At 60.8% G+C, this 57,671-nt stretch carries 49 protein-coding genes and 2 pseudogenes (2 of these 51 cut by a window edge); 31 read left to right on the plus strand and 20 right to left on the minus strand.

From position 1 onward, the window contains the following. Nucleotides 1-200 carry the 5' end (the start) of a 2,3-bisphosphoglycerate-independent phosphoglycerate mutase gene (gene gpmI, locus KW841_RS10430; RefSeq protein WP_218475758.1) on the minus strand. It extends 1,330 nt beyond the left edge of the window, so 200 of the gene's 1,530 nt are visible here — the first part of the coding sequence; the start codon lies at nt 198-200; its stop codon lies beyond the left edge, outside the window. A 153-nt stretch (nt 201-353) separates the two neighbouring features. Here gpmI and KW841_RS10435 point away from each other — a divergent pair, with 153 nt between their 5' ends. Genes KW841_RS10435 through secB form a run of 3 tightly spaced genes read left to right on the plus strand, consistent with a single transcriptional unit; the run spans nt 354 to nt 1,565 of the window. Then, entirely contained in the window at nt 354-767 is a 414-nt protein-coding gene (locus tag KW841_RS10435) for a rhodanese-like domain-containing protein (protein ID WP_015093082.1), read from the plus strand. A gap of 1 nt (nt 768) precedes the next feature. Continuing rightward, nucleotides 769-1,023, plus strand: coding sequence for a glutaredoxin 3 (gene grxC, locus KW841_RS10440; RefSeq protein ID WP_007972741.1), 255 nt, complete (start codon nt 769-771; stop codon nt 1,021-1,023). A 56-nt stretch (nt 1,024-1,079) separates the two neighbouring features. Next, nucleotides 1,080-1,565: a protein-export chaperone SecB gene (gene secB / locus KW841_RS10445; RefSeq protein WP_104451152.1), complete on the plus strand. Its 486-nt coding sequence runs from the start codon at nt 1,080-1,082 to the stop codon at nt 1,563-1,565. Nucleotides 1,566-1,697: 132 nt separating this feature from the next. Here secB and KW841_RS10450 read toward each other — a convergent pair whose 3' ends face one another. Then, nucleotides 1,698-2,153, minus strand: a complete 456-nt coding sequence (locus KW841_RS10450) for a tRNA (cytidine(34)-2'-O)-methyltransferase (RefSeq protein ID WP_015093085.1) — start codon at nt 2,151-2,153, stop codon at nt 1,698-1,700. Between KW841_RS10450 and KW841_RS10455 the strand changes: the two genes are divergently transcribed. Then, nucleotides 2,152-2,592 (plus strand): hypothetical protein, encoded by a 441-nt coding sequence (locus KW841_RS10455; RefSeq protein ID WP_218475760.1) that lies wholly within the window; start codon nt 2,152-2,154, stop codon nt 2,590-2,592. The two genes, KW841_RS10450 and KW841_RS10455, sit on opposite strands and share 2 nt — an antisense overlap. A gap of 536 nt (nt 2,593-3,128) precedes the next feature. Here the strand turns inward: KW841_RS10455 and ntrC are convergent. From ntrC to glnA, 4 genes are all read right to left on the minus strand, one after another. Next, nucleotides 3,129-4,565 (minus strand): nitrogen regulation protein NR(I), encoded by a 1,437-nt coding sequence (gene ntrC, locus KW841_RS10460; protein ID WP_218475762.1) that lies wholly within the window; start codon nt 4,563-4,565, stop codon nt 3,129-3,131. Next, complete coding sequence (gene glnL, locus KW841_RS10465) at nt 4,562-5,647, minus strand: nitrogen regulation protein NR(II) (RefSeq protein ID WP_218475764.1); 1,086 nt, start codon at nt 5,645-5,647, stop codon at nt 4,562-4,564. Before glnL ends, ntrC begins: the two co-directional genes overlap by 4 nt. A gap of 307 nt (nt 5,648-5,954) precedes the next feature. Beyond that, nucleotides 5,955-6,470 (minus strand): DUF4124 domain-containing protein, encoded by a 516-nt coding sequence (locus tag KW841_RS10470; protein ID WP_218475766.1) that lies wholly within the window; start codon nt 6,468-6,470, stop codon nt 5,955-5,957. Nucleotides 6,471-6,767: 297 nt separating this feature from the next. Beyond that, nucleotides 6,768-8,174 carry a glutamate--ammonia ligase gene (glnA, locus tag KW841_RS10475; protein ID WP_007970634.1) on the minus strand — a complete coding sequence of 469 codons (1,407 nt, stop codon included), beginning with the start codon at nt 8,172-8,174 and terminating at the stop codon, nt 6,768-6,770. A 328-nt stretch (nt 8,175-8,502) separates the two neighbouring features. Between glnA and thiI the strand changes: the two genes are divergently transcribed. Continuing rightward, nucleotides 8,503-9,957 carry a tRNA uracil 4-sulfurtransferase ThiI gene (thiI, locus tag KW841_RS10480; RefSeq protein WP_218475768.1) on the plus strand — a complete coding sequence of 485 codons (1,455 nt, stop codon included), beginning with the start codon at nt 8,503-8,505 and terminating at the stop codon, nt 9,955-9,957. A 139-nt stretch (nt 9,958-10,096) separates the two neighbouring features. Continuing rightward, the gene (typA, locus tag KW841_RS10485) at nt 10,097-11,917 is read left to right on the plus strand and encodes a translational GTPase TypA (RefSeq protein ID WP_007970631.1); all 1,821 of its coding nucleotides are present in this window, start codon (nt 10,097-10,099) and stop codon (nt 11,915-11,917) included. Nucleotides 11,918-12,134: 217 nt separating this feature from the next. On the opposite strand, the gene KW841_RS10490 is transcribed toward typA, so the two are convergent. Then, nucleotides 12,135-12,572: a YkgJ family cysteine cluster protein gene (locus KW841_RS10490; RefSeq protein ID WP_007970630.1), complete on the minus strand. Its 438-nt coding sequence runs from the start codon at nt 12,570-12,572 to the stop codon at nt 12,135-12,137. A gap of 255 nt (nt 12,573-12,827) precedes the next feature. Here KW841_RS10490 and KW841_RS10495 point away from each other — a divergent pair, with 255 nt between their 5' ends. From KW841_RS10495 to KW841_RS10515, 5 genes are all read left to right on the plus strand, one after another. Continuing rightward, on the plus strand, nt 12,828-15,278 hold the full coding sequence (locus KW841_RS10495; RefSeq protein ID WP_218475770.1) for a glycogen/starch/alpha-glucan phosphorylase: 2,451 nt from the start codon (nt 12,828-12,830) through the stop codon (nt 15,276-15,278). Between the two features lie 156 nt (nt 15,279-15,434). Further along, entirely contained in the window at nt 15,435-18,638 is a 3,204-nt protein-coding gene (locus tag KW841_RS10500) for a DUF2339 domain-containing protein (protein WP_218475772.1), read from the plus strand. After that, nucleotides 18,635-20,008 (plus strand): DUF3999 domain-containing protein, encoded by a 1,374-nt coding sequence (locus KW841_RS10505; protein WP_218475774.1) that lies wholly within the window; start codon nt 18,635-18,637, stop codon nt 20,006-20,008. Before KW841_RS10500 ends, KW841_RS10505 begins: the two co-directional genes overlap by 4 nt. Nucleotides 20,009-20,283: 275 nt before the next feature. Further along, nucleotides 20,284-21,294, plus strand: coding sequence for a class 1 fructose-bisphosphatase (locus KW841_RS10510; protein ID WP_015093094.1), 1,011 nt, complete (start codon nt 20,284-20,286; stop codon nt 21,292-21,294). Between the two features lie 3 nt (nt 21,295-21,297). Further along, complete coding sequence (locus KW841_RS10515) at nt 21,298-21,900, plus strand: DUF924 family protein (protein WP_218475776.1); 603 nt, start codon at nt 21,298-21,300, stop codon at nt 21,898-21,900. Nucleotides 21,901-22,033: 133 nt separating this feature from the next. Here the strand turns inward: KW841_RS10515 and KW841_RS30025 are convergent, their stop codons facing one another. Both KW841_RS30025 and KW841_RS30030 read right to left on the minus strand, forming a co-directional pair. Further along, the gene (locus KW841_RS30025) at nt 22,034-22,798 is read right to left on the minus strand and encodes a methyl-accepting chemotaxis protein (RefSeq protein WP_371317842.1); all 765 of its coding nucleotides are present in this window, start codon (nt 22,796-22,798) and stop codon (nt 22,034-22,036) included. Nucleotides 22,799-22,891: 93 nt separating this feature from the next. After that, nucleotides 22,892-23,926 (minus strand): annotated as a pseudogene (locus KW841_RS30030) (cache domain-containing protein); the annotation flags it as partial. 284 nt (nt 23,927-24,210) lie between these two features. On the opposite strand from KW841_RS30030, the gene KW841_RS10525 reads away from it, so the two are divergent. Next, nucleotides 24,211-24,465 (plus strand): hypothetical protein, encoded by a 255-nt coding sequence (locus KW841_RS10525; RefSeq protein WP_007975531.1) that lies wholly within the window; start codon nt 24,211-24,213, stop codon nt 24,463-24,465. Between the two features lie 30 nt (nt 24,466-24,495). Then, nucleotides 24,496-25,065: a lipocalin family protein gene (locus KW841_RS10530; RefSeq protein WP_218475782.1), complete on the plus strand. Its 570-nt coding sequence runs from the start codon at nt 24,496-24,498 to the stop codon at nt 25,063-25,065. 122 nt (nt 25,066-25,187) lie between these two features. Here the strand turns inward: KW841_RS10530 and KW841_RS10535 are convergent, their stop codons facing one another. Further along, the gene (locus KW841_RS10535; RefSeq protein ID WP_218475784.1) at nt 25,188-26,552 is read right to left on the minus strand and encodes a formimidoylglutamate deiminase; all 1,365 of its coding nucleotides are present in this window, start codon (nt 26,550-26,552) and stop codon (nt 25,188-25,190) included. Nucleotides 26,553-26,698: 146 nt separating this feature from the next. Here KW841_RS10535 and hutC point away from each other — a divergent pair, with 146 nt between their 5' ends. Continuing rightward, nucleotides 26,699-27,409 carry a histidine utilization repressor gene (gene hutC, locus KW841_RS10540; RefSeq protein ID WP_162135916.1) on the plus strand — a complete coding sequence of 237 codons (711 nt, stop codon included), beginning with the start codon at nt 26,699-26,701 and terminating at the stop codon, nt 27,407-27,409. A gap of 10 nt (nt 27,410-27,419) precedes the next feature. Then, nucleotides 27,420-27,992 (plus strand): HutD family protein, encoded by a 573-nt coding sequence (locus KW841_RS10545; protein ID WP_218475786.1) that lies wholly within the window; start codon nt 27,420-27,422, stop codon nt 27,990-27,992. A 6-nt stretch (nt 27,993-27,998) separates the two neighbouring features. Here the strand turns inward: KW841_RS10545 and KW841_RS10550 are convergent, their stop codons facing one another. After that, nucleotides 27,999-29,636 (minus strand): methyl-accepting chemotaxis protein, encoded by a 1,638-nt coding sequence (locus KW841_RS10550; protein WP_218475788.1) that lies wholly within the window; start codon nt 29,634-29,636, stop codon nt 27,999-28,001. Between the two features lie 451 nt (nt 29,637-30,087). Between KW841_RS10550 and hutU the strand changes: the two genes are divergently transcribed. From hutU to mdoH, 16 genes are all read left to right on the plus strand, one after another. Then, a complete protein-coding gene (hutU, locus tag KW841_RS10555) occupies nt 30,088-31,755 on the plus strand; it encodes a urocanate hydratase (protein WP_218475790.1) in 1,668 nt (555 codons plus the stop codon). Between the two features lie 163 nt (nt 31,756-31,918). After that, nucleotides 31,919-33,388, plus strand: coding sequence for a cytosine permease (locus KW841_RS10560; protein ID WP_218475793.1), 1,470 nt, complete (start codon nt 31,919-31,921; stop codon nt 33,386-33,388). A 69-nt stretch (nt 33,389-33,457) separates the two neighbouring features. After that, nucleotides 33,458-34,426, plus strand: coding sequence for an ABC transporter substrate-binding protein (locus KW841_RS10565; RefSeq protein WP_218475796.1), 969 nt, complete (start codon nt 33,458-33,460; stop codon nt 34,424-34,426). 192 nt (nt 34,427-34,618) lie between these two features. Beyond that, on the plus strand, nt 34,619-35,470 hold the full coding sequence (locus tag KW841_RS10570) for a proline/glycine betaine ABC transporter permease (protein ID WP_103396924.1): 852 nt from the start codon (nt 34,619-34,621) through the stop codon (nt 35,468-35,470). After that, nucleotides 35,467-36,297 carry a glycine betaine/L-proline ABC transporter ATP-binding protein gene (locus KW841_RS10575; RefSeq protein WP_007975542.1) on the plus strand — a complete coding sequence of 277 codons (831 nt, stop codon included), beginning with the start codon at nt 35,467-35,469 and terminating at the stop codon, nt 36,295-36,297. Before KW841_RS10570 ends, KW841_RS10575 begins: the two co-directional genes overlap by 4 nt. A 152-nt stretch (nt 36,298-36,449) precedes the next feature. After that, complete coding sequence (hutH, locus tag KW841_RS10580; RefSeq protein ID WP_218475798.1) at nt 36,450-37,973, plus strand: histidine ammonia-lyase; 1,524 nt, start codon at nt 36,450-36,452, stop codon at nt 37,971-37,973. A 119-nt stretch (nt 37,974-38,092) separates the two neighbouring features. Beyond that, nucleotides 38,093-39,625, plus strand: coding sequence for a histidine ammonia-lyase (hutH, locus tag KW841_RS10585; protein ID WP_218475800.1), 1,533 nt, complete (start codon nt 38,093-38,095; stop codon nt 39,623-39,625). A gap of 109 nt (nt 39,626-39,734) precedes the next feature. Then, complete coding sequence (locus KW841_RS10590; protein WP_218475802.1) at nt 39,735-41,144, plus strand: amino acid permease; 1,410 nt, start codon at nt 39,735-39,737, stop codon at nt 41,142-41,144. Nucleotides 41,145-41,161: 17 nt separating this feature from the next. Then, nucleotides 41,162-42,367 (plus strand): imidazolonepropionase, encoded by a 1,206-nt coding sequence (gene hutI, locus KW841_RS10595; protein ID WP_218475804.1) that lies wholly within the window; start codon nt 41,162-41,164, stop codon nt 42,365-42,367. 10 nt (nt 42,368-42,377) lie between these two features. Further along, complete coding sequence (hutG, locus tag KW841_RS10600; RefSeq protein WP_218475807.1) at nt 42,378-43,181, plus strand: N-formylglutamate deformylase; 804 nt, start codon at nt 42,378-42,380, stop codon at nt 43,179-43,181. Nucleotides 43,182-43,446: 265 nt separating this feature from the next. Beyond that, nucleotides 43,447-44,409, plus strand: a complete 963-nt coding sequence (locus KW841_RS10605; protein WP_218475810.1) for a choline ABC transporter substrate-binding protein — start codon at nt 43,447-43,449, stop codon at nt 44,407-44,409. Between the two features lie 137 nt (nt 44,410-44,546). Further along, complete coding sequence (locus KW841_RS10610) at nt 44,547-45,452, plus strand: alpha/beta hydrolase (protein ID WP_218475813.1); 906 nt, start codon at nt 44,547-44,549, stop codon at nt 45,450-45,452. 104 nt (nt 45,453-45,556) lie between these two features. After that, a complete protein-coding gene (pip, locus tag KW841_RS10615; RefSeq protein ID WP_095964593.1) occupies nt 45,557-46,528 on the plus strand; it encodes a prolyl aminopeptidase in 972 nt (323 codons plus the stop codon). Further along, the gene (dtd, locus tag KW841_RS10620) at nt 46,525-46,962 is read left to right on the plus strand and encodes a D-aminoacyl-tRNA deacylase (RefSeq protein ID WP_015093112.1); all 438 of its coding nucleotides are present in this window, start codon (nt 46,525-46,527) and stop codon (nt 46,960-46,962) included. The genes pip and dtd overlap by 4 nt, the downstream gene beginning before the upstream one ends. A 321-nt stretch (nt 46,963-47,283) precedes the next feature. Beyond that, entirely contained in the window at nt 47,284-49,098 is a 1,815-nt protein-coding gene (locus tag KW841_RS10625) for a glucan biosynthesis protein G (protein WP_218475815.1), read from the plus strand. Further along, a complete protein-coding gene (gene mdoH, locus KW841_RS10630) occupies nt 49,091-51,661 on the plus strand; it encodes a glucans biosynthesis glucosyltransferase MdoH (RefSeq protein ID WP_033047965.1) in 2,571 nt (856 codons plus the stop codon). The genes KW841_RS10625 and mdoH overlap by 8 nt, the downstream gene beginning before the upstream one ends. Nucleotides 51,662-51,886: 225 nt before the next feature. On the opposite strand, the gene KW841_RS30035 is transcribed toward mdoH, so the two are convergent. The 9 genes and pseudogenes from KW841_RS30035 to ubiB form a co-directional block, all read right to left on the minus strand. Continuing rightward, nucleotides 51,887-52,759, minus strand: coding sequence for a methyl-accepting chemotaxis protein (locus KW841_RS30035; RefSeq protein ID WP_371319507.1), 873 nt, complete (start codon nt 52,757-52,759; stop codon nt 51,887-51,889). After that, nucleotides 52,742-53,803, minus strand: a pseudogene (locus KW841_RS30040) (methyl-accepting chemotaxis protein); the annotation flags it as partial. The gene KW841_RS30035 and the pseudogene KW841_RS30040, both read right to left, overlap by 18 nt. Nucleotides 53,804-54,040: 237 nt before the next feature. Further along, complete coding sequence (locus tag KW841_RS10640; protein ID WP_015093117.1) at nt 54,041-54,748, minus strand: 16S rRNA (uracil(1498)-N(3))-methyltransferase; 708 nt, start codon at nt 54,746-54,748, stop codon at nt 54,041-54,043. Continuing rightward, complete coding sequence (tatC, locus tag KW841_RS10645; protein ID WP_057712372.1) at nt 54,745-55,539, minus strand: twin-arginine translocase subunit TatC; 795 nt, start codon at nt 55,537-55,539, stop codon at nt 54,745-54,747. Before tatC ends, KW841_RS10640 begins: the two co-directional genes overlap by 4 nt. Next, nucleotides 55,536-55,976 carry a Sec-independent protein translocase protein TatB gene (tatB, locus tag KW841_RS10650; RefSeq protein ID WP_218475819.1) on the minus strand — a complete coding sequence of 147 codons (441 nt, stop codon included), beginning with the start codon at nt 55,974-55,976 and terminating at the stop codon, nt 55,536-55,538. The genes tatC and tatB overlap by 4 nt, the downstream gene beginning before the upstream one ends. A gap of 10 nt (nt 55,977-55,986) precedes the next feature. Next, nucleotides 55,987-56,259, minus strand: a complete 273-nt coding sequence (locus KW841_RS10655) for a twin-arginine translocase TatA/TatE family subunit (protein ID WP_102698555.1) — start codon at nt 56,257-56,259, stop codon at nt 55,987-55,989. 25 nt (nt 56,260-56,284) lie between these two features. Further along, a complete protein-coding gene (locus KW841_RS10660) occupies nt 56,285-56,617 on the minus strand; it encodes a phosphoribosyl-ATP diphosphatase (protein WP_090328169.1) in 333 nt (110 codons plus the stop codon). After that, complete coding sequence (gene hisI / locus KW841_RS10665; protein WP_007989281.1) at nt 56,610-57,011, minus strand: phosphoribosyl-AMP cyclohydrolase; 402 nt, start codon at nt 57,009-57,011, stop codon at nt 56,610-56,612. The genes KW841_RS10660 and hisI overlap by 8 nt, the downstream gene beginning before the upstream one ends. Before the next feature lie 81 nt (nt 57,012-57,092). Beyond that, on the minus strand, nt 57,093-57,671 hold the 3' portion of the coding sequence (ubiB, locus tag KW841_RS10670; protein ID WP_218475821.1) for a ubiquinone biosynthesis regulatory protein kinase UbiB. It continues 1,026 nt past the right edge of the window; 579 of the gene's 1,605 nt are visible here — the last part of the coding sequence; its start codon lies beyond the right edge, outside the window; it ends in the stop codon at nt 57,093-57,095.

A 57,671-nucleotide genomic window follows, 5' to 3' on the forward strand; every position in this document is an offset into this window, starting at 1 on the left:
CCGACTTCGGAGTTGCCCATCTGGCCATCCGGAAGACCGACGTCCATGCCGCTGCCCGAGATCAGGCCGTTCGGCACGGTGGCCCACAGGCGGTCCAGTACAGGCTTCTTCGCCGCGAAAATGGCGTTGGATTCGGGGCTGTCACTGTGACCGAAGCCGTCGAGAATCATCAGGACCAAAGGTTTAGGCGTGGTAGTCATGGAATCCACTCGTGGCTGAGATAAAAAGGAGCAATGGAAAAGGGAGTGGCAGTTTAAAGCGAAGTTCCGGCCGCGTCACCGCCGGACGGGGTTTGGCCCACCATAGTGGCTGTGTATACTGGCCGACATTTTAACGCCCTGGAACCTCCTTCGATGGTTGCTAACCTGATTCAATTTGCCACTAACCACTACATTCTCGTCGGTATCTTCGTCGTACTGCTGGCGTTGCTGATTGCCTATCAAATGCAGGGCGGCGGCCGTAGCCTGAGCACTGGCGAACTGACCGGCCTGGTCAACAAGGACGCCGGCGTGGTGATCGACATTCGTCCAACCAAGGATTTCGCCGCCGGTCACATTGTCGGTGCGCTGAACATTCCCCAGGACAAACTGATCGCCCGCGTTGGCGAGCTGGAAAAGCACAAGGCCAAGACCATCATCCTGGTCGATGCCATGGGCCAGACCGCCGGCACTCACGCCCGCGAATTGATGAAATCCGGCTTCACCGCCGCCAAGCTTTCCGGCGGTATCTCCAGCTGGAAAGCCGACAATCTGCCGCTGGTGAAGTGATATGAGCAACGTCGTCGTCTATTCCAGCGATTACTGCCCTTACTGCTCGCGAGCCAAGTACCTGCTCGAGAACAAAGGCGTGGCCTTCGAAGAGATCAAGGTCGATGGCAAGCCGCAGGTGCGCGCTGCGATGGCCCAGAAGGCCGGACGTACGTCCGTGCCGCAAATCTGGATCGGCAGCACCCACGTGGGCGGTTGTGATGATTTGTTCGCCCTGGAGCGTGCCGGCAAGCTCGACGCACTGCTCAGGGCCTGACGGCAATACCCCAAACAAGCAAACCTAAAAGAACCCTGGATCAAGAAGGATCTGCGATGACTGACCAACAGAACACTGCTGCGAACGAAGAAGAAACTGCACCGCAATTCTCCTTGCAGCGCATTTATGTGCGTGACCTGTCCTTCGAAGCTCCGAAAAGCCCGGCGATCTTCCGCCAGCAGTGGGAGCCGAGCGTCGCCCTGGATCTGAACACCCGTCAAAAGGTATTGGAGTCGGACTTCCACGAAGTCGTGCTGACCCTGTCGGTTACCGTGAAAAACGGTGACGAAGTGGCGTTCATCGCTGAAGTGCAGCAGGCCGGTATCTTCCTGATCAAGAACCTGGACGATGCTTCGATGAGCCATACCCTGGGTGCGTTCTGCCCGAACATCCTGTTCCCGTACGCTCGCGAAACCCTGGACAGCCTGGTGACCCGCGGTTCGTTCCCGGCACTGATGCTGGCTCCGGTGAACTTCGATGCACTGTATGCGCAAGAGCTGCAACGCATGCAGGCTGCCGGCGAGACGCCGACCGTTCAGTAAGCATTTCTGAGCGTCGAAGCAAGTCCAATGTGGGAGCGGGCTTGCTCGCGAAAGCGGTGTAACAGTCAACAACGATGTTGAACGTTATGGCCCCTTCGCGAGCAAGCCCGCTCCCACATTTGTTATGCGGTGTTATTTGAAGTCGTTCTGGCGCCAGGCTTCGTAAACCGCGACGGCCACGGTATTCGACAGGTTCAGGCTGCGGCAGCCCTCGCGCATCGGCAGGCGCAGGCGTTGCTCGGGGGGCAGGGCGTCCAGTACCTCGGCGGGCAAACCCCGGCTTTCCGGGCCGAACAGGAACGCATCGCCTGGGGCGAAGCTGGCATCGTGGAATGGCCGCGAGCCCTTGGTGGTGAAGGCGAACAGTCGTGGATGACCGAGGCTTTCCAGGCAGCTGGCGAGGTCCGCGTGACGTTGCAGGGTGGCATACTCGTGGTAGTCGAGGCCGGCGCGGCGCAGGCGCTTGTCATCCATCTCGAAGCCCAGCGGCTCGATCAAATGCAGGTGGCAGCCACTGTTGGCGCACAGCCTGATAACGTTGCCGGTATTCGGCGGAATTTCTGGTTGGAAAAGGATGACGTGAAACATGCACGGCTCCGAAGGTAAAGATGACGCGCATTCTACGCCGCAAGCAGGCGTGCGTTCGAAACTATTCCTGCGGGTGATGGGCTCGCTGGCGATTGTCGGGATGATGATCGGCCTGATGATCGGTCGCCTGACCACGCCAGACCCGAGTCAGTTGCAGCAGGTTGAGGTGACGGGCGATGGGCTGGTGGTGTGGTTCAACAACGAACCCAAGGTCCATGGCGAAATCGTCGACGGCACTGTCGCGCTGCTGTTTGGCGCCGAGGGCCAGGCGCAGAAAGGCCAGCTCAAGCTTGTCGGCAAGGATGTGAACTGGCGGGTACGTTTGAGTGATGGAGGGTTGCTGCTGACGCTGGTGGCGGCCCGGCCCCTGCAGGGCGAGTGGGCCGGTAGCGAGGTCGATGACCGCTGGCGGCTGGAGATCCATCTCCGGGAGCAATAAAAGAGGGAATCCCCGGCCTGCCTGTACCAAGGTTCCCGAAACGGGAGGCTCGTCGCGAGTGCGGTGTGAGCCTGGTGTAAAGAAGGAACCCCTGACCTGCCTGTATCAAGGGCCCCAAAACGGCTGGGCTCGTCGCGTCTGCGGTGTGAGCCCGGTGTAAAGAGGGGAATCCCCGGCCTGCCTGTACCAAGGTCCCCGAAACCGGGTCGGTGATCTGAATCACTTGAAAGGGTTATTGCAGGGGGCGTGCCAGTTTTCACAAAGAGAAACAAAAAAGCCGGTTTGAAACGCTGAAAGCCCCGAGATTCGGGGCTTTCGTGTTTTTTCGAAAGGGATTCGATTGCGAAAGCAGATGGGGATTCGAAGCTGTTTTTGTGCGCGATTGCGGTTCACGGTGCATTCAGGCGGTGCACGCAGCTTTGAATGTGGGAGCGGGCTTGCTCGCGAAAGCGGTGTAACAGTCAATAATGATGTTGAATGTTATGGCCCCTTCGCGAGCAAGCCCGCTCCCACAGGATCGTGTGCTCAGTGAGTAATCAGGCTTCGTCGCCCTCATCATCGTCCCCACCATCCACCTTCATCCCCAATTCCTTGATCTTGCGCGTCAGGGTATTACGCCCCCAACCCAGCAAAACGGCGGCATCGCGGCGGCGACCGGCGGTGTGTTTGAGGGCGGTCTCGATCATGATCCGTTCGAAGGCCGGCACGGCGCTGTCGAGCAGGCTCGATTGACCACGGGCCAGCGCCTGGTCGGCCCATTGGCGCAGGGCTTGCTCCCAGTTGGTGGCCGGTGCCGAATCCTGCGGCAGGCTCAGCAGCTCCGGCGGCAGGTCGCCGATGTGCACTTCGCGACCCGAAGCCATCACCGTGATCCAGCGGCAGGTGTTCTCCAGTTGGCGCACGTTGCCGGGCCACGGCAGGTTCTTCAGGTATTCCTCGGTTTCGCTTTTCAGCAACTTCGGCTCGACTGCCAGCTCCTGAGCTGCGCGGCTGAGGAAGTGCTTGGCCAGGGTCGGGATGTCTTCACGACGGTCCGACAGGCGCGGGATATGAATGCGGATCACGTTGAGGCGATGGAACAAGTCCTCGCGGAATTTCCCGGCATGCACCAGGGTTTCCAGGTTCTGGTGAGTCGCGGCGATGATGCGCACATCGACCTTCACCGGCACATGGCCGCCGACGCGGTAGAACTCGCCATCGGCCAGCACCCGCAGCAAGCGGGTCTGGGTGTCGGCGGGCATGTCGCCGATTTCATCGAGGAACAGCGTGCCGCCGTCCGCCTGTTCGAAACGCCCGCGACGCAGGTTGGCCGCGCCGGTGAACGCGCCTTTCTCGTGGCCGAACAGTTCGGATTCCATCAGGTCCTTGGGGATCGCCGCCATGTTCAGCGCGATGAACGGCGAAGCGGCGCGCGGGCTGTGACGGTGCAGGGCGTGGGCCACCAACTCTTTGCCTGTACCGGATTCGCCATTGATCAGCACGGTGATGTTGGAGTGGCTCAAGCGACCGATGGCGCGAAACACCTCCTGCATCGCCGGCGCCTCGCCGATGATTTCCGGGGTGCGGGTCAATGTCGGGACGACTTCCAGACCTTGCTGCTCCTGGGCGTGCTGGTTGGCGCGCTTGACCAGGGAAACTGCTTCGTCGACATCGAACGGTTTGGGCAGGTATTCGAAGGCGCCGCCCTGATAGGACGCGACAGCGCTGTCCAGATCGGAGTGAGCGGTCATGATGATGACCGGCAGTCGTGGATGCTGTTCGCGAATCCGCGCCAGAAGGTCCAGGCCGCTGGCGCCGGGCATGCGGATGTCGGAAATGATCACGTCCGGTTGCTGGCGCGCCAGGCGGCTCATCACGCCATCGGCGCTGTCGAAGCTTTGCGTGGTCATGCCTTCCTGTTGCAAGGCTTTTTCCAGGACCCAACGGATAGAACGGTCGTCATCGACGATCCACACGGTTTCACTACGGCTCATGTCGATGTGGCTCCTTGTTCCAGTGGCAGAAAGATCGAGAAAGTGGTGTGGCCGGGGTGGCTGTCACATTCGATCAGGCCCTGGTGCTGGCTGATGATGTTCTGGGTAATGGCCAGGCCGAGCCCGGTACCGTCCGGGCGACCGCTGACCATGGGAAAGAAGATGGTTTCCTGAAGTTCCGCAGGGATGCCCGGACCGTTGTCGATGATCTCGATCTTGGTCACCAGGCGATGGCGCACATGGCCGATGGTGAACTGACGCATGGTGCGGGTGCGCAGGCTGATTCGGCCCAGGCGCAGCTCGTTCTGGCTGCTGATGGCTTGCATCGCGTTGCGCACGATGTTCAGTACGGCCTGAATCATCTGTTCGCGGTCGATCAATACGTCGGGAATGCTTGGGTCGTAGTCGCGCACCAGCGTGATGCAACCCTGGCTTTCGGCTTCCACCAGTTGGCAGACGCGCTCCAGCACTTCGTGGACATTGCACAGGGCCAGTGACGGCAGCTTGTTGGAGCCGAGCATGCGATCCACCAGGTTACGCAGCCGGTCGGCTTCTTCGATGATGACGTTGGTGTAGTCGCGCAGGCTTTCTTCCGGCAGTTCCCGGGCCAGCAATTGCGCCGCGCCACGAATCCCGCCCAAGGGGTTCTTGATTTCATGGGCGAGTCCGCGCACCAGCATCTTGCTGGTCTCCTGCTTGGAAAGCTGTGCTTCTTCCTTGGTGATCCGCAGCAAGCGGTCACGCGGGTGGACTTCAAGCAGCAGCATTGTGTCGCCATTGCTCAGAATCGGCGTTACCGCGTAGTCGACGGTCAGGGTCTGGCCGGTCAGGGCGGTGAGCATGGCTTCGCGCTTGGTGAACGGGTGGGCCTGTTCGACAGCCTGGCGCAAGGAGTTAAGCGCTTCAGTCGATTCGGTAAACAGTTCACTGATGAACTGCCCATGGCTGCGCTGGCCGCTGATGGCCAGCAGCATCTCCGCCGCCGGGTTCATGTACTCGAGGCGCAGTTCGGCATCGAGCAGAATGGTGGCGGTGGTGAGGTTGTCGAGTAGCAAACGGTGGAGTGCGTCGCTAATGGTCATCGGGACCTCTTTTGGGGCGGAGCATGCGCAAGAAACAAGCGTTGATATGGGGAAAATGCAAAAACCAAACCAAGGCTCCGAAAAGAAGCGCCAAAGGCCTGAAACGGGCGTATGACGCTCGCTTGCGTGGCGTTCTGCCGGCGTTCACGGGTAATTTCGAACCAAAATGGGTTGGAATGTGAGTACGGTGCAAGCAGTTGCACCAATATAGTGCGCAAACCTGAATGAGGTTAGAAAAGTCGCAGGAATGGGATTTTTCGTGCCGACATGAGCAGTGCAATGAAGCCGGCAATCAGCAGTCAGGTCTTCAGCGCGTGTGCACTCGTTGCACGGTGAAGGTTGCGGTGGGGCTCTGTTGCACAACGTTTTCGCCATCGATCACTTGCACGGCGAGGCGATGCTCGCCGCGATCGATGTTCACCAGTTGCAGGATCGGCACATTGACTGGCTGGCCGTAGGGTTGATCGTCCAGCAGCAGGCGCAGCAGGTGGGGGGCTTGCAGGCGCGGCTTGATCAGTACGTTAATCGTGAAGGTGCCATTGTTGGCGCGCAGAGCTTCGGTATTGGGCAGGCCGGCAAGCTCCAGCACTTCATAGGGTTTTTGGGGCTGCTCATTCGGGGCGGTTTCAGCAACAGGCGCGGCTTCACCGGGAGGCTGGCGCTCAATGCTGTTGAGGGGTGGCAAGTGGACCGGTTGGGCGCTGGTGCCGTCAGGCGGTTGATTGCTGTACGCAGTGGCGCCGTTGGCGTCTGTGTATTTGTAGATCTGCGCCATGGCGGGCAGGGCGATCAGCAGCAGGATGAACAGAAAACCACGACCCATGGAATCGACCGGAAGCGAAAGCGTTGGGTTGCAGCATAGGTCAGGCGGTATGTTTGAACCAAGCCGCTAAACATCTGGGTATGGTTTGCGAGATATTCCAAGGCGCTACAAATCCCGGTGGGAGCGGGCTTGCTCGCGAAAGCGGTCTGTCTGATAAGCAGATGTTGAGTGTACTGACGCCTTCGCGGGCAAGCCCGCTCCCACAGGGATGTGCGTCAGCCGTTGAATCGCTGGCAATAAAAAAGGCCTCCCGAAGGAGGCCTCTTTTGTCACGCCGCGTGCAGCAGCGCTACCGGATCAGCAGCTGTAGTACAGCTCGTATTCCAGTGGGTGTACGAAGGTACGTACCTTGATTTCTTCTTCGCTTTTCAGGGCGATGTAAGCGTCGATGAAGTCGTCGCTGAAAACGCCGCCTTTGGTCAGGAACGCACGACCTTTGTCCAGCTCTTCCAGGGCTTCTTTCAGGCTGCCGCAAACTTGTGGAATCTCTTTCGCCTCTTCAGGCGGCAGGTCGTACAGGTTTTTGTCAGCAGCGTCGCCAGGGTGGATCTTGTTCTGGATGCCGTCCAGGCCAGCCATCAACAGTGCGGCGAAGCACAGGTACGGGTTGGCAGCCGGATCCGGGAAGCGTGCTTCGATACGGCGGGCTTTAGGGCTCGACACGTAAGGAATGCGGATCGAAGCGGAACGGTTGCGAGCCGAGTAGGCCAGCATCACTGGTGCTTCGAAGCCTGGAACCAGACGCTTGTAGGAGTTGGTCGCCGGGTTGGTGAAGCCGTTCAGGGCCTTACCGTGCTTGATGATGCCGCCGATGAAGTACAGAGCGGTGTCCGACAGGCCGGCATAGCCTTCGCCTGCGAAGGTGTTCTTGCCATCTTTCCAGATGGACATGTGCACGTGCATGCCCGAGCCGTTGTCGCCGTACAGAGGCTTAGGCATGAAGGTCGCGGTGCGGCCGTAGGCATCGGCAACGTTGTGCACGACGTACTTCAGGGTTTGGGTTTCGTCGGCTTTCTTCACCAGAGTGTTGAACTTGACGCCGATTTCGTTCTGGCCGGCAGTTGCCACTTCGTGGTGGTGAACTTCGACGGTCAGGCCCATTTCTTCCAGTGCGTTGCACATGGAGGTACGGATTTCGTGGTCGTGGTCGAACGGTGGAACCGGGAAGTAGCCGCCTTTGACGCCTGGACGGTGGCCCTTGTTGCCGCCTTCGATGTCCTGGTCGGACATCCAGGAACCTTGTTCGGAGTAGATCTTGAACATGGAACCGGAAATGTCGGACTTGAACTTCACCTGGTCAAAGATGAAGAACTCTGGCTCTGGACCTGCGAATACGGTGTCGCCGATACCGGTGGCTTTCAGGTGCTCTTCGGCGCGCTTGGCGATCGCACGTGGGTCGCGGTCGTAGCCCTGCATGCTCGAAGGCTCGATGATGTCGCAGACCAGGATCAGGGTCGGTTCTTCGGTGAACGGATCGAGAACTGCGGTGGAGTCGTCCGGCATCAGGATCATGTCGGAGGCTTCGATGCCTTTCCAGCCAGCGATGGAGGAACCGTCGAACATTTTGCCGACTTCGAAGAAGTCGTCATCCAGCGCATCGCGAGCCGGCATGGTCACGTGGTGCTGAGTGCCTTTGGTGTCCGTGAAGCGCAGATCAATCCATTTGACGTCATGATCTTTGATGAGTTGAACCGACTTCGACATAGTGTCCTCCGGGTGGCTTCGGGCTAGTAGTGGATGCCCTTAAATGTGGGTGATGCCGGCGCGAATACTCTGCCAAGGCAACCTGCCTCACAAGGGAGCAAATTGCATGCCAGTGCCCCAGCATGGGTTTTTTGCCCCAAAAACACGCTTATCAGCCATTAATGCGCTTTAAAGGTGAAAATACCGCCCCGTAATGTGGCGTCAAAATGAATAAATGACCCGTTTTGGTGCGCGCAAAACCTTCTGCACATTAACTGGTTAAACCTTGAGCAATTTCCGCTATAATCCGCGCCCCCCTTTTTCGGCAGGCCCTGCGCGCGCTGTTTCCATGAAATTAATCGTAAAAGTCTTCCCTGAGATCACCATCAAGAGCCGCCCGGTACGGATGCGTTTCATCCGCCAATTGGCCAAGAACATCCGTGCCGTGCTCCGCGATCTGGACCCGGCCGTGGTGGTGAACGGTGTGTGGGACAACCTCGAGCTGGAAACCCGCGTCAGCGACCCCAGGGCCCTGAAGGAGATGGGCGAACGCCTGAGCTGCATGCCGGGCGTCGCGCACTTCCTGCAGATCGACGAGTACCCGCTGGGTGATTTCGACGACATCGTTGAAAAGTGCAAGCAGCACTACGGTGATGCACTGGCCGGCAAGATTTTCTCGGTGCGTTGCAAGCGTGCCGGCAAGCACCCGTTCAGCTCGATCGATATCGAGAAATATGTCGGCAGCCAGTTGCGCCGTCAGTGCGGTGCCGCCGGGATCGACCTGAAAAAGCCTGAAATCGAAGTCCGCATCGAAGTTCGCGACCAACGGTTGTTCGTGATCCACAGCCAGCACAACGGCATCGGCGGATATCCGCTGGGTGCCCTGGAACAGACACTGGTGCTGATGTCCGGTGGCTTCGATTCCACCGTGGCTGCCTACCAGATCATGCGCCGCGGCCTGATGGCGCATTTCTGCTTCTTCAACCTGGGCGGACGTGCCCACGAACTGGGCGTCATGGAAGTCGCGCATTTCATCTGGAAGAAGTACGGCAGCTCCCAACGCGTGCTATTTGTCAGTGTGCCGTTCGAGGAAGTGCTGGGCGAAATTCTCGGCAAAGTCGATAACAGTCATATGGGCGTAGTATTGAAGCGTATGATGTTGCGCGCTTCGTCCCGGATTGCCGATCGACTGCACATCGACGCACTGGTCACGGGGGAGGCGATCTCCCAGGTGTCGAGTCAGACGTTGCCGAACCTGTCTGTGATCGATTGCGTGACCGACAAACTGGTCTTGCGCCCGCTGATCGTCGCGCACAAGCAGGACATCATCGACACGGCCAACGAAATCGGCACCGCCGATTTCGCCCGGCACATGCCGGAATACTGCGGCGTCATCTCGGTCAATCCGAAGACCGCGGCCAAGCGCTATCGCGTCGAGCACGAAGAGAAAGAATTCGATATGGCGGTGCTCGAGCGTGCGCTCGAAAACGCCAAGCTGGTGCCGATCGATCGCGTGATCGACGAATTGGGCCAGGACTTGCAGATTGAAGAAGTCAGCGAAGCGCTGGCCGGTCAGATCGTCATCGACATCCGTCACCCGGATGCCGCTGAAGACGACCCGCTGGAACTTGCTGGCATCGAGGTACAAACGATGCCGTTTTATGCAGTGAACGCTCGTTTCAAGGAACTGGACCCTACTCGCCAGTACCTGCTGTATTGCGACAAAGGCGTGATGAGTCGCCTGCATGCCCACCATTTGCTCAGTGAGGGGCATGCCAATGTGCGCGTTTATCGACCGAGCTAAGTGCCCGGGGCTGTTTGCCTGTGGCCTGCGTCACCGGCCCCCCGACGCCACCGTCAAGCTGTAACGGCTTTCACGGACGCTACTGTTAATCGCTGCCAAGACTTGTCAGCACACCGAATCCTCTGATCGAGATACACAAGTGATCGAAAATCTACGCAACATCGCCATCATTGCCCACGTTGACCATGGTAAAACCACCCTGGTAGACAAACTCCTGCGTCAATCCGGCACCCTGGAGCGCAACGAGCTCAACGACGAGCGCGTGATGGACTCCAACGACCAGGAAAAAGAGCGCGGTATTACCATTCTGGCGAAAAACACCGCCATCAACTGGAACGGCTACCACATCAACATCGTGGACACCCCGGGCCACGCCGACTTCGGCGGCGAAGTTGAACGCGTAATGTCGATGGTCGACTCCGTTCTGCTGCTGGTTGACGCTCAAGACGGCCCTATGCCGCAAACCCGTTTCGTGACCAAGAAGGCTTTCGAAGCCGGCCTGCGTCCGATCGTGTGCATCAACAAGGTTGACCGTCCAGGCGCGCGTCCGGACTGGGTTCTGGACCAGATCTTCGATCTGTTCGACAACCTGGGCGCCACCGAAGAACAGCTGGACTTCAAAGTCGTCTACGCCTCGGCCCTGAACGGTATTGCCGGTCTGGACCACACCGAAATGGCTGAAGACATGACCCCGCTGTACCAGTCGATCGTCGACAACGTACCTGCGCCGAAAGTCGACCGTGACGGTCCGTTCCAGATGCAGATCTCCGCACTGGACTACAACAGCTTCCTGGGTGTTATCGGCGTTGGCCGTATCGCTCGCGGTCGCGTCAAGCCGAACACCCCGGTTGTGGCTATCGGCGCCGACGGCAAGAAGCGTAACGGTCGTATCCTGAAGCTGATGGGTCACCACGGTCTGCACCGTGTAGACGTTGAAGAAGCGGCTGCAGGCGACATCGTGTGCATCAGCGGTATGGACTCGCTGTTCATCTCCGACACCCTGTGCCACCCGGACACCGTTGAAGCGATGAAGCCGTTGACCGTCGACGAGCCAACCGTTTCCATGACCTTCCAGGTAAACGACTCGCCATTCTGCGGTAAAGAAGGCAAGTTCGTGACTTCCCGTAACATCAAGGAACGTCTGGACAAAGAGCTGCTGTACAACGTTGCACTGCGCGTTGAAGAAGGCGACTCGGCTGACAAGTTCAAGGTTTCCGGCCGTGGCGAACTGCACCTCTCGGTACTGATCGAAACCATGCGTCGCGAAGGCTTCGAAATGGCTGTAGGCCGTCCGGAAGTGATCATCCGTCTGGTTGACGGCGTGAAGCACGAACCGTTCGAAAACGTCACCATCGACCTGCCGGAAGAATCCCAGGGCAAGGTGATGGAAGAGATGGGCCTGCGTAAGGGCGACCTGACCAACATGGTGCCGGATGGCAAGGGCCGTGTACGTCTGGAATACAACATCCCTGCTCGTGGTCTGATCGGTTTCCGTAACCAGTTCCTGACCCTGACCAACGGCGCTGGCATCCTGACCTCGATCTTCGACCGTTACGACGTGATGAAGTCCGGCGACATGTCCGGCCGTCAGAACGGCGTTCTGGTTTCGGTTGAAACCGGCAAGGCGCTGACCTACTCCCTGGAAACCCTGCAGGCGCGTGGCAAGCTGTTCGTAGAACACGGTCAGGAAATCTACAACGGTCAGATCGTTGGTCTGAACAGCCGTGACAACGACCTGGGCGTCAACCCTACCAAGGGCAAGAAGCTCGACAACATGCGTGCTTCGGGTAAAGACGAAACCATCGCTCTGGTTCCACCTGTTCGCTTCACCCTGGAACAGGCTCTGGAATTCATCCAGGACGACGAGCTGTGTGAAGTGACTCCTAAGTCCATCCGTCTTCGCAAGAAGATCCTGGACGAAAGCGAGCGTACCCGCGCAGCCAAGAAAGCCAAGGCATAAGATCTAGCCCCGGCTGAACGAAAACGCCCCCGGTCGAAAGGCCGGGGGCGTTTTTGTTTGTCTGGGATTTATGCGGTGTTTGTGCCGGCCCCATCGCTGGCAAGCCAGCTCCCACAGGATTTGAGTCGTACATGAAATTTGTGTACGACAACAATCACTGTGGGAGCTGGCTTGCCAGCGATGGCGGCCTATCTGTCGCCAAATAAATCAGGAACTATCAGAACCGCTCGATCGACCGAGAATTCCGCTCGCGCTCAACTTCCTTCGGCTTGTACGCGCAATACCCCGGCCGCGGGCCGATTTTTGGATGATTGCGGCAAGTATCCGGGCGCTTATCATAAATAGTGCACAGACGGCTCTTACGATCCAGATACAGGCAATCGTTGTTGCTCATGCGCTGGAGGGTAAAGATTCCCGACTTCTGGTTGAAACGCTCGACCAGACCTTCCTTTTGCAGGCGCTTGGCGATGTTCTTCGGTGGATCGCCCAGCTCGAACTCGTCGACCACGCCGATGCGGATCAGGTCCTTGATCTTGACCTCGACGGGCAGGGTGCAGCAGCTGGACATGCACGAGCCGCACATCGGGGCAGAGTACTTGGCCCAGGTATCGAGGCGGTCGATCTCTGCGGCAGCGATCAGGTTCGGCTTCATCATCGTTTGTTACCAGCGTGTGCATCAGGGCGCGCGATCATACCGGGACTGGTGGATTTTTGAACAACCTTTCGCCAGATTTTTTCACTGCCGGCCAATAAACCGCTAATCCGGCACGGCCCCTGCATTGAATCAGGTACTCGACAATGTATTGCCGACCCGATTCGCACTTACAGGAAAAACTGCCGAACCAGAGCCTCTACCGCCTGTCAGACCGTCTAGGCTCAGACAACTCCAAGCTCGCTCGAGGTCCTATCGATGACTCAAGAACCACTTGTTCGCGAAGCAGAGGTGGCCGCATTCCGCGACGCCGTCTTGACCAAGCTCACTTATGCAGTGGGCAAAGACCCGGATCACGCCTTCGACCATGACTGGTTCGAAGCCATCGCCCTGGCCGCGCGGGATCACATGGTCGAGCACTGGATGGACCACACGCGGCAGATCTACCGCAAAGGCCAGAAGCGCGTTTATTACCTTTCCCTCGAATTCCTCATCGGCCGGCTGCTGTTCGACAGCCTGAGCAACCTCGGCCTGCTCGACGTGGCGCGCGAAGCCCTGACCGAACTCGGCGTCGACCTTGAGCGCATCCGTCTGCTGGAGCCCGATGCGGCCCTGGGCAACGGCGGCCTCGGGCGTCTGGCGGCGTGTTTCCTGGAAAGCATGTCAACCCTCGGCATCGCCGGTCATGGTTACGGCATCCGCTATGAACACGGGTTGTTTCGCCAGGCGATTGTCGACGGCTGGCAGCAGGAGCAGACCGAACACTGGCTGGATTTCGGCAACCCGTGGGAGTTCGAGCGGCCGGAAGTGGTCTACACCATCGGTTTCGGCGGCAGTGTCGAGACCCTGACCGACGACACCGGCAAATCCCGCCAAGTCTGGTCCCCGGCGGAAACCGTACGGGCGATTGCCTACGACACGCCGGTGGTCGGCTGGCGCGGGGCGAGCGTCAACACGCTGCGCCTGTGGCGCGCCCGGGCCATGGAAGATCTGCACCTGGAGCGCTTCAACGCCGGTGACCACCTGGGCGCCGTGGCCGAAGTGGCCCGGGCCGAAAGCATCTCCCGGGTGCTGTACCCGGCGGACAGCACCGAGGCCGGCCAGGAGTTGCGCCTGCGCCAGGAGTACTTCTTCGTCGCCGCCTCGTTGCAGGATCTGCTGCGCCGCCATCGCAACATGCACACCTCGGTGCTGACCCTGGGCGATCACGCCTCGATCCAGCTCAACGACACCCACCCCTCGATTGCCGTGGCTGAACTGATGCGGCAACTGGTCGACGTCTATGACGTGGCATGGGATGCGGCGTGGCAGGTCACCGTCGATACGCTCTCCTATACCAACCACACCTTGCTGCCCGAAGCGCTGGAAACCTGGCCGGTCGGCTTGATGGAGCGCATGCTGCCGCGGCACATGCAGATCATTTACCTGATCAACGCCCACCACATCGACTCCCTGCGGGCCAAAGGCATCCACGACTTCGACGTACTGCGCGCGGTATCGCTGATCGAGGAAGACAACGGTCGTCGGGTGCGCATGGGCAACCTGGCGTTTCTTGGCTCCCACAGTGTCAACGGCGTGTCCGGGTTGCACACGCAACTGATGCGCAAGACGGTGTTCTCCGAACTGCACAAGCTGTACCCGGAGAGAATCAACAACAAGACCAATGGCATTACCTTCCGCCGCTGGCTGTATCAGGCCAACCCCGAGCTGACCTCGATGCTGGTCGATGCCCTGGGCCCCGAGGTGCTGGACAACCCGGAAGAGCGTTTGCTCGCCCTCGAGCCGTTTGCCGAGAAGAGCGCGTTCCGCAAGGCGTTCTCCGAGCAACGACTGCACAGCAAGAAGGCTTTGGCGTTCCTGATTCATGAGCGGTTGGGTGTGGCGGTCAACCCGGCGGCGATGTTCGACGTGCAGGTCAAACGTATCCACGAATACAAACGCCAGTTGCTCAACCTGATGCACACCGTGGCGTTGTACCAGGCGATCCGCGCCGAACCTGAAATCGACTGGGTGCCACGGGTGAAAATCTTCGCCGGCAAGGCCGCCGCGAGTTATCACCAGGCCAAACTGATCATCAAGCTGACCAACGACATCGCCCGGGTGGTGAACAACGACCCCACCGTGCGCGGCTTGCTCAAAGTGGTGTTCCTGCCCAATTACAACGTCAGCCTGGCGGAGAGCATCATTCCGGCGGCGGATTTGTCCGAGCAGATCTCCACCGCCGGTTTCGAAGCGTCAGGCACCAGCAACATGAAGTTCGGCCTGAACGGCGCGCTGACCATCGGCACCCTGGACGGGGCCAACGTGGAAATGTGCGACCGCATCGGTGCCGAGCACATGTTCATCTTCGGCCTCAGCGCGCAGCAGGTGGAGGCGCGCAAGCAGAACCATGAGTTCAGCGCCGTACCGGACATCGCCGCGTCCCATCGCCTGAACGATGTGCTGCAAGCGATTCGTGGCGGGGTGTTCTCGCCGGATGACCCGTCCCGTTACACCGGGTTGATCGATTCGCTGGTGGATTACGACCGCTTCCTGGTCTGCGCCGACTTCGATTCCTACTGGCACGCGCAGATGCGCGTCGAAGCCCATTGGCACGACTCGAAGGAGTGGTGGCGTTCAGCGGTGTTGAACACGGCGCGGATGGGCTGGTTCTCGTCCGACCGGACCATTCGCGAGTACGCCACGGAAATCTGGAAGGCGCTGGAGTAAGTCTTCGGGCGGGTGGATATACTGGCACGCCGGAAAAGATCGCAGCCTTCGGCAGCTCCTACACCCATCCTGTAGGCGCTGCCGAAGGCTGCGATCTTTATGGATACGGCTGAGCTAATCTTTCCGGATTGGCCAATGCGCTTAGGGATATCGACCATGCAATGGATGTTCATGCTGATAGGGCTGGTGCTCGGCTGGATACTCGACGAGTCATTCAGCGATGCGCTGCTGGGCGCGTTACTCGGATTGGGTATCGGCCAGGCTATTCGCTTGGCTCGCATGGACTCGCAGGCCGTCGAGCAGCGGCGTTTGCTGGAGCAGGCGCAGGTAGCCCTGCAAGCGGTCGAGCAACGGCTGACGCTGCTCGAAGCATCGGGCGTCAAGTTGCCGGAAACCCGCGAACCGCTTGTCTCACCTGAAACCTTCCTTGATGAAGCCCCTGCCGCAGCCACGGAATTGGTCTGGGAACTGCCGCCCGAGCTCGAGCCAATCCAGGCCGCGGCCAGCGAAATCGGCAGTCCGGCCGCTGATGCCTGGAAACCCGAGCCGACTGCTCGCGAAGCACAATCGCCTGGCTCCCCGCGTGGCCCGAATCTCATAGACCGCGTCATCAGTCGCGCCCGCGCCTGGTTGTTCGGTGGCAATACCGTGTTGCGGGTCGGTGTGGTGTTGCTGTTCCTCGGCCTGGCCTTTCTGCTGCGCTATGCCACCGAAGGCATGGTGGTGCCGATTGAGTTGCGCTATGCGGGCGTTGCAGCGGCAGCCTTGGGGTTGCTCGGCTTGGGCTGGTGGTTGAGAGCCCGCAACAGCGGTTACGCCTTGATCCTGCAGGGCGCCGGGATCGCCGTGTTGTACCTGACGGTGTTTGCCGCGATGCGCCTGCATCCGCTGCTCGATCCCTCGGCGGGGTTTGGCCTGCTGGTGGCGGTGACAGTCTGCTCGGCGATCCTTGCCATTGCCCAGGACGCCCTGGGGCTGGCCGCCGCGGCCGCACTGGGTGGATTCGCCGCGCCCATCCTGGCCTCCACCGGCGCCGGCAGCCATGTCGCGCTGTTCAGCTACTTTACCCTGCTCAACGCCGGCATCTTCGCCATCGCCTGGTTCAAGGCCTGGCGACTGTTGAATGTCATCGGCTTCACCGGCACCTTCGGCATCGGATTCGCCTGGGGCCTACGCTCCTACTCGCCGGAGCTGTTGTCGAGCACCGAGCCGTTTCTGATTTTGTTTTTCCTGATGTACGTGGCCATTGGTCTGCTGTTCGCCCGGCGCCGATTGATGGAGATGGGCGATACACCCGCAGACGGCAGTCGCGAAGCACTGCTGCGCTGGTCGGCGCGCAAGGGTGACTACGTCGACGGCACGCTGTTGTTCGGTCCGCCATTGGCGGGTTTCGGCTTGCAGTTCGCGCTGGTGCAGCATCTGGAATTCGCTGCAGCATTCAGTGCCTTGGCAATGGGTATTATTTACATGGGGCTTGCCCGTTGGCTGATGGCCGGGCGCACGCTGTTGTTGGGAGAAACCTGCCTGGCCCTGGGCGTGATCTTCGCCAGCCTGGCGATACCGCTGGGGCTCGATGCACGCTGGACGACGGCGGCATGGGCGGTGGAAGGCGCGGGGATCTTCTGGCTCGGTCTGCGCCAACAAAGGCCCCTGGGCAGGGCCTTTGCCTTGCTGCTGCAATTGGGGGCGGCGCTGGCGTTTCTCAGCGAACTGCACGACAGCGAAAGCAGCCTGCTCGGCGGTGTACCGCTAGGTGCACTGTTACTGGGCGTCGCCTTGCTGTTCAGCTTCTACCAATTGCGTAAAGCCTTGCCGGAGCAGATCAGGCCATGGGAGCTCAAAGGCCTGCCGGTATTGGCTTGTCTCGGGCTGGCGTTTCTCTATTTGCTGGCACCCTTGTTTTTCTTCAGCCACGGCACGGTGATCAGTTGGGCCTTGGCCGGGGCGCTCACGCTGTTTGTTGGTTTGTACCTGCAATCGCGCACGTTCGTGTTCACCGCGCTCGCTGTGCAATTGTTGGGTGGCGCGCTGTTCCTGACGGCAGGGCCGCAGTTCAGTGACGGTCTGCAGCCCCTGGCCCATGGCGGGTTCTGGGCGCCGCTGGTGCTGGGGCTGGCCGCGATGGTCGGGGCCTGGCGTTTGCAGATCGGCCATTCGTTCACCGCGTTCGTAGGGCTGAGTCTGTTGCGCTTGTCCCAGGCGTTGCTGGTGTGGGGCGCAGGCTGGTGGGCGCTGGCCTGGGTCATCGAAGTGCTGCATTTTGCGCCGCAGTCGACGCAGGCGACTTTGTTGTTGGGCATTGCTGCCGTGAGTGTTGCGCTGTGGACGGTGTTGGCGCTGCGCCTGAAATGGCCGTCACTGGCGGGGCTCGGCGCGGTGTTGATTCCCGCTGCGGCGTTGGTGCTGCTCGCGGCCTGGCACTCGCGTTATCACCCGGCGGCCAACTTCGGCTGGCTGGCGTGGGCCGCCGTGTTCGTCGTGCATTTCATGTCCCTGCGACGCCTGGCGCCCATGCTGCCCGCGCCCGTGCTGAGCGTCGCCCATGTGCTCGGTTGCTGGCTGTTGATGGGCGTGCTGGCGCTGGAACTGCGTTACGCCTTGCTGGTGCTGTCCGAGCAATACAACGCCTGGCGCTGGTTGGGCTGGGCGATTCTGCCAAGCCTGTATCTGGTGTTGATGGCAGCACCTCGCGCATGGCCTTGGCCGGTGTCGGCCTATCCGCGGGAATACCGTGTGTACGCCGCTGCGCCGCTGGCCTTGCTGATGCTCGGCTGGTTCTGGCTGGCGAATATCGCCAGTGAGGGCAACGCCGAGCCACTGCCTTACGTGCCATTGATCAACCCGCTGGAGCTGGGCCTGTTGTTTGCGTTGTTCGGCGTCTATGTCTGGTCGCGCAGCGCCATGCCCCAACTGGATGTCCGCAAGGATTACGCCGCCATTGCCACGCAAGGGGTCGCAGGTGCCTCGTTGTTCGTGTTCTTTACGGCGTTGGTGATGCGCACGGCGCACCATTGGAGCGCGGTGCCGTTCGAGCTGGATCTGTTGCTGGAGTCGATGCGGGTGCAAGCCGGCCTGTCCATTGTCTGGACCTTGATGGCCCTGAGCCTGATGATCGGCGGCCATTTGCGTCGCCGTCGCGAAGTCTGGCTGATCGGTGCGGCCTTGATTGGCGTGGTCGTGGCCAAGCTGTTTTTTGTCGAATTGAGCAATCGCGGTGGGCTGGCGCGGATCGTTTCGTTTATCGGTGTCGGCGTGTTGCTACTGGTGGTGGGTTATTTCGCTCCGCTACCGCCCAAGCGCGCCGAAACCGTGCCGGATACCGGCAAACCGGTCCCGGAATCACAAGGAGTGTCGTCTTGAGTCAGAAGCTGAACCTGGGTTGGCTGGGCATTGTTGCCATGGGTGTGGTGTTGTCGGCGGTCGCCCAGGAAAAACCGGCGGACTTCACCACCCAAGTGCCTTTGTTGGTCGCGGGCGAAGGCCCTTGGTATCGTCTTGAACTGCCGTTGAGCGTGCAACTGAGTGCGCGCAAGGCCGACCTGAGCGACCTGCGGGTGTTCAATGCCGTCGGTGATGTTCAGGCGTACGCCCTGGCCCGGGAGTCTGCGCAGAGCAGTGAAACGCGCACCCTGACCGAGGTGAAGCGGTTTGCGCTGTACAACTCGGAGGACGCCACTGAAACCGCACCGAGCGTGCGGGTGCAATCGAGCGCCAATGGCACCTTGGTCGAGGTGCAGCCCTCCAGTCAGCTGGAGCCGGGTGAGGAGGAGCTGCGCGGCTGGTTGCTCGACGCTTCCTCAATCAAGGCACCATTGCAGCAATTGATTCTCGACTGGACCAGCGAACGCGACGGCTTCCAGCGTTTCACCGTTGAAGCCAGCGATGATCTACAGCATTGGCAGTCCTGGGGCGAAGGGCAGGTGGCGCGCCTGACCTTTTCCGACGAGCGGGTCGAACAGCATGAGGTCAACCTGCCGGGACAGTCGGCGCGCTATCTGCGGTTGCTGTGGATCACCCCGCATTCGGCGCCGACACTGACTTCGGCGCAACTGCAAAGCGCCAATACCCGCAACCTGCCGCTGCCGTTGGTCTGGTCCCAGGCGTTGACCGGCAGCACCGAGAAGGCGGGTGTATACACCTGGCAGTTGCCGATGGGGCTGAATGTCGAGCGGGTTCAGGTCGGGTTGAGCCAGCCCAACAGCCTGGCGCCGGTGAGTCTGGCCGGTCGGCGCGACAGCAGCCTGCCATGGCAGCCGTTGGGCAGTGGTTTGCTCTATCGCCTGACGCAGAATGGTCAGGAGGTGGTGCAAAACCAATTGCAGTTGTCCGGGCAAATCGTCCAGCAATTGAAACTGACCGTGGACGAACGCGGCGGCGGCCTGGGTGATCAGGCGCCGACGCTGAAGTTTGCCATGCGCGCCACACAACTGGTGTTTCTGGCACGTGGGCCGGGGCCTTACACGCTGGCGGTGGGGAGCTCGACGGCGAAGGCGGCGAACTTGCCGCTGTCGACGCTGATTCCGGATTACAGCCCGCAGAAGCTGGCGACCCTGGGCCGGGCCATGGTGGATGTCGGGACGGTGGCTACGCAGCCGTCGGCAGGCGCCACGTCGGCGCCGGTCGACAGCCACTGGAAGAAATTCGGTTTGTGGGCGGTGTTGCTGCTCTGCGTGGTGTTCCTGGTGGCGATGGCGTTCAGTCTACTGCGCAAGCCTTCTGCCAAATCCTGAGAATGGCTGGCGCTACGCGCCATTCGCGAGCAAGCCCGCTCCCACAGGTACAGCGCCGTTCTTGTGGGAGCGGGCTTGCTCGCGAAAGCGGTCAGCCAGACACCAAAAATATTGAAACAAGCCACCCTTTCCAGGCTCACACCCCGCCCATTTCCATCTACGCTCAACCCCGCGCATGAACTCTCTTCGGCGGATCACGTCTGATAGGAGGAAATGCGCCCCGACTCGCGTTAAACTGCGCGGGTTTTTAGCCCCCCATTCCACCGGAGCCTTCCATGTCCCGCGTTACCTTGAGTCGCTATTTGATTGAGCAGACCCGCAGCAACAACACTCCTGCCGATCTGCGCTTCCTGATCGAAGTGGTGGCGCGTGCCTGCAAGGAGATCAACCACGCCGTGTCCAAAGGCGCCCTGGGTGGTGTACTGGGCAGCATGGGCACTGAAAACGTCCAGGGCGAAGTGCAGAAGAAGCTCGACGTGATCTCCAACGAAATCCTGCTCGAAGCCAACGAATGGGGCGGTCACCTGGCCGGCATGGCGTCCGAAGAAATGGACAACGCCTACCAGATCCCGGGCAAATACCCGAAAGGCGCGTACCTGCTGGTATTCGACCCGCTGGACGGTTCGTCGAACATCGACATCAACGCCCCGGTCGGCACTATCTTCTCGGTGCTGCGTTGCCCGAACGAATACCTGAGCCAGAACGAACCTTTGAATGAAAAGGCCTTCCTGCAGCCAGGCACCCAGCAAGTGGCCGCCGGTTACGCGATCTACGGTCCACAGACCATGCTGATCCTGACCCTGGGCGACGGCGTGAAAGGCTTCACCCTGGACCGTGAAATGGGCAGCTTCGTACTGACCCACGAGAACATCACCATTCCTGAAGCCACCCAGGAATTTGCCATCAACGCGTCCAACCAGCGTCACTGGGAAGCACCGGTACAGCGCTATGTCGGCGAATTGCTGGCAGGCGATGAGGGCCCGCTGAAAAAGAACTACAACATGCGCTGGGTCGCCGCGATGGTAGCCGACGTGCACCGCATCCTGACCCGCGGCGGTCTGTTCATGTACCCACGTGACAGCCGCGAGCCGTCCAAGCCGGGCAAGCTGCGCCTGATGTACGAAGCCAACCCGATGTCGTTCCTGGTGGAGCAGGCGGGCGGCGCGTCCACCGACGGCCACCAGCGCATCCTCGACATCCAGCCGGAAGGCCTGCACCAGCGCGTGGCGGTGTTCCTCGGTTCGAAAGAAGAAGTGGCCCGCGTCACGGCTTACCACAAGGAATAAACCATGACCGCGCCCTGGCAGCCGTTGCTTGATTGGTGGTTCGGAAGTTCCGGATCAGCGAGCGAAGTGGCGGCGCAGAAGGGCAGGCTATGGTTCGGCAAGCGCAACAGCCAGGACCTCGAAGCGCGTGAGCGTTTCGGGGACTGGGTCGAGCAGGCACTGGCGGGCGGATTGACCGAGTGGATGCAACGTCCCGAAGGTTGGCTGGCCCTGGTGCTGTTGCTCGATCAACTCCCGCGAATGATCTTTCGCGATTCTCCCAAGGCTTTTTCCGGTGACATCAGGGCTCAGGCACTGGTGGCGCAAGGCATTGCCGCGGATTTCGACCGGCAGTTGCAGCCGATTCAGCGGGTGTTCATCTACCTGGTGTTCGAGCATAGCGAGAACCTGGCGGTGCAGAACGAAGGCGTCTCGCGCTATATCAATCTGATTTCACAGTTGCCGGAAGAGGATCGGGCATTATTTGCCGACTATCTGGATTTCGCCGAAAGGCATCAGAAAGTGATTGCGCAATTCGGTCGGTTTCCGCACAGGAATGCGGTGTTGGGGCGCGAGAGTACGGCTGAGGAACTGGCGTTTCTGTCGAAGCCTGGGTCGAGGTTCTAGATCTTCATGGCGGCTGATGCCGCCTTCGCGGGCAAGCCCGCTCCCACAGTTGATTTGGTCGGACACAAAATTTGTGACCGCCGTAGATCCCTGTGGGAGCGGGCTTGCCCGCGAAGGGGCCGGTGAGTGCGCCTTAGATCCTGAAGCTTCCGACTAGCTGCTTCAACCGCGCCGCCTGCTGCTCAAGATCGGCACAGGCACGCAAGGTCGCCTGCAAGTTTTCCACGCCTTCCTGGTTCAGCGTGTTGATTTCGGTGATGTCGACGTTGATCGACTCCACCACGGCGGTCTGCTCTTCGGTCGCTGTCGCCACGGACTGGTTCATGCCATCGATCTCACCAATGCGCTGGGTCACGCTGCCCAGGCGTTCGCCGGCCTGGTTGGCGATGCCGACGCTGCTTTCGCTCTGGCGCTGACTGTCGGTCATGATGCCCACCGCTGCGCGGGCGCCGACTTGCAGTTCTTCGATCATCGTTTGCACTTGCTGCGCTGAGTCCTGAGTGCGATGAGCGAGGTTGCGTACCTCATCGGCCACCACGGCAAAACCGCGACCGGCCTCACCGGCGCGGGCCGCTTCGATGGCGGCGTTGAGCGCCAGCAGGTTGGTCTGCTGGGAGATGCTGGTGATCACTTCCAGGATCTGCCCGATGTTGACCGTGTTGCTGTTGAGGGTTTCGATGTTGCCGCACGAGTCGCTGATCTTCGCCGACAACTGCTGCATCGCCGCGATGGTTTTATCCACCACCTGCTGGCCATCTTCGGCCAGGCTGCGGGCGTCGCTGGAGTGCTGCGAAGCGAGGGCGGCGTTCTGCGCGATTTCCTGGGCGGCGGCGCCGAGCTGGTTGATCGCCGCGGCCACGCTGCTGGTGCGCGAGGCTTGCTGGTCGGAGTTGTACATCGACGAGTTCGACGCGGCCACTACACGTAGCGCTACTTCGTTGACCTGCCCGGTGGCCGAGGCCACTTCGATGATCGAGGTGTGAATGCGTTCGACGAAGCGGTTGAACGACAGCCCCAGCGCGCCGAATTCGTCGTGACCGTGAATGGTCAGGCGCTTGGTCAGGTCACCTTCGCCTTCGGCGATGTCGTGCATGGCGCGGCCCATGGTCAGCAGCGGCTGCATCAGCAGGCTGATCAGCATGCCCAGCAGGGCGATGATGATCACTACGGCGATCACCATGGCGATGATCGCCGAGGTGCGGAATTCGCTGAGCATCGAGAACGCCGTTTCCTGGTCGAGCACCAGTGCCACGTACCAGTCCGCCGATGGCACGCCGTTGACGTGGGTGAAGGAGATGAACTGGCGTTTGCCGTCGATCTCGACTTCTTTCAGGCCTGGGCTGACTTTCGGCGTGTCGCTCGGATAGGCCTCGGTCAGGCTCTTGAGCACCAGCTTGCTGTCCGGGTGAATCAGGATCTTGCCGTCGGCGCCGACGATGAACGCATGACCGTGGCCACCGAAGTTCAGCGAGTTGATGATCGCGCTGACGCTGGACAGATCGATGTCGGCGCCGGCGACGCCGATCATCTGGCCCTGGTGTTGCACCGGAGTGGCCACGGTGATCACCAGCTTGCCGGAGGACGCAGCGATATACGGTTCGGTGACGATGGTCTGTTGTGCGCTATTGGCCGCTTTGTACCAGCCACGGGCACGTGGGTCGTAGTCCGCCGCGCGGTTGCCGGCCGGGACCGAGAACATCACACCGTCGGCGCCACCGAAGTAGCTCAGCTGGAAGTTGCCGGTGTAGGCGGGCAGGTCGATGATCCGTTTCAGGCCGGCGGGGGCATTGCCATCGGCGCTGACCTGTTGGGCCATCGATTGCAGCAACTGCATGCGGCTTTCCAGCCAGGTCTGGATGTTGCTGGTAGTCAGGCTGCCGAGTTCCTGCATCGAGGCTTCGGTACTGTTGCGCAGGGTTTCGCGCTGGCGATAGTCGTTGAACAGGATGAAACAAGCGAATGCGACGGCCACCACGAGGGCGGCAGCCAGCAAGATCTTGTGGCTGAACTTCATGTTTCTGGTCATGGGATGAGCTACCGCAGAGGGGCTGTTCTACAAAATGGGGGAGCAAATGCCACCGACGTGGCATTGCATTGCATCTATGTCGACTGAACGGCGCCAAAGATTAGGCGGATTATTCTGAAAAACGACGAAATGCTTGGTGAACGAGGAAAGTGGTTGATTTTCGGCAAAAGGCAGACGAGTGGCCCGATAAATAGCCTGCCGGGCAGGGAACCAGACAGGGGTTTTCTCTTCTAAGCTTCAGCTTGGCAGCCATGCCAATCCCCTACGCCCCTCGGAGTTTCACCATGTCGCTGCGTTCCATCGCCCTGCTTTCGTTCTGCGTATTGCTCGCTGCCTGCAGCAAGGTCAATCAGGAAAACTACTCGAAGCTCTCGGCCGGCATGGCCAAGGCCGATGTGGAGACCCTGTTGGGCAAACCCGCCGATTGTTCAGGCGCGCTCGGCATGTCCAGTTGCACCTGGGGCGACAAGAACAGCTTTATCAGCGTGCAGTTCGCCGGTGACAAAGTGCTGATGTTTTCCGGCCAAGGCCTGAAGTAAACCGGGGCGATCGCCCACGGGAGAAAAATAATGAAGCGGTTATTGATCATCCTTTTTGCCGGCCTGGTGTTGGCTGGCTGTGCCACGTCTGGCCCGGACCCTTTGGCGCCCAAGACGGCCAAAAACGTCAACCTCAAGCGCTACCAGGGCACCTGGTACGAGTTGGCCCGTCTGCCCATGTACTTCCAGCGAGACTGCGCGCAATCCGAGGCCCATTACACGCTGAAACCCGATGGCAACGTCGCGGTATTGAACCGCTGCCTGACAGCGCAGTGGCAATGGGAAGAGGTCAAGGGCACGGCTTATCCGGAGGTGCCGGGCAAGAACGACAAGCTGAAAGTCGAGTTCGATACCTGGTTTTCCAGGCTGATCCCGGGTACGGCGAAGGGCGATTACTGGGTGCTGTACGTCAGCGATGACTACAAGACCGCCATCGTCGGTGATCCGAGCCGGAAGTATTTGTGGCTGTTGTCGCGCACGCCGACCGTGAATGGAGTGGTGCGTGAGGATTTGCTGAGCAAGGCGCGTCAGCAGGGTTACGACACCACGCGGTTGATCTGGCGGGCGTCGGAACAGCAGATGGCCAAGACCTCGAACTAACCGTCAGCACATATCCAAATGTGGGAGCGGGCGTGCTCGCGAAGAGGGTGTCACATTCAATAGAGATGTTGACTGACAGTCCGCCTTCGCGAGCAAGCCCGCTCCCACATTTATGTTTGATGTCAGCCCAGCAATTCGCGCAGGACCTGGGTGAAGGCGCGATTGCTTTCTTCTTCATCAGCATGGCGCCCGTCACGCACTACCCACTGGCCGTTCACCAGCACATCCCGCACCTGACGATCGCCACCGGCAAACAGCCAGCGGTTGAGAATCCCGTCGCCGCTGGCTGTTGCCAGATACGGATCGTTGCCGTCCAGTACCAGCCAGTCGGCGCGCTTGCCGACTTCCAGCGCGCCAATCGGCTGGCCCAGTGCCTGGGCGCCGCCATCCAGCGCGGCATCAAACAGGGTGCGCCCGACCATCGGCTGCTCCGCGCCATACAAACGATTACGCCGCTGGTCGCGCAGTCGCTGGCCGTATTCCAGCCAGCGCAATTCTTCCACCACGCTCAATGACACATGGCTGTCGGAACCAATGCCCATGCGGCCGCCCTGAGCGAGGAAGTCCACCGCCGGGAAGATCCCGTCGCCGAGGTTGGCTTCGGTGGTCAGGCACAGGCCGGCGATGGCGCGGCTCTTGGCCATCGACGTGACTTCTTCCGGATTGGCGTGGGTCGCGTGGACCAGGCACCAGCGTTGATCGACGTCGAAGTTCTCGTACAGCCATTGCAGCGGACGACGGCCACTCCAGGTCAGGCAGTCGTCGACTTCTTTCTGCTGCTCGGCGATGTGGATGTGCACCGGGCACTGCTTGTCGCTGGCTGCCAGCACTTCACTGATCTGCTGCGGCGTGACCGCGCGCAATGAGTGGAAACACAGGCCCAGGGTTTGCACCGGTTGCTGCGTCAGGACCGGTTGCAGGCGCGATTGCAGCTTGAGGTAGTTTTCGGTGCTGTTGATGAAGCGGCGCTGGCCTTCGTTCGGGGTCTGTCCGCCGAAACCTGCGTGGCTGTAGAGCACCGGCAACAGGGTCAAACCGATGCCCGCGGAACCTGCGGCCTGGCTGATACGCAGGGCCAGTTCAGCCGGGTCGGCATAAGGCTGGCCGCTGATGTCGTGGTGTACGTAATGAAATTCCGCCACCGAGGTGTAACCGGCCTTGAGCATTTCGATGTACAGCTGACGGGCGATGACGCCGAGTTGCTCCGGGCTGATTTTTCCGACGAGGCGGTACATCAGATCGCGCCAGGTCCAGAAACTGTCGTTCGGATTGCCCGCCACTTCCGCCAGCCCGGCCATGGCCCGCTGGAAGGCGTGGGAGTGCAGGTTCGGCATGCCAGGCAGCAGCGGACCGCTCAGCCGCTCGGCGCCATCTGCATGAGAATCGGCCTGGATATGAGTCAATACGCCATCGGCGCTGACCTCAAGACGTACATTGTTGGCCCATCCACTAGGCAGCAGCGCGCGTTCGGCAAAGAAGGCGGACATGGTTCAGCACCCCATCGTGTGTTATTTGTATATACATATACAGACGTTTGCCTGCCCGGTAAACTCCGGCAAGCTAGCAACCCTATCCAAACGACCAAGGATTAACCGTGCCGACTCCGCCTCCAGTCTCACCGTTGGCCGCGAACATGGGCGACAGTCCGGCGCCCTTGTACGCCCGCGTCAAACAAATGATCACCCAGCAAATCGACAGCGGAAACTGGCCGCCGCACTACCGCGTTCCGTCGGAAAGCGAGCTGGTCAGCCAGTTGGGCTTCAGCCGCATGACCATCAACCGTGCCCTGCGCGAGATGACTGCCGACGGTCTGTTGGTGCGCATGCAAGGCGTCGGCACCTTCGTCGCCGAGCCGAAAAGCCAGTCCGCGCTGTTCGAAGTGCACAACATCGCCGATGAAATCGCCTCTCGCGGTCATCGCCACACCTGCAAGGTCATCACCCTTGAAGAAGAGGCTGCCGGCTCCGAGCGCGCCCTGGCCTTGGACATGCGCGAAGGGCAGAAGGTATTCCACTCGCTGATCGTGCATTTCGAGAACGATATTCCGGTGCAGATCGAAGACCGTTTCGTTAACGCGCTGGTGGCGCCGGATTACCTCAAGCAGGACTTCACCCTGCAAACGCCCTACGCCTACCTGAACCAGGTCGCGCCGCTGACCGAAGGCGAGCACGTGGTCGAGGCGATCCTGGCCGAGCCGTCCGAATGCAAATTGCTACAGATTGAAAAAGGCGAGCCGTGCCTGCTGATCCGTCGCCGCACCTGGTCCGGCCGCCAGCCGGTGACCGCCGCTCGCTTGATCCACCCCGGTTCCCGTCATCGCCTGGAAGGTCGGTTTCATAAATAGAGAGCCATAAATGAGTAACGCAAAGGTTTTACGCGCCAAGGATTACCCGCGCATGCCGTGGAAAAACGGCGGCGGCAGCACCGAAGAAATCACCCGCGATGCTGGCACTGGGCTGGATGGCTTCGGCTGGCGCCTGTCGATTGCCGACATTGGCGAGTCGGGCGGGTTTTCCACTTTTGCCGGTTACGAGCGGATCATCACCGTGTTGCAGGGCGACGGCATGACCCTGACGGTGGATGGCCAGAGCACACGGCCACTGTTACCGCTGGACCCGTTTGCCTTCAGCGGTGAAAGCAAGGTGTCCTGCACATTGGTCGGTGGTCCGATCCGCGATTTCAACCTGATTTACGCGCCGCAGCGTTATAGCGCGCGGTTGCAGTGGTTATCGGGCGAGCAGCGGTTTTTCAGTTCGGCGGGCACGGTGTTGGTGTTCAGCATGAGTGAGCAGGTTGAGGTGTCGGTCGATAACAACGACCAGCAATTGGGTCGTCATGATTGCCTGCAATTGGAGGCTGATGCCGGATTACTGGATGTCGCCATCAAAGGGCTGTGCTGCGTGATCGAACTGACCTCGCGCGACTGATCCTGGTCATTCCCGTTCGAGGGTAAAACCTCGAACGGTCGCCTCCAGCTCACTCGACATTTGCTTGAGTGCCTGGATGGTTTGTACCGCCTCTTGTTGCGCCGCGACATTCTCCTCGACCCGCTGCGCCACGCTTTCCACATTGCGCGCCACGTCTTCGCTGGCTTCACGCTGTTCCTGCAAGGCATTGGAGATCTGGCTGACTGCATTGAGTGACGCGCTGAGCGCGGTCTTGACATCACTCATCGACGCGCCGGCGCTGTCGATCAATTGTTGGCCCTGAAGTACGCGCTCGCGGCCAGTGTTCATGCTGCTGTTGGCCTTTCTCATGCCGCTTTGAATGGTGCTCACCAGCACCACAATCTCGGCGGTAGAGCGGGTCGTGCGGGTTGCCAGCTCCCGCACTTCGTCAGCCACCACGGCAAACCCGCGTCCTTGTTCACCGGCCCGCGCCGCTTCGATGGTGGCATTGAGTGCGAGCAGATTGGTCTGTTCGGCAATGCTGTGGATCATGCCGACAATTTTCCCGATGGCGTTGGAGTGCAGGGTCAATTGGTCGATTTCATCCGACGTCTGGGTCACCAGTTGGGCGATCTGCTGCATCTCGAGGATAGAGCGTTCCATGGTGGCAATGCCGAAAGCGGTGATCTGTTCGGCCTTTTGTGTGGTGTCGTGCGCCTGCGCGGCGTTCTCGGCGATGTGCGTAATGTTGGCTGACATCTGTTCCGCGGCGGCGGCAATGGAAGAGGCCGCGCCATTTTGCTCGGCAGCCTGTTTCAGGCCCTGTTCAGACGAGATGCTCAGGTTCAGGGTCGAGGACTCGATATGCTGCGAGGCCTCGCGCACCTTGCCGATCATGCTGGCCAGGCTGCGCCGCATGGCCTCGACCGATTGCATGACACCCGTTGACTTCGCGTTACTGTTCACCGGATCGCCGAGCCTGCCCTGGGCAATCCTTGTGCTGATACTGGCCAGTTCGTGAGGCTCGGCGCCCAGGTATCGCGCCAGCCTGGCGCTGAACAGCAGGGCATAAAGACTGCCAAACAACAGTGCCAGAGCCAGGACCACGGCCATCAGCCTCATATTGATCTCATAGAGTGCCTGGCTGTGCTCGAACTGACGGCGAGCTTCTTTCAGTTGAGCATCCGTCAGCTGCGAGAACAGTGAGGTCAGCGGGTCGATCAAGGGGTAAAGCTGGTGTGTTGCGAACTGCTCCAGGCTCTGACTGGCGGCGTTGTTGCGGTTCAAGACCGCCTGCAAACGCTGGAGCGGTACTTTGGTCGCCTGCATCAGCGGTGTGATTTCGTTGATCAGTTGCACCTCTTCATCAACCAGTCGGGTCGACAGGAAGGTGCGCCAGAGCGGTTCGATTTCAAGCATCGCTTGCCGTATCTGCTGCGCTGCATCGACGCCACTGAGGATGCCATCGCGGGCCTTGTGGATAGCGTCGACGATCCGGACTGAATACAGCTCGGAGATTTTCTTCAGGTCCTGTTGCGGAATGACCCGGTCCAGGTAAACCGTCTCCAGTCCCTGGACCGTAGCGCGCATGCCGTACAGGCCGAGTGCGCCGATGCCGGTCAGGCTGCTCAGGAGAATGCCGGCAAGCAGGAGCAGGTGGGTTTGGACCTTCCAGTGTTTCATTACGGGTTCCTCGCAGAAGTGACATCAGGGGGCTTGCTCGTGAAGTCGGCGAGGATTGATGGAGGTGGAGTCAGATGTTTCTGATGATGTTGTAGGGTGTTTCTGGAATGCGCTCATTTGGGTATCAGGTGTTACCGAACGCCCCAGCGTGGCGCAAAACCGCGCTCAAGTAACAAAGTCCCTCGCCACAAAAAATCCCCGGAAAATATTTCATCTTCGCCTGAGCCCTTATTCCAGGCGCTCTCCAGCCGTTTCAGAATTTTTCTTGAATGCTCATCCAACAAGTTGGCCGCTTGATTGCATATGCTTGTATGTACAAGTAAAGACGTATGTGTATGAGTCACGAGGACTCAACCATCGTCCACTGATTCGCCGGTGTGCACTGATGCCCATTGGCTTGCTCGCCCACTGCCTGGGTTGGTTTTGGATTGATTGCTGAGGAGTTCTTTTCGTGACTAAATTTCGTGACGTTGAAATCCGCGCTGCCCGCGGTAACAAGCTGACCGCCAAGAGCTGGCTGACCGAAGCGCCGCTGCGCATGCTGATGAACAACCTCGACCCGGAAGTCGCCGAGAACCCTAAGGAACTGGTGGTTTACGGTGGTATCGGTCGCGCTGCCCGTAACTGGGAATGCTACGACAAGATCGTCGAAAGCCTGACCAACCTCAACGAAGACGAAACCCTGCTGGTGCAATCCGGCAAGCCGGTCGGCGTGTTCAAGACCCACGCCAACGCCCCGCGCGTACTGATCGCCAACTCCAACCTGGTGCCGCACTGGGCGAGCTGGGAACACTTCAACGAACTCGACGCCAAAGGCCTGGCCATGTACGGCCAGATGACCGCCGGCAGCTGGATCTACATCGGCAGCCAGGGCATCGTCCAGGGCACCTACGAAACCTTCGTCGAAGCCGGTCGCCAGCACTACAACGACAACCTCAAGGGCAAGTGGGTCCTGACCGCTGGCCTGGGTGGCATGGGCGGTGCCCAGCCTCTGGCCGCGACACTGGCTGGTGCCTGCTCGCTGAACATCGAATGCCAGCAGGTCAGCATCGATTTCCGTCTGAAAAGCCGCTATGTCGATGAGCAAGCCAAAGACCTCGACGACGCGCTGGCGCGTATCGACAAGTACACCAAAGAAGGCAAGGCGATCTCCATCGCGCTGCTGGGTAACGCGGCTGAAATCCTGCCGGAACTGGTCAAGCGTGGCGTACGCCCGGACATGGTCACCGACCAGACCAGCGCCCACGACCCGCTCAACGGTTACCTGCCGGCCGGCTGGACCTGGGACCAGTACCGCGCTCGCGCCAAGACTGAACCTGCCGCTGTGATCAAGGCCGCCAAGCAATCGATGGCCGTGCACGTCAAAGCGATGCTGGACTTCCAGAAAATGGGCGTGCCGACCTTCGACTACGGCAACAACATCCGTCAGATGGCCCAGGAAGAAGGCGTGGAAAACGCATTCGACTTCCCAGGCTTCGTACCGGCCTACATCCGTCCGCTGTTCTGCCGCGGTATCGGCCCGTTCCGTTGGGCTGCGCTGTCGGGCAACGCTGAAGACATCTACAAGACCGACGCTAAAGTAAAAGAGCTGATCCCGGACGACGCCCACCTGCACAACTGGCTGGACATGGCGCGCGAGCGCATCAGCTTCCAGGGCCTGCCGGCACGTATCTGCTGGGTTGGCCTGGGCCTGCGCGCCAAGCTGGGCCTGGCGTTCAACGAAATGGTGCGCAGCGGTGAGCTGTCGGCGCCGATCGTGATCGGTCGTGACCACCTGGACTCCGGTTCGGTGTCGAGCCCGAACCGTGAAACCGAATCGATGCAAGACGGTTCCGACGCCGTGTCCGACTGGCCACTGCTCAACGCCCTGCTCAACACCGCGAGCGGCGCGACCTGGGTGTCCCTGCACCACGGCGGCGGCGTCGGCATGGGCTTCTCCCAGCACTCGGGCATGGTGATCGTCTGCGACGGTACCGACGAAGCGGCCGAGCGTATCGCTCGCGTGCTGCACAACGACCCGGCCACTGGCGTTATGCGTCATGCCGATGCCGGTTACCAGATCGCCATCGACTGCGCCAAGGAACAAGGGCTGAACCTGCCGATGATTACCGGCAAGTAACGCTGTACTGCTTTATGTGGGAGCGAGCTTGCTCGCGATGAGGCCGGCACATTCAACATCTTTGTTGACTGACAAACCGCTATCGCGAGCAAGCTCGCTCCCACAGAAGAGTAGCCACACATCAACTCAATGAATAATCAGAACAATCCACAGAGGTTGAACCATGGCTGTCACTGACGAACGTGCAGGCAACAAACCGTTGATCGAGAAACGCTCGATCGACTACATCCCGGAAGCGGAAAGACACGGTCGTCTGTTTAGCCAATTCACCCTGTGGATGGGTGCCAACCTGCAAATCACCGCGATTGTCACCGGGGCGCTCGCCGTGGTGCTGGGCGGTGACGTGTTCTGGTCGCTGATCGGCCTGCTGATCGGGCAATTGCTCGGTGGCGGCGTGATGGCGCTGCATGCGGCGCAAGGCCCCAAGCTTGGCCTGCCGCAGATGATTTCCAGCCGGGTACAGTTCGGCGTGTACGGCGCGGCCATCCCGATCGTGCTGGTCTGCTTGATGTACCTGGGCTTCACCGCTACGGGAACCGTGTTATCCGGCCAGGCGCTGGGCCAGTTGTTTGGCGTCAGCGACACCGTCGGTATCCTCCTTTTCGCCAGTGTCATCGTGCTGGTCACGGTGCTCGGTTATCGGGTGATCCATTGGATCGGCCGTGTGGCCAGCGTCATTGGCGTGATTGCCTTTGTTTATCTGTTCAGCCGTCTGATGAGCCAGGTTGACGTTGGCGCTCTGTTGCAAATCCGCCACTTCAGCTGGAGCAGTTTCTTGCTCGCGGTGTCGCTCGCGGCGTCCTGGCAGATCGCCTTCGGCCCTTATGTGGCTGACTATTCTCGCTACCTGCCGAGCAAGATTTCCTCGGTGAAAACCTTTTTCGCCGCAGGCGCAGGTTCGGTCATTGGTGCACAGGTGGCGATGGTCCTCGGCGTGTTCGCTGCCGCTTCGGCCAACGGGCAATTCGCCGGCCACGAAGTGGCGTACATCGTGGGTCTGGGCGGGACCGGTGCCACCGCCGCGCTGCTGTACTTCAGCATCGCGTTCGGCAAGGTCACCATTTCCACACTGAACTCCTACGGCAGCTTCATGTGCATCGCGACCATCATCAGCGGTTTCCGTGGTGACCTCAAAGTCACGCGCTTGCAGCGTCTGGTCTTCGTGCTGGTCATCGTCGGTGCTGCGACCCTGATGGCGTTGCTCGGCCAGCACTCGTTCCTCGGTGCGTTCAAGTCCTTCATCCTGTTCCTGCTGGCGTTCTTCACGCCATGGAGTGCGATCAACCTGGTGGACTACTACTGCATCACTCGCGAGCGCTATGACGTGCCGGCGCTGGGCGATCCGAACGGTCGCTACGGTCGTTGGAACCTTCTCGGTATCAGCGTCTATGTGTTCGGTGTGCTGGTGCAGCTGCCGTTCATCTCCACCAAGTTCTATACCGGTCCGCTGGTGGCGGCCCTGGGTGATGTGGATATTTCCTGGATCATCGGTCTGGTGATTCCCGCAGCCCTGTATTACCTGTGTGCGAAAAAATGGCACGGCACAGTGCCTGATCGTTTGATCCTGCCGGTCGAGCAGGACGCGGTCACCGAACAAAAGCTGAATGTCGGTCGCGCTGCGGCGCAGGCCTGATTGGACGTGGACAGGGCTGGATGCCTCTTGACTGCCGTAAGCCAATTCATGATTAGGAGCGTCACAACAATGAAATCGAACAAGACCCTGCTGACCACATTGCTTTCCATGGGCCTGCTGGCCAGCGCTGGCGCCACTCAGGCGGCGGGCTGGTGCGAGTCGGGCAAACCGGTGAAATTCGCCGGCTTGAACTGGGAAAGCGCCATGCTCCTGACCGACGTGATGCAAGTCGTGTTGGAGAAAGGCTACGACTGCAAGACCGACAGCCTGCCGGGCAACTCCATCACCATGGAAAACGCCCTGAGCAGCAACGATATTCAAGTGTTTGCCGAAGAGTGGGTCGGCCGCAGCGAAGTCTGGAACAAGGCTGAGAAGGCCGGCAAGGTCGTCGGTGTCGGCGCGCCGGTGGTGGGTGCTATCGAAGGCTGGTACGTGCCGCGCTACGTGATCGAAGGCGACGCCAAGCGCAAGCTGGAAGCCAAGGCGCCGGACCTGAAGAATATTGCCGACCTGGCCAAGTACTCGGCCGTTTTCAAGGACGCCGAAGAGCCATCCAAGGGCCGTTTCTACAATTGCCCGGCCGGCTGGACCTGTGAACTCGACAACAGCGAAATGCTGAAAAGCTACGGCCTGGAAAGCACCTACACCAACTTCCGCCCAGGCACCGGCCCGGCGCTGGATGCCGCCGTGCTGTCGAGCTACAAGCGTGGCGAGCCGATCCTGTTCTACTACTGGTCGCCAACCCCGCTGATGGGCCAGGTCGACGTGGTGAAACTCGAAGAGAAACCAGGCGTGAACAAGACGGTGACCATCAAGGTCGGCCTGTCCAAGACCTTCCACGACGAAGCCCCGGAACTGGTGGCCGTGCTGGAAAAGGTCAACGTGCCGATCGACCTGCTGAACCAGAACCTGGGACGCATGACCAAAGAGCGGATCGAGTCGCCAAAACTGGCCAAGATCTTCTTGAAGGAACATCCTGAAGTCTGGCACCAATGGGTGAGCGAAGACGCAGCCAAGAAAATCGACGCTGCGATTTGAAAACTACTGCGCTCGGCAATACTGCGTTGAAAGCAGACTCGAAATGCTCATTGACTAAAGTCAACTCCGCTTTCTCGCCTGCTTTCGCCTTGTCTTGCCTTCGCTCGCTACGTTTTCAAACAGCTTGTTTATAAGGGCAAGCTTTACAGCACTGCTTTGTGGTGCTGCGAAGCCCTTGATTGAGAGTCTCTTATGTTTCCCGAAAGCTTTACCTTTTCCATCGCCGACTGGGTCAACGGTTGGGTCGATTCGCTGGTCACCAACTACGGCGACGTGTTCCGGCACATCTCCGATACGCTGCTGTGGGCCATCGTCAATCTTGAAAGCCTGCTGCGTGCAGCGCCCTGGTGGCTGATGCTGGCGATCGTGGCGGGCGTGGCCTGGCACGCGACCCGTAAAGTCGTGACCACGGCGGTGATCGTCGGTCTGCTGTTCCTGGTGGGTGCGGTCGGCCTCTGGGACAAGCTGATGCAGACCCTGGCGCTGATGATGGTGGCGACGATCATTTCGGTGTTGATCGGCATTCCGCTGGGCATTCTCTCGGCACGCAGCAATCGCCTGCGTTCGGTGCTGATGCCGTTGCTGGACATCATGCAGACCATGCCGAGCTTCGTGTACCTGATCCCGGTGCTGATGCTGTTCGGCCTGGGCAAGGTCCCGGCGATTTTCGCCACCGTGATCTACGCCGCGCCACCGCTGATCCGTCTGACCGATCTGGGCATTCGCCAGGTCGACGGCGAAGTGATGGAAGCGATCAACGCCTTCGGTGCCAACCGCTGGCAGCAACTGTTCGGCGTGCAACTGCCGCTGGCCCTGCCGAGCATCATGGCGGGTATCAACCAGACCACCATGATGGCCCTGTCGATGGTAGTGATCGCTTCGATGATCGGTGCCCGTGGCCTGGGTGAAGACGTGCTGGTGGGGATTCAGACCCTGAACGTTGGACGTGGCCTCGAAGCCGGTCTGGCGATCGTGATTCTGGCTGTGGTGATCGACCGCATTACGCAGGCGTACGGTCGCGCACGGCATGAGGTGAGCAAATGAACAACGCAACCGTGAGCAAGATCGAAGTCAAGAACGTCTTCAAGATTTTCGGCAACCGTGCCAAGGACGCGCTGGCCATGGTCGGCCAGGGCAAGACCAAGGATCAGGTGCTGGCCGAAACCGGCTGCGTGGTCGGCGTGAACGACCTGTCGCTGAGTATCGGCAGCGGCGAGATTTTCGTGATCATGGGCCTGTCGGGTTCCGGCAAGTCGACCCTGGTACGCCACTTCAACCGCCTGATCGATCCGACCAGCGGCGCGATCCTGGTGGACGGCGTGGACATCCTGCAGTACGACATGGAAGCCTTGCGCGAATTTCGCCGGCGCAAGATCAGCATGGTGTTCCAGAGCTTCGGCCTGTTGCCGCACAAGAGCGTGCTGGACAACGTCGCCTACGGCCTGAAAATCCGTGGTGAAAGCAAAGCCATGTGCGCCGAGCGTGCGCTGCACTGGATCAACACCGTGGGCCTCAAGGGCTACGAAAACAAATACCCGCATCAGCTTTCCGGCGGCATGCGCCAGCGTGTGGGCCTGGCCCGCGCCCTGGCGGCGGACACCGACATCATCCTGATGGACGAAGCTTTCAGTGCCCTCGACCCGCTGATTCGTGCGGAGATGCAGGACCAGTTGCTGGAACTGCAAAAGACCCTGCACAAGACCATCGTCTTCATCACCCACGACCTCGACGAGGCCGTGCGCATCGGCAACCGCATCGCGATCCTCAAGGACGGCCGCCTGATCCAGGTGGGCACGCCGAGAGAGATCCTGCACTCGCCGGCGGATGAGTATGTCGACCGCTTTGTGCAGCGTCGGGCGGCGGTGGTTTAAGAGGTTTGTGCCGGCTGTGCTGGCCTCATCGCGAGCAAGCTCGCTCCCACAGGGATTTTGTGAACACCGGAGATCCATTGTGGGAGCGAGCTTGCTCGCGATGAGGCCGGTAAAGCTGCATCAATATTTGGGTTTGTACGCAGAGGTTGAAGATGTCCCAGGCTGAAAAAATCGTTATCACCCAAGCGCAGGTCACTTGGCAGGATGTGGTCGCCGTCGCTCGTCATGGCGCGCAGCTTGAGCTGTCGGCGTCGATCTGGGCGCGCATCGAAAACGCCCAGGCCATCGTCCAGCGCATCGTCACCAGCGGCGAACGTGCCTACGGCATCAACACCGGCCTGGGCGCGCTGTGCAACGTCTCGCTGCAGGACGAACAACTCAGCCAATTATCGCGCAATACCTTGCTCAGCCATGCCTGTGGTGTGGGTGCACCACTGGCCGACGAGCAGACTCGTTCGATCATGTGCGCCGCCATCGTCAACTACAGCCACGGCAAATCAGGCTTGCACCGTCAGGTCGTCGAAGCGCTGCTGGCGCTGCTCAACCGCGGCATCACCCCGCAGGTGCCGTCCCAGGGGTCCGTGGGCTACCTGACCCACATGGCCCACATCGGCATTGCGCTGCTGGGCGTGGGCAATGTCAGCTATCGCGGGCAGATCGTTGCCGCGCAACAGGCGCTGGCCGAAGAAGGCCTGCAGCCGGTCAAGCTTGGCGCCAAGGACGGTTTGTGCCTGGTCAACGGCACGCCGTGCATGACCGGGCTGAGCTGCCTGGCCATTGCCGACGCTACGCGCCTGCTGGAATGGGCCGACGTGATCGGCGCCATGAGCTTCGAAGCCCAGCGCGGGCAGATCGACGCGTTTGATGCCGAGATCATCGCACTCAAGCCGCACCCTGGCATGCAACAGGTCGGGATCAACCTGCGCGCCTTGCTCGACGGCAGTGAAGTGATCGCCCAGAGCAAAGGCATTCGCACGCAAGACGCCCTGAGCATTCGCTCGATCCCGCAAGTGCACGGCGCTGCGCGCGATCAACTGGTGCACGCGACCAAACAGATCGAAACCGAACTCAACGGCGCCACCGACAACCCGCTGGTGCTGGGCACTGCGGACAGCTACCGCGTGGTGTCCCAGGCCAACCCCCACGGACAGTCCGTGGCAATGGCCGCGGACCTGCTGGCGATTGCCATGGCGGAAATCGGCTCCATTGCCGAACGTCGCCTGGACCGCTTGATCAACCCGCACGTCAGCGGCTTGCCGGCGTTCCTGGTGGCCAACCCGGGGGTGAACTCCGGGATGATGATCGTGCAATACGTGGCCGCGTCCCTGTGTGCGGAAAACCGTCAGCTGGCACAACCGGCGGTGCTGGATAACTACGTGACGTCGGGCCTGCAGGAAGACCACCTGAGCCTGGGCACCAACGCTGCGCTGAAGCTGCATCGCGCGCTGGAAAACTGCGCGCAGATCCTCGCCATCGAGTACCTGTTGGCGGCCCAGGCGTTCGAATTCTTGAAAGAACAACGCTTCGGCGCGGGCACCGATGCCGCTTGGCGTCTGCTGCGTGAGCACGTTCCTGCCTATGACCAGGATCGCTGGCTGGCGCCGGATATTGCTGCCGCTGCCGGCGTTCTGAAAGACCCTGCTTTGCTGCAAAAAACCTTACCGAACTTGAACTGATTTCCAAACAAGACCAGCGTGCCAAGGCGCCAGCCCCCTTAAAAAGGGGGAAGCGACGGACAACGGATATTTCCGGAGCGTCTGGTAGTTAACAACAAACTCTCAAAAGGAGAATGAACATGACTGCGCTTAATTTGATTCCTGGCCAACTGAGCCTTGCCCAACTGCGTGATGTCTATCAGCAACCGGTCAAACTGACCCTCGACCACAGCGCTGCAGCCCAGATCGAAGCCAGCGTGGCCTGCGTGGAGCAGATCCTCGCCGAGAACCGCACCGCCTACGGCATCAACACCGGTTTCGGCCTGCTGGCCTCGACCCGCATCGCCAGCGAAGACCTGGAAAACCTGCAGCGCTCGCTGGTGCTGTCCCACGCCGCCGGTGTCGGCCAGCCGATCAGCGACGAACTGGTGCGGTTGATCATGGTGCTCAAGGTCAACAGCCTGAGCCGTGGTTTCTCTGGCATCCGCCGCGTGGTGATCGACGCGCTGATCGCCCTGATCAACGCCGAGGTGTATCCGCACATTCCCCTGAAAGGTTCGGTCGGTGCTTCCGGTGACCTGGCGCCTCTGGCCCACATGTCGCTGGTGCTGCTGGGCGAAGGCAAGGCGCGCTACAAGGGCGAGTGGATGGAAGCCACCGAAGCGCTGAAAGTCGCCGGCCTGACCCCGCTGACCCTGGCCGCGAAAGAAGGCCTGGCGCTGCTCAACGGCACCCAGGTGTCCACCGCTTTTGCCCTGCGCGGCCTGTTCGAAGGTGAAGACCTGTTTGCCGGTGCCCTGGCACTGGGCGGCCTGACCGTGGAAGCGGTACTGGGCTCGCGTTCGCCGTTCGACGCCCGCATCCACGCGGCCCGCGGCCAGAAAGGCCAGATCGACGCGGCCGCCGCTTATCGCGATCTGCTCGGCGAGCGCAGTGAAGTCTCCGACTCCCACGAGAACTGCGAGAAGGTCCAGGACCCGTACTCCCTGCGTTGCCAGCCACAAGTCATGGGCGCCTGCCTGACCCAGTTCCGTCAGGCCGCCGAAGTGCTGGCGATCGAGGCCAACGCCGTTTCCGACAACCCGCTGGTGTTCGCTGCCGAAGGTGACGTGATCTCCGGTGGCAACTTCCACGCCGAGCCGGTGGCCATGGCCGCCGACAACATGGCCCTGGCCATCGCCGAAATCGGCTCCCTGAGCGAGCGTCGCATCTCGCTGATGATGGACAAGCACATGTCGCAACTGCCGCCGTTCCTGGTGGCCAACGGCGGTGTGAACTCCGGCTTCATGATCGCCCAGGTGACCGCCGCGGCACTGGCCAGCGAGAACAAGGCGCTGTCCCATCCGCATTCGGTGGACAGCCTGCCGACCTCCGCCAACCAGGAAGACCACGTGTCCATGGCGCCGGCGGCTGGCAAGCGTCTGTGGGAAATGGCCGAGAACACCCGCGGGATTCTCGCCGTGGAATGGCTGGCCGCGGCTCAGGGCCTTGACCTGCGCAACGGCCTGAAGACTTCGCCGAAGCTGGAAAAGGCCCGCGCCATCCTGCGCAACGAGGTGCCGTTCTATGAGAAGGACCGCTTCTTCGCGCCGGACATCAACGCCGCGACCGAGCTGTTGGCTTCGCGTTGCCTGAACGAGCTGGTTTCGGCGAAGTTGCTGCCTAGCCTGTAAGGGCGCCTTCGCGAGCAGGCTCGCTCCCACATTGGAATACGTACTCCTGTGAGAGCGAGCTTGCTCGCGATTCGATTTTGCGTCGAATAACAACAATTAAGGACGAGCAATGCAACAGCCAGCAAAGGGTTTGAAACGCGGGCTCTCTGCCCGACATATTCGCTTCATGGCGCTGGGGTCGGCAATCGGCACCGGGCTGTTTTACGGTTCTGCCTCGGCCATTCAAATGGCCGGGCCTGCGGTGCTGCTCGCGTACCTGATTGGTGGCGCGGCGGTGTTCATGGTCATGCGCGCCCTCGGTGAGATGGCGGTGCACAATCCGGTGGCCGGCTCTTTCGGCCAGTACGCCAGCACCTATCTCGGGCCGATGGCGGGCTTCATCCTCGGTTGGACCTACGCATTCGAAATGGTCATCGTCGGCATGGCCGACGTCACTGCATTCGGTATCTACATGGGCTTCTGGTTCCCGGAGGTTTCCCGCTGGATCTGGGTGCTGGGCATCGTCTCCGTGGTAGGCGGCCTGAACCTGTGCAACGTCAAAGTCTTCGGTGAAATGGAGTTCTGGCTGTCGCTGCTCAAGGTCGGGGCCATTGTCGCGATGATCCTGGGTGGCTTCGGCATCATGTTGTTCGGCATCAGCACGGCGCCCGGCGCCCAGGCGACCGACATCAGCAATCTCTGGAACCATGGCGGCTTCATGCCCAATGGCGTGGGCGGTCTGATCGCTTCGTTCGCGGTGGTGATGTTCGCGTTCGGTGGGATTGAAATCATCGGTGTGACCGCCGGTGAAGCCAAAGACCCGCAGCATGTGCTGCCCCGGGCGATCAATGCCGTGCCGCTGCGCATCCTGTTGTTCTACGTCCTGACGATGCTGGTGCTGATGTCGATCTTTCCATGGCAGCAGATCGGCAGCCAGGGCAGCCCGTTCGTGCAGATTTTCGACAATCTGGGCATCGGCTCGGCGGCGACCATCCTCAATATCGTGGTGATCTCGGCGGCGATCTCGGCCATCAACAGTGACATCTTCGGTGCTGGCCGCATGATGTACGGCCTGGCTCAGCAGGGCCACGCACCCAAGGGCTTCGCGCGGTTGTCGCGCAACGGCGTGCCATGGATGACCGTTGTGGTGATGAGCGCCGCGCTGTTGCTGGGCGTGTTGCTGAACTACCTGATCCCGGAAAACGTGTTTCTGCTGATCGCCTCCATCGCGACCTTTGCCACGGTTTGGGTCTGGCTGATGATTCTGTTTACCCAAGTGGCCATGCGTCGTTCCATGAGCGCCGGGCAGGTCGCACAATTGAAATTCCCGGTACCGTTCTGGCCTTATGCACCGATAGCGGCGATTGCCTTCATGCTGTTCGTCTTCGGCGTGTTGGGCTACTTTCCGGACACCCAGGCGGCCCTGATAGTCGGCGTGGTGTGGATCGTGCTGCTGGTGCTGGCCTACCTGACCTGGGTGAAACCGGCGGCAGGCCAGGCTGCCCTGGTGACACCGGACCCGACTTTTTCTCATCGATAACCTAACGGAGGCCAAGGATGAAAACGCTCTGGCAACACTGTCACGTCGCAACCATGGCGCAAGGCGTCTACTCGATCATCGAGGATGCGGCCATCGTGACGTCAGGCGCGCTCATTGAGTGGATCGGCCCGCGCGCTGAACTGCCGGCGGGGGATTACCCGGCCGTCAACGATCTTGACGGCGCCTGGGTCACCCCGGGACTGATCGACTGCCACACCCACACGGTGTTCGGCGGTAACCGCAGCGGTGAATTCGAAAAGCGCCTGCAAGGCGTCAGCTACGCGGAAATCGCCGCCAGCGGTGGTGGCATCGCCAGCACCGTGCGCGCCACCCGCGCGGCCAGTGAAGACGAACTGTTCGTCAGTGCCGCCAAGCGCCTGAAAAGCCTGATGCGCGATGGCGTCACCAGCATCGAAATCAAGTCCGGCTACGGCCTGGACCTGGCCAACGAGCGCAAGATGCTGCGCGTGGCCCGTCGCCTCGGTGCCGAATTGCCCGTCAGCGTGCGCAGCACTTGTCTGGCCGCTCACGCCTTGCCGCCGGAATACACCGATCGCGCCGACGACTACATCGATCACATCTGCGCTGACATGCTGCCGGCCCTGGCGGCCGAAGGGCTGGTCGACGCGGTGGATGCATTCTGTGAATACCTGGCGTTCTCGCCGGCGCAGGTCGAGCGCGTATTCATCACCGCCCGGGAACTGGGCTTGCCGGTGAAGCTGCACGCCGAGCAATTGTCGTCGCTGCACGGCTCGAGCCTGGCGGCGCGTTACCACGCGTTGTCCGCCGATCACCTGGAGTTCATGACCGAAGACGACGCCATCGCCATGGCCGAGTCCGGTACCGTCGCGGTGTTGTTGCCCGGGGCCTTTTACTTCCTGCGCGAAACCCAATTGCCGCCGATGGATGCCCTGCGCAAGCACGGCGTGAAAATCGCCATCGCCAGCGACCTCAACCCGGGCACCTCACCGGGACTGTCGTTGCGCCTGATGCTGAACATGGCCTGCACCTGCTTCCGCATGACCCCGGAAGAAGCCTTGGCGGGTGCCACGATTCACGCCGCTACCGCGCTGGGTATGGCCGATACCCACGGCTCGCTGGAAGCCGGCAAGGTCGCGGATTTCGTCGCCTGGCAAATCGATCGTCCGGCCGACCTGTCGTACTGGCTGGGCGGCGACCTGGAAAAACGCGTCGTGCGCCACGGCGTCGAGACACATCTGTAGGAGAGCCGTTGTGGATAAGGTACTTAACTTCAAACAAGGCCGCGTACCGCTGCTGATCAGCATGCCTCACGCTGGCGTACGTCTGACGCCTGCGGTCGAGGCTGGATTGATCCCCGACGCGAAAAGCCTGCCGGACACCGACTGGCACATTCCGCAGTTGTATGACTTCGCCGCTGAACTGGGCGCCAGCACCCTGGCGGCCGAATACTCGCGGTTCGTCATCGACCTGAACCGTCCGTCCGACGACAAGCCGCTGTATGTGGGCGCGACCACCGGCCTGTATCCGGCCACGCTGTTCGACGGCGTGCCGTTGTTCCGTGAAGGGCTGGAGCCTTCGAAAGAAGAGCGTGCGACCTATCTGGAAAAGATCTGGACGCCGTACCACAGCACCCTGCAGCAGGAACTGGAACGACTGAAGGCCGAGTTCGGCTACGCGCTGCTGTTCGATGCACACTCGATCCGCTCGATCATCCCGCACCTGTTCGACGGCAAACTGCCGGACTTCAACCTCGGCACCTTCAATGGCGCCAGTTGCGATCCACAGTTGGCCAGTCAGCTGGAAGCGATCTGCGCGCGCCACGACAATTACACCCACGTGCTGAACGGACGCTTCAAGGGCGGCCACATCACCCGTCATTACGGCAACCCGGGCGAGAACATCCACGCTGTGCAACTGGAACTCGGGCAGTGCACGTACATGGAAGAGTTCGAGCCGTTCCGTTATCGCGCCGATCTGGCGGAGCCGACGCGGGTGGTGCTCAAGGAGTTGCTGCAAGGGCTGCTGGCCTGGGGTGAGAAGCACTACAACGCTTAATGCTTGGTATATAACCCTGTGGGAGCGAGCTTGCTCGCGATAGCTGTCTGTCAGTTACATCTATGTCGACTGATCCACCGCCATCGCGAGCAAGCTCGCTCCCACAGGTATGTGTTTATCTTGAAAGCGCGCCGGGACAGTCGCCACCGTGCAAAACACGGTCGCCACAGGTCGCTTTTACCGCTCGTCTGCTGCGTATTGTTCTGGCCACGGTGCACAAAGACACCGGCCCGATAACAATCCGCTGCCGCACGAGATCATCCTGATGAAAAGACTGTTCGCCCGCTGTCTCTCAATCCTCTGCGGCACCGCTCTCCTGAGCACCAGCGCCCTGGCCGCTGACGATCCCTCCTGCAAGGCCGTGCGCATGGGCGTGGTCAACTGGACCGATGTGATTGCCACCAGCGGCATGGCCGATGTGCTGCTCAATGGTCTGGGCTACGAAAGCAGGCAAACCAGCGCCGTGCAGCAAATCATCTTTGCCGGCATCCGCGACAAGCGGCTCGACATCTTCCTGGGTTACTGGAAACCGGCGATGGACAAGAACATCGCACCCTTCGTGGCTGCCAATCAGGTCAAGGTCATGGACAAGCCGAGCCTGGCCGATGCCCAGGCGACTCTTGCTGTGCCTGACTACGTCGCGGCTGCGGGCCTGAAAACTTTCGCCGATATTGCCAGGTTCAAAGACCAGCTCGGCGGCAAGATCTACGGCATCGAGCCGGGCAGCGGTGCCAACACCACGATCAAGACGATGATCGAGACCAATCACTTCGGCCTCAAGGACTTCAAACTGATCGAGTCCGGTGAGGCCGGGATGCTGGCGGCCGTGCAGCGGGCGGTGAATCGCAAGGAGTTCGTGGTGTTCGTCGGCTGGACCCCGCACCCGATGAACATCAACATGAAGATCGCCTACCTGACCGGCAGCGAAGACGTCTATGGGCCGAACGAAGGTGCGGCGACTGTATCCACCGTCACCGCCCCGGATTACGCCGAGCGCTGCCCGAACGTGAATCGGTTGCTGGAGAACCTGACGTTCACCGCTGCCCAGGAAAGCCAGCTGATGATGCCGATCATGGAGCGCCAAACGGCTCAGGATGTCGCTAGAAAATGGCTGCGCGAACATCCCGAAGACCTGCAACGCTGGCTGGCGGGTGTCAGCAGTTTCGATGGCAAGGACGGCGTGGCGACGGTTCAGGCCAGCCTGAAAAACTCACCCCAAAACCTGTAGGAGCGAGCTTGCTCGCGATAAACCTGAGAGCGCCGCGGGATATCAGACTTATCGCGTTATCGTTGACGATCATCGCGAGCAAGCTCGCTCCTACAAGGGGTGGGCGCCACACATACCTCTGAACGGGCATCCGGCTCATGGCTTCTTACCCGCTTTCCAGACAGATGACGGCATTCGTCGAGAAAACCGTCAGTTTCAACAGCACCGACAGCAGCCTCGCCGGATTGCGCCTGGCCTACAGCGAGATGTGCCGGGCGTTTACTCCGGCACGTCCCGCCGGGTTGTATGTGGTCGACTTCGTGTTGTCTGGCGTTGCTGTCCGTTCCTATCAGCCACCGGCCAGCAGTACGTCATGCATCGTTTACCTGCATGGCGGTGGCTGGGTGGTGGGGGACCTGGACTCCCACGATTTCATCTGCGCCGAATTGGCTTCGACACTCGGTGTGCTGGTGATCGCCGTCGATTATCGCCGGGCTCCGGAGCATCCGTTTCCTGCTGCGTTCGATGATTGCCTGAAGGTCTGGCGAGCGCTGCGCACCGGACCGTTTCAACTCGATCCGGAGCGCATGCTGGTGGCCGGTGACAGTGCCGGCGGCAATCTCGCAGCAGCGTTGTGCCTGGCACTGCGCGATGCCAGCGAGCCGTTGCCGTGCGCGCAGGTTCTGATCTATCCGGGGTTGGGCGGCGATCACCGGCTGCCATCGCGCAGTGAGTGCGCCGACGCGCCGTTACTCAGCAGCAGTGACGTCGATTGCTATCACGCCCTTTACCTGCGGGGCACCCGCCATCCGAGCGCCTACGCCATGCCATTGCTCGCCGCGGATTTCAGGGGATTGCCACCGGCCTGGATCGCCGTGGCACAGTTCGACCCGTTGCGTGATGACGGCCTGCGGTATGCCGAGCGACTGAACGCTGCGGGCGGGGCTGCCACGTTGTATGTCGGCGAGGGCCTGGTTCATGGCTGTTTGCGGGCCCGCGGGCAGGTAGCCGAGGTCGACGAGCTGTATCAGACCCTGTTCGGATACCTGGCAGCAAGAATCTGACTCCGCACGGGCATGCTCATTGACGTAATTCGGGTTTATGATGCCGGACGGCAGAATAATAGAAGTCCCCCCAGGGATGACCTCGACCCCTTACGGAGTGCGCAATGCAGACTTTGTACCCGCAGATCAAACCCTACGCCCGGCACGATCTGGCCGTCGACGAGACCCACACGCTGTATGTCGACGAAAGCGGTTCACCGGAAGGTTTGCCGGTGGTGTTCATCCACGGCGGCCCCGGTGCCGGATGTGATGCCCAGAGTCGTTGCTTCTTCGATCCCAACCTGTATCGCATTGTTACCTTCGACCAGCGCGGCTGCGGTCGCTCCACTCCCCACGCCAGCCTGGAAAACAACACGACCTGGGATCTGGTCGCCGACCTGGAGCGGATTCGCCAGCACCTGGGCATCGACAAATGGGTGCTGTTTGGCGGCTCCTGGGGTTCGACCCTGGCGCTGGCCTATGCGCAAACCCATCCTGAGCGTGTACACGGTCTGATCCTGCGCGGGATTTTTCTGTGCCGCCCGCAGGAAATCGAATGGTTCTACCAGGCTGGCGCGAGCCGTCTGTTCCCCGATTACTGGCAGGACTACATCGCGCCGATCCCGCTGGACGAGCGCGGCGATTTGCTCACCGCGTTCCACAAGCGTCTGGTCGGCAACGACCAGATTGCCCAGATGCACGCGGCCAAGGCCTGGTCCACCTGGGAGGGCCGTACTGCGACCCTGCGTCCGAACCCGCTGGTGGTCGATCGCTTCTCCGAGCCACAGCGTGCATTGTCGATTGCCCGCATCGAATGCCACTACTTCAGCAACCACGCCTTCCTGGAACCGAACCAGTTGATCCGCGACATGGGCAAGATCGCCCATTTGCCCGGCGTGATCATCCATGGCCGCTATGACGTGATCTGCCCGCTGGATAACGCCTGGGAATTGCATCAAGCCTGGCCGAACAGCGAACTGCAGGTCATCCGCGATGCCGGTCATGCCGCTTCCGAACCGGGCATCACCGACGCGCTGGTCCGTGCCGCCGATCAGATGGCCCGGCGTTTGCTCGACCTGGCGCCTGACGAGGCATGAAGGGCCTGCTGCAACGGGTGCGTGGCGCACGAGTCGAGGTTGCCGGCGAAGTCGTGGGTGCCGTTGATCAGGGACTGCTGGTCCTGGTGGCCGTTGAGCCAGACGATACGCGGGCCAGCGCCGACAAACTTCTTAATAAGCTGCTTAACTATCGGGTGTTCAGTGACGCTGAGGGCAAGATGAACCTGTCCTTGGCGGATGTGGGCGGCGGGCTGCTGCTGGTCTCTCAGTTCACCCTGGCTGCCGATACCAGAAGCGGGCTGCGTCCGGGTTTCTCGACTGCGGCCCCTCCGGCGTTGGGAGAGGAATTGTTCGACTATCTATTAAGCAAAGCGAAACAGGTGCATGGCACTGTGGCATCAGGTAGATTCGGCGCGGATATGCAGGTGCACCTGGTCAATGATGGCCCGGTAACCTTCCTGTTACAGACCTGAAAGCGCTTGAAACAAGTTTTTAAGCTCATTTCGACTGAAAACAGGGCTTTATCGCGATAAATACTTTGTTACCCCTGATGCGTTGTAACGCGGCCTACTAGATAATCGCGCGCTACGGGGATCAGCGTTCGTTGGTCCATTTTGACTTAGGTAGAGACTTGTCTGGATCCGATTGGGGAATCATTTCGCCCCAGCGGAGTCGGAACAATGCTCGCCAACTTGGCAAGAGTGGTTTGCAAGGGCGGTTTTTTCATACCGTACACCGTGCAGACCCTTTAACTGGCCGTTGGTTTTTTGATCTGTTTTCGGCGAGGGTTGCTCGTGATTGTTAGTCCCTGTAACGCACCAAAATTGTCTGCCAAACGGTTACGCAGCGCTCTGGTAGCGGGCTCTGCACTGCTCTGCCTGCTCAGCGCCGGCCAGCTTTGGGCATTCAGTCTGGATGATGTATCGGCCAAGGCAAAAGAGCTGGCCGCGCAGAAATACGAAGCGCCGCGCAGTAACCTGCCGAACGAGTTCCGCGAGATGAAATTCGCGGACTATCAGAAAATTCGTTTTCTGACGGAAAAAGCCGAATGGGCGGACCAGAAAACCCCGTTCAAGCTGTCGTTCTATCACCAGGGCATGCACTTCGATACGCCGGTGAAAATCAACGAAGTCACCGCGAACACCGTCGAAGAGATCAAATACGATCCAAGTCGTTTCGACTTCGGCGATGTGAAATTCGACCCGAAAGCCACCGAACAACTGGGCTACGCCGGTTTCCGTGTGCTGTACCCGGTCAACAAGGCCGACAAACAAGACGAAATCATGACCATGCTCGGCGCGAGCTACTTCCGCGTCGTCGGCAAGGGGCACGTCTATGGTTTGTCCGCTCGCGGCATGGCCATCGATACCGCCTTGCCATCCGGTGAAGAATTCCCTCGTTTCCGCGAATTCTGGATTCAACAGCCCAAACCGGGCGACAAGCACCTGGTGATCTTCGCCCTGCTGGACTCTCCGCGTGCCACCGGCGCCTATCGCCTGACCCTGCGTCCGGGCAGCGACACCATCGTCGACGTCAAGGCGCAGATGTTCCTGCGCGACAAAGTCGGCAAACTGGGTATTGCCCCGTTGACCAGCATGTACCTGTTCGGCGCCAACCAGCCGTCGAAAGTACTGAACTACCGCCGCGAACTGCACGACTCCAGCGGTCTGGCGATCCATGCCGGCAACGGCGAGTGGATCTGGCGTCCGCTGAACAACCCGAAACACCTGGCGGTGAGCAACTTCAGCGTGGAAAACCCGCGCGGCTTCGGTCTGCTGCAACGTGGCCGCGACTTCAGCCACTACGAAGACCTCGACGACCGCTACGACAAGCGCCCAAGCGCCTGGATCGAGCCGAAGGGTGACTGGGGCAAGGGCACCGTCGACCTGGTCGAGATTCCGACCGCCGACGAAACCAACGACAACATCGTGGCCTTCTGGAACCCGGAAAAATTGCCGGAACCTGGCCAGCCGCTCGATGTCGCTTATCGTATGCACTGGACCATGGACGAAGCGGCGATTCACGCGCCGGACAGCGCCTGGGTCAAGCAGACCCTGCGTTCGACCGGTGACGTCAAGCAGTCCAACCTGATTCGTCAGCCCGATGGCAGTGTTGCCTACCTGGTGGACTTCGAAGGCCCGTCCCTGGCGGCATTGCCGGCCGATGCCGAAGTTCGCAGCCAGGTCAGCGTCGGCGACAACGCCGAGCTGGTGGAAAACAGCGTGCGCTACAACCCTGAAACCAAGGGCTGGCGCCTGACCCTGCGGATGAAGATCAAGGATCCGGGCAAGGCTACCGAGATGCGTGCCGCGCTGGTGCAGAACATCGTGCCGGCGGACCTGGCCAAGACGTCGATCCCGTCGTCCAGCTCGTCGGTTGCCAAGGCGGACAAGGTTGCCGCCAAGCAACAAGAGAAAGCGGACAAGGAAGCCAAGCAAGCGGAGGCCAAGCAGGCTGAAGCGAAGCCTGTTGCAGATGCCAAGGACAAGGCCAATAAAGACGCCAAGCAGCCTGTCGCTGCCGACGCGGCCCCAGCCACACCGGAATCGGCGCCGACTGAAGAAGTCCTGACCGAGACCTGGAGCTATCAGTTGCCTGCCGATGAGTAACTCTCAAGTACGGCCAGAAACTCTTTCTGAGTACCTGGCGCATCTGCCGATGACCGACGAGCAGCGCGCGGAACTCGCGGGCTGCCAGTCTTTCAGCGAATTGCACGAACGCCTGTCGTCTTCGACGTTCGACGCCCCGACCGAAGCCGCCCAGGCATCGGTCGGCAAACGCCTGACCCTGAGCACTGCCGAAGAGCTGCAGGACGCGGAAATGCTGGTGCTCGACGCCAACGGCCGGGTCTGCCTCAAGGCGACCCCGCCGATCCGGCGGACCAAGGTCGTGCCGGAGCCGTGGCGCACCAATATTCTGGTGCGTGGCTGGCGGCGGATGACCGGTCGTACCAACCCGCCGAAGCCGCCGAAGGACGAGCGTGTACTGCCGGCTGCGCGCTGGCGGACCGTCGGTTCGATCCGTCGCTATATTCTGTTGTTGCTGATGCTCGGCCAGACCATCGTCGCCGGCTGGTACATGAAAGGCATCATGCCGTACCAGGGCTGGTCGTTCGTCGACCTCAACGAAGTGCTGCACCAACCGCTGCTGCAAACCGCCACGCAAGTGCTGCCTTACGCGTTGCAGACCAGCATCCTGATCCTGTTCGGGATTCTGTTCTGCTGGGTATCGGCCGGTTTCTGGACCGCGCTGATGGGCTTCCTCGAATTGCTGACCGGTCACGATAAATACCGTATCTCCGGTAAAAGTGCTGGTAACGAGCCGATTCCAAAGGATGCGCGCACCGCACTGGTGATGCCGATCTGCAACGAAGACGTGCCTCGGGTATTCGCCGGCCTGCGGGCGACCTTCGAGTCGGTTGCGGCCACGGGTGACCTGGACCGCTTCGATTTCTTCGTCCTCAGCGACAGTAACGACGCCGATATCTGTGTGGCCGAGCAACAGGCCTGGCTGGACGTCTGCCGCGAAGCCGGTGGCTTCGGCAAGATCTTCTATCGCCGCCGTCGTCGTCGCGTAAAACGCAAGAGCGGCAACCTCGACGACTTCTGCCGTCGCTGGGGCGGTGACTACAAGTACATGGTCGTACTCGACGCCGACTCGGTGATGAGCGGCGAGTGCCTGACCAGTCTGGTGCGCCTGATGGAAGCCACGCCGGATGCCGGGATCATCCAGACCGCGCCACGGGCGTCGGGCATGGACACCCTGTATGCACGCATGCAGCAGTTCGCTACTCGCGTGTATGGCCCGCTGTTCACCGCCGGCCTGCACTTCTGGCAACTGGGCGAGTCGCACTACTGGGGCCACAACGCAATCATCCGCATGAAGCCGTTCATCGACCACTGCGCCCTGGCGCCGTTGCCCGGTAAAGGCGCGTTCTCCGGCTCGATCCTGTCCCACGACTTCGTTGAAGCCGCGCTGATGCGCCGTGCCGGTTGGGGCGTGTGGATTGCCTACGACTTGCCGGGCAGCTATGAAGAACTGCCGCCGAACCTGCTGGACGAACTCAAGCGTGACCGTCGCTGGTGCCACGGCAACCTGATGAACTTCCGCCTGTTCCTGGTAAAGGGCATGCATCCGGTGCACCGCGCGGTGTTCCTGACCGGCGTGATGTCTTACCTGTCGGCGCCGTTGTGGTTCTTCTTCCTGGTGCTGTCGACCGCGCTGCTGGCGGTCAACACGCTGATGGAGCCGCAGTACTTCCTTGAGCCGCGCCAACTCTATCCGCTGTGGCCACAATGGCACCCGGACAAGGCGATTGCGCTGTTCTCGACCACCATCGTGCTGCTGTTCCTGCCGAAACTGCTGAGCATCATCCTGATCTGGGCCAAGGGTGCGAAAGAGTTCGGCGGCAAGTTCAAGGTGACCCTGTCGATGCTGCTGGAGATGCTGTTCTCCATGCTGCTGGCACCGGTGCGGATGATTTTCCACACCCGTTTCGTCCTCGCCGCGTTCCTCGGCTGGGCCGCGACCTGGAACTCGCCGCAGCGTGACGATGACTCCACCCCGTGGAGCGAAGCGATCAAGCGCCATGGTCCGCAAACCCTGCTGGGCTTCTTCTGGGCCATGCTGGTGATCTGGCTGAACCCGAGCTTCCTGTGGTGGCTGGTGCCGATCGTCGGTTCGTTGATGCTGTCGATTCCGGTGTCGGTGATCTCCAGTCGCGTCGGCCTGGGCCTGAAGTCCCGCGACGAGAGCCTGTTCCTGATCCCTGAGGAATACAATCCGCCGCAGGCCTTGCTGGCCACCGACCAGTACACCCATGAAAACCGCTGGCACGCGCTGAACGACGGCTTCGTCCGTTCGGTGGTCGATCCACAGCAGAACGCCCTGGCGTGCTCGCTGGCGACCTCGCGGCACAATCAGGCTGAGCCGATTGAGTGGTTGCGGATCGAGCGGGTACGGCACGCGATGAAGGTGGGTCCTGAAGGCCTGACCAACAACGAGCGTGTGCAACTGTTGAGCGACCCGGTGGCATTGGCTCGCTTGCACGAGCAGGTCTGGAACGAAGGTCACCCAGAGTGGCTGGGCGCCTGGCGCAAGTCGGTGAAGGCCGATCCCCATGCACCGTTGCTGCCGCTCAAGCCGATGAGCGAACAGCCTCAGTTGGCATGATAAAAAAACCCGCGAAAGCGGGTTTTTTTGGTTTGAAGTTGGTTCTTGAGCTTGCACCAGATTCTGTAACTGCGGTGTCTGGTCAATCGCTTTCGCGGGCAAGCCCGCTCCCACAGGGTTCAAGGTGAGGCACACATTGTGTGAACACCGAAAATACCTGTGGGAGCGGGCTTGCCCGCGAAGGCATCACCTCGGTCCTGAGTGAACCGAGGTACGCAGATCACCTCAAACCCTGAACTTGCCCACCAGCATCTGCAAATGCGTCCCCAGTCGTGCCAGCTCAACGCTGGAGGCTGCGGTCTCTTCACTGGCTGCCGAGGTCTGATCCGACACATCCCGCACGTTCAGCACGCTGCGGTTGATCTCTTCGGCCACGGCGCTTTGCTGTTCGGCGGCAGCGGCGATCTGCTGGTTCATCGCCTGAATCGCCGAGACGGTGCGGGTGATGCTTTCCAGCGAGCCACCGGCGCGGCGGGTCAGTTCGACACTGCTGTCGGTCAGGGTGCGGCTGTTGTCCATGATGGTCGCCACTTGCTGCGTGCCGCTTTGCAGGCCGACGATCAGCTCTTCGATCTCTTCGGTGGATTTCTGGGTGCGCTGGGCCAGGCTACGGACTTCGTCCGCGACCACGGCAAAACCCCGTCCGGCTTCACCGGCACGGGCGGCTTCAATCGCGGCGTTGAGCGCTAGCAGGTTGGTTTGCTGGGCTACGGACTTGATCACATCGAGCACGCTGCCGATCTTGTCGCTTTCGCGCTTGAGTTCGCCCATGGCCTCGGTGGAGTGGCCGACTTCCGCGGCCAGGCGCTCGATCTGGGCGATGGCTTCGCCCACCACTTTGTCGCCCTCACGGGCCTGCTGGTCGGCGGCGACGGCGGCTTCGGAGGCTTCTTCGGCGTTGCGCGCCACTTCCTGCACGGTGGTGGCCATTTCATTCATGGCGGTGGCGACCTGATCGGTCTCGACTTTCTGGCTGTTGACCCCGGCGCTGGTCTGCTCGGTGACCGCGGACAGCTCTTCAGCGGCGCTGGCGATCTGTGTGACGCCATCGCTGATGCCGCCGATCAGTTCGCGCAGGCCCTGGGTCATGCTCTGCATGGCGCGCTGCAACTGGCCGAGTTCGTCGCGACGCTGGGACGTCAGGTTGTGGGTCAGGTCGCCGCTGGCAACGCGCTCAGCCACGGCCAGGGTCTGGTTCAACGGAATGATGATCTGCCGGGTGATCGCCCACGCGGCCAACAGGCCGAAGGCGATGGCCAGAACGGTGGCGAGGGTCAGCATGTTCTTGGCGTGGGCGGCATCGCTGTCACGCACGACGGTTTGCGAGACGGTGAGTTTCTGACTCATGTCCAACAGGATGTCGCCTTGGGCGGACATGCGTACCAGGGCCTTGGCGCTGGCCACCTGGGAGTCGCGGAACTGGCTGACGGCGGCACGATAGGCCTTGAGTGAATCCGTCGCCTGTTGCAGGTTGGCGATGTGTTCTTCAGGCAGTTTGGCCGGCAGGCTCTCGAGGTTCTTCAGGGCGTTGTCGATCGCGTCGAGGGCTGGCTGTTCGGCTTCGCTCTTGCCGCTGTAGGTGTATCCGCGAACCTGGAAGCGCGCCTGCTGGATCAGTTTGCTCAGGTCGATCACGCTATTGAATGCTGCGACGCTGTCACCTTGCAGCATGGATTTTTCCACTTCGGCGACACGGGCCACGGCGTTGTCGGCGGTGGCGCCGAGTTTGCTGCGGGCTTCTTCACGCTGGGCACCCGCTTGGGTCATGTCGTTGAAGGCACGACGGTATTCGGCGACAGCGGCCAGTTGTTGATCGACCATGGCCGTGTCGGCTGGCTGTTCGATCAGGCCGCGGGCGGTCTGCAGGCCGCTTTCGAGTTTGCCCAGCAGATCGTTGACGGCACCGGGGCCTTGTTCACCGCGACGCATCTCGTAATCCAGGCGTGCAATGCGCAGGTCCTTGGTCAGGTCGTTGAGACTGGCGATGAACCCCAGTTTATCGCCTCGGCTGGTGACGCCGCTCAGGCCGGTCCAGCCGGTGAAGGTGATCAGCAGGGTCAGTAACAGCACCAGGCCGAAGCCGATCCCCAGCTTGCGTTTGACGCTGACGTTTCCCAGATTCTCGGCTAGCCATTGGTACATGCTGAATCTCCCCGGACCACAATTTGGTTTTATGGGGGATGTATCGGCAGAGCTGTGTGGATCTATAGGTGCACAGGATTTTTCAGATGTGTGGTGATCTGTGGCGAGGGGGCTTGCCCCCGCTCGGGTGCGCAGCAGCCGTAAAAAAGGAGCATGCGGTTTGGCTGGAGTAACAGCAGTGGCCGCTGCGCGACCAAACGGGGGCAAGCCCCCTCGCCACAGTGATCGCGTAGGGATTTAGAAAAGGCGGGCCAGCAGCGCGGTCACGGCGGTTTCGACGCGCAGGATGCGCTCGCCCAGTTGCACCGGTTGCAGGCCGGATTTGCCCAGCAGGTCGATCTCGTAGGGAATCCAGCCACCCTCGGGGCCGATGGCCAGGGTCACCGGTTCGCTGAGTGCGCGAGGGCAGGGCGGGTAATTGCCGGGATGCCCCACCAGGCCGAGGGTGCCGTCGGTGATCGCCGGCAAACGGTCCTCGACGAACGGCTTGAAACGCTTCTCGATGACGACTTCCGGCAGCACGCTGTCCCGGGCCTGTTCGAGGCCGAGGATCAATTGCTCGCGAATGGCCTCGGGCTCCAGGAAGGGGGTCTGCCAGAAGCTCTTCTCGACGCGATAGCTGTTGACCAGCACGATGCGTGGCACTCCCATGGCCGCCACAGTCTGGAACACCCTGCGCAGCATCTTGGGGCGTGGCAGGGCCAATACCAGGGTCAATGGCAGCTTGGCCGGTGGCGGCTGGTCCAGGGTGACGCGCAATTCCGCTTCGTCGGCGTCCAGGCGCAGCACTTCGGCCGAGCCCATCAGCCCGCCGATCCGCCCGACGCGCATGCTGTCGCCCACTTCACAGCGGTGGACTTCCTGCATGTGGGTCAACCGGCGATCACGCAGGATCGCTCGGTCGGCCGCAATGAAATCGGCCTCTTCGAGGAGCAGCAGGTTCACGCTTGGGTCGCTGGCGGCTGGTCGTTGTGATCGTCAGCCGGTTGGTCTTCCGGATGGTCGCCACGCTTGCTGATCAGGCTGCCGAACAGGATGCCGATTTCAAACAACAGCCACATCGGCACGGCCAGCAAGGTCTGCGAGAAGATGTCCGGCGGCGTCAGGATCATGCCGACCACAAAGCAGCCGATGATCACGTACGGGCGAATTTTCTTCAGGTATTTGACGTCGACCACACCGATCCACACCAGCAGCACCACGGCCACCGGGATTTCGAACGCCACGCCAAAGGCGAAGAACAGCGTCATGACGAAATCGAGGTAGCTGGTGATGTCGGTCATCATTTCCACACCGGCCGGGGTGGCGGCGGCGAAGAACTTGAAGATCAGCGGGAACACCAGGAAGTAGGCGAAGGCCATGCCGGCGTAGAACAGAAAGATGCTGGAGACCAGCAAGGGCACGGCAATACGCTTTTCATGCTTGTACAGGCCGGGGGCGATGAAGCCCCAGATCTGGTGCAGGATCACCGGGATCGCCAGGAACAGCGAGACCATCATCGTCAGCTTCAGCGGCGTCAGGAACGGCGACGACACGTCGGTGGCAATCATCGTCGCGCCGGCGGGCAGGTACGCACGCAGCGGCGTGGAGACAAAGGTGTAGATCTGCTGGGTAAAGGCAAACAGGCCGGCGAAGATGATGAAAATCGCCGCTACGCAGCGCAGCAGTCGGGTACGCAACTCGGTGAGGTGCGAAACCAGCGGCATGTGCTGGTCGTTTTCTGGGAGATCGCTCATGGGGCTCGCGGCGGCAGTGTTGGGTCATGAGGGGCTGGCGCAACAGGCGCAGCGGGTTCAACCGGAGCGGCTGCAACAACGGGCGCAGGTTCGACAGGCGCTACAACGGCAGCAGGTGTTGAGTCGACAGTAGCGGCAGGTGCTTGAATCGTCTGCGCACCCACATGCTCGACCGGCGTCGGCTCCTGCTGGGTCGGCGTGAAGATTTTCCGCGCCTCCTGCTCAAGCGACAGGATGTGTTCGTTGTGCAGTTGCCGACGAATCTCGTCGGCACCGATTTCACGCTCAACTTCCTGTTTGATTGCATTGAAGCTGCGCTTCAGGCGCCCGACCCACAGGCCAGCGGTGCGCGCAGCGCCCGGCAAGCGTTCGGGGCCCAGCACCAGCAGGGCAACGAGGCCGACGAGCAGCAGTTCAGAGAAGCTGATACCAAACATTAGTCAGTGCTCACACGTCTTTGCGGATCGGCTCTTCGACTTTCTGTGCCTGCACGTCGATGGTGTGCGGCTGGTTCACAGTGGTCTGTGGCTGGACCGGTGGAACCGGTTGGGCCGGGGTCGCATTCGGGTCGGCCGGTTTTTCGTCGTCGTTCATGGCTTTCTTGAAGCCCTTGATCGATTCGCCGACGTCAGTACCGAGGTTTTTCAGTTTCTTGGTGCCGAATACCAGTACCACGACAACCAGGATGACGATCCAGTGTTTCCAGTCAAAAATGCCCATGCTGCTGCTCCTCTCTAATAGTTATTCAGGCGGACGGGCGCGAGGCTTTCTCGGCGTGTCCGGAGAGACCGAAACGACGGTCAAGTTCATCGAGTACAGCCTGTGGATGCTGCCCCAATTGGGCGAGCATAACCATGCTGTGGAACCACAAATCGGCGGTTTCGTAGATCACATCGCTGCAGTCGCCGCTGACGGCGGCGTCCTTGGCGGCAATGATGGTCTCGACCGACTCTTCGCCGACTTTTTCCAGAATCTTGTTCAAGCCCTTGTGGTACAGGCTGGCGACATACGAGCTGTCGGCGGCGGCGCCTTTGCGCTCTTCCAGTACGGCGGCCAGACGGGTCAGAGTGTCACTCATGTTTGTGTCCTGCGGAATAGATGGCATGCGGATCTTTCAGGACCGGGTCGACCGTTGTCCAGTCACCGTTCTCGTAGACGCGGTAGAAGCAGCTCTGGCGGCCGGTATGACAGGCGATGTCGCCGATCTGCTCGACCATCAGGATGATGACGTCGGCGTCGCAATCCAGGCGCATCTCGTGCAGGGTTTGCACGTGGCCGGACTCTTCGCCCTTGCGCCACAGCTTGCCACGGGAGCGCGACCAGTAGATGGCGCGGTTCTCGGCAGCGGTCAGTTCCAGTGCTTCGCGGTTCATCCAGGCCATCATCAGGACGCGCCCGGTCTTGTGATCCTGGGCAATCGCCGGCACGAGGCCGTCAGCGTCCCACTTGATCTCGTCCAGCCAGTTTTTCATCTTTGACTCCGACAGCGGGCTCGACACTTCAATAGTCGAGCTCAGGCGTTGAAACAGTGTGCCAGTGCGCAACACAACTGGCTATCGGCGCACGACCAGATACAAACCGACGGCCATCATGATGCCGGCCGGCCAATAGGCCAACTGGTTCAGCGGACCGCCAGCGGCAAGGATGGCGCCACCGGCCAGGTGCGCCGTGCCGAGCAGGCGCAGGAACCATTCGTCCCGGCGTCGATGCCACGCGGGCGGCGGATCGTAGGCGTGTGGCTGGGACATGCGTTCGAGCAGGTCGCGGGCCATGTTCGCCAGGTGCGGGATCTGTTCGAACTGGCTCTGCACGTTGCCGAGCAGGGCTTTGGGGCTGACCCGCTCGCGCATCCAGCGCTCGAGGAACGGCTGCGCGGTGTTCCACAGGTCGAGGTCCGGGTACAGCTGACGGCCCAGGCCTTCGATGTTCAACAAGGTTTTTTGCAGCAGAACCAGCTGCGGTTGAACCTCCATGTTGAAGCGCCGAGCGGTCTGGAACAGGCGCATCAGCACCTGACCGAAGGAAATATCCTTTAACGGTTTTTCGAAGATCGGCTCGCACACGGTACGGATCGCCGCTTCGAATTCGTTGAGCTTGGTTTCCGCCGGCACCCAGCCCGAATCGATGTGCAA

The sequence above is a fragment of the Pseudomonas sp. PDM28 genome (assembly GCF_019219115.1).
GTDB lineage: Bacteria > Pseudomonadota > Gammaproteobacteria > Pseudomonadales > Pseudomonadaceae > Aquipseudomonas > Aquipseudomonas laurylsulfatiphila.

Bases quoted from the DNA above. Each gene is read 5' to 3' on its own strand.
- KW841_RS10435 (WP_015093082.1), top strand. From the start codon at position 354: ATGGTTGCTAACCTGATTCAATTTGCCACTAACCACTACATTCTCGTC.
- grxC (WP_007972741.1), top strand. From the start codon at position 769: ATGAGCAACGTCGTCGTCTATTCCAGCGATTACTGCCCTTACTGCTCG.
- secB (WP_104451152.1), top strand. From the start codon at position 1,080: ATGACTGACCAACAGAACACTGCTGCGAACGAAGAAGAAACTGCACCG.
- KW841_RS10455 (WP_218475760.1), top strand. From the start codon at position 2,152: ATGCACGGCTCCGAAGGTAAAGATGACGCGCATTCTACGCCGCAAGCA.
- KW841_RS10450 (WP_015093085.1), bottom strand. From the start codon at position 2,153: ATGTTTCACGTCATCCTTTTCCAACCAGAAATTCCGCCGAATACCGGC.
- ntrC (WP_218475762.1), bottom strand. From the start codon at position 4,565: ATGAGCCGTAGTGAAACCGTGTGGATCGTCGATGACGACCGTTCTATC.
- glnL (WP_218475764.1), bottom strand. From the start codon at position 5,647: ATGACCATTAGCGACGCACTCCACCGTTTGCTACTCGACAACCTCACC.
- KW841_RS10470 (WP_218475766.1), bottom strand. From the start codon at position 6,470: ATGGGTCGTGGTTTTCTGTTCATCCTGCTGCTGATCGCCCTGCCCGCC.
- glnA (WP_007970634.1), bottom strand. From the start codon at position 8,174: ATGTCGAAGTCGGTTCAACTCATCAAAGATCATGACGTCAAATGGATT.
- thiI (WP_218475768.1), top strand. From the start codon at position 8,503: ATGAAATTAATCGTAAAAGTCTTCCCTGAGATCACCATCAAGAGCCGC.
- KW841_RS10490 (WP_007970630.1), bottom strand. From the start codon at position 12,572: ATGATGAAGCCGAACCTGATCGCTGCCGCAGAGATCGACCGCCTCGAT.
- KW841_RS10495 (WP_218475770.1), top strand. From the start codon at position 12,828: ATGACTCAAGAACCACTTGTTCGCGAAGCAGAGGTGGCCGCATTCCGC.
- KW841_RS10500 (WP_218475772.1), top strand. From the start codon at position 15,435: ATGCAATGGATGTTCATGCTGATAGGGCTGGTGCTCGGCTGGATACTC.
- KW841_RS10510 (WP_015093094.1), top strand. From the start codon at position 20,284: ATGTCCCGCGTTACCTTGAGTCGCTATTTGATTGAGCAGACCCGCAGC.
- KW841_RS10515 (WP_218475776.1), top strand. From the start codon at position 21,298: ATGACCGCGCCCTGGCAGCCGTTGCTTGATTGGTGGTTCGGAAGTTCC.
- KW841_RS30025 (WP_371317842.1), bottom strand. From the start codon at position 22,798: ATGTACAACTCCGACCAGCAAGCCTCGCGCACCAGCAGCGTGGCCGCG.
- KW841_RS10525 (WP_007975531.1), top strand. From the start codon at position 24,211: ATGTCGCTGCGTTCCATCGCCCTGCTTTCGTTCTGCGTATTGCTCGCT.
- KW841_RS10530 (WP_218475782.1), top strand. From the start codon at position 24,496: ATGAAGCGGTTATTGATCATCCTTTTTGCCGGCCTGGTGTTGGCTGGC.
- KW841_RS10535 (WP_218475784.1), bottom strand. From the start codon at position 26,552: ATGTCCGCCTTCTTTGCCGAACGCGCGCTGCTGCCTAGTGGATGGGCC.
- hutC (WP_162135916.1), top strand. From the start codon at position 26,699: ATGGGCGACAGTCCGGCGCCCTTGTACGCCCGCGTCAAACAAATGATC.
- KW841_RS10545 (WP_218475786.1), top strand. From the start codon at position 27,420: ATGAGTAACGCAAAGGTTTTACGCGCCAAGGATTACCCGCGCATGCCG.
- KW841_RS10550 (WP_218475788.1), bottom strand. From the start codon at position 29,636: ATGAAACACTGGAAGGTCCAAACCCACCTGCTCCTGCTTGCCGGCATT.
- KW841_RS10560 (WP_218475793.1), top strand. From the start codon at position 31,919: ATGGCTGTCACTGACGAACGTGCAGGCAACAAACCGTTGATCGAGAAA.
- KW841_RS10565 (WP_218475796.1), top strand. From the start codon at position 33,458: ATGAAATCGAACAAGACCCTGCTGACCACATTGCTTTCCATGGGCCTG.
- KW841_RS10570 (WP_103396924.1), top strand. From the start codon at position 34,619: ATGTTTCCCGAAAGCTTTACCTTTTCCATCGCCGACTGGGTCAACGGT.
- KW841_RS10575 (WP_007975542.1), top strand. From the start codon at position 35,467: ATGAACAACGCAACCGTGAGCAAGATCGAAGTCAAGAACGTCTTCAAG.
- hutH (WP_218475798.1), top strand. From the start codon at position 36,450: ATGTCCCAGGCTGAAAAAATCGTTATCACCCAAGCGCAGGTCACTTGG.
- hutH (WP_218475800.1), top strand. From the start codon at position 38,093: ATGACTGCGCTTAATTTGATTCCTGGCCAACTGAGCCTTGCCCAACTG.
- KW841_RS10590 (WP_218475802.1), top strand. From the start codon at position 39,735: ATGCAACAGCCAGCAAAGGGTTTGAAACGCGGGCTCTCTGCCCGACAT.
- hutI (WP_218475804.1), top strand. From the start codon at position 41,162: ATGAAAACGCTCTGGCAACACTGTCACGTCGCAACCATGGCGCAAGGC.
- KW841_RS10605 (WP_218475810.1), top strand. From the start codon at position 43,447: ATGAAAAGACTGTTCGCCCGCTGTCTCTCAATCCTCTGCGGCACCGCT.
- KW841_RS10610 (WP_218475813.1), top strand. From the start codon at position 44,547: ATGGCTTCTTACCCGCTTTCCAGACAGATGACGGCATTCGTCGAGAAA.
- pip (WP_095964593.1), top strand. From the start codon at position 45,557: ATGCAGACTTTGTACCCGCAGATCAAACCCTACGCCCGGCACGATCTG.
- dtd (WP_015093112.1), top strand. From the start codon at position 46,525: ATGAAGGGCCTGCTGCAACGGGTGCGTGGCGCACGAGTCGAGGTTGCC.
- mdoH (WP_033047965.1), top strand. From the start codon at position 49,091: ATGAGTAACTCTCAAGTACGGCCAGAAACTCTTTCTGAGTACCTGGCG.
- KW841_RS30035 (WP_371319507.1), bottom strand. From the start codon at position 52,759: ATGCAGAGCATGACCCAGGGCCTGCGCGAACTGATCGGCGGCATCAGC.
- tatC (WP_057712372.1), bottom strand. From the start codon at position 55,539: ATGAGCGATCTCCCAGAAAACGACCAGCACATGCCGCTGGTTTCGCAC.
- tatB (WP_218475819.1), bottom strand. From the start codon at position 55,976: ATGTTTGGTATCAGCTTCTCTGAACTGCTGCTCGTCGGCCTCGTTGCC.
- KW841_RS10655 (WP_102698555.1), bottom strand. From the start codon at position 56,259: ATGGGCATTTTTGACTGGAAACACTGGATCGTCATCCTGGTTGTCGTG.
- KW841_RS10660 (WP_090328169.1), bottom strand. From the start codon at position 56,617: ATGAGTGACACTCTGACCCGTCTGGCCGCCGTACTGGAAGAGCGCAAA.
- hisI (WP_007989281.1), bottom strand. From the start codon at position 57,011: ATGAAAAACTGGCTGGACGAGATCAAGTGGGACGCTGACGGCCTCGTG.